The sequence below is a fragment of the Pseudomonas sp. LBUM1662 genome (assembly GCF_059695915.1).
This window is the reverse complement of record NZ_CP166793.1, coordinates 1,093,158-1,150,828: the sequence shown is the minus strand read 5'-3', so window position 1 is coordinate 1,150,828 and position 57,671 is coordinate 1,093,158. Positions and strand designations below refer to the sequence as shown.

At 59.7% G+C, this 57,671-nt stretch carries 49 protein-coding genes and 1 pseudogene (2 of these 50 cut by a window edge); 29 read left to right on the top strand and 21 right to left on the bottom strand.

All coding sequences use genetic code 11. From position 1 onward, the window contains the following. From alg8 to ACA049_RS04920, 15 genes are all read left to right on the top strand, one after another. On the top strand, nucleotides 1–568 hold the end of the coding sequence (alg8, locus tag ACA049_RS04990; RefSeq protein ID WP_497315735.1) for a mannuronan synthase. Its footprint begins 914 nt before the window's first position; the window shows 568 of its 1,482 coding nt (coding positions 915–1,482); its start codon lies off the left edge, out of view; the stop codon is at nucleotides 566–568. 35 nt (nucleotides 569–603) lie between these two features. After that, complete coding sequence (locus tag ACA049_RS04985) at nucleotides 604–1,773, top strand: PilZ domain-containing protein (protein WP_497333591.1); 1,170 nt, start codon at nucleotides 604–606, stop codon at nucleotides 1,771–1,773. 90 nt (nucleotides 1,774–1,863) lie between these two features. Beyond that, nucleotides 1,864–3,291, top strand: coding sequence for an alginate biosynthesis TPR repeat lipoprotein AlgK (algK, locus tag ACA049_RS04980; protein ID WP_497333589.1), 1,428 nt, complete (start codon nucleotides 1,864–1,866; stop codon nucleotides 3,289–3,291). After that, the gene (locus tag ACA049_RS04975; protein ID WP_497333587.1) at nucleotides 3,288–4,775 is read left to right on the top strand and encodes an alginate export family protein; all 1,488 of its coding nucleotides are present in this window, start codon (nucleotides 3,288–3,290) and stop codon (nucleotides 4,773–4,775) included. Before algK ends, ACA049_RS04975 begins: the two co-directional genes overlap by 4 nt. 26 nt (nucleotides 4,776–4,801) lie before the next feature. Beyond that, entirely contained in the window at nucleotides 4,802–6,391 is a 1,590-nt protein-coding gene (gene algG, locus ACA049_RS04970; protein ID WP_497333585.1) for a mannuronan 5-epimerase AlgG, read from the top strand. 10 nt (nucleotides 6,392–6,401) lie between these two features. After that, nucleotides 6,402–7,850: an alginate O-acetyltransferase gene (locus ACA049_RS04965; RefSeq protein ID WP_497333583.1), complete on the top strand. Its 1,449-nt coding sequence runs from the start codon at nucleotides 6,402–6,404 to the stop codon at nucleotides 7,848–7,850. Between the two features lie 11 nt (nucleotides 7,851–7,861). Then, nucleotides 7,862–8,995, top strand: a complete 1,134-nt coding sequence (locus ACA049_RS04960; protein ID WP_497333581.1) for a mannuronate-specific alginate lyase — start codon at nucleotides 7,862–7,864, stop codon at nucleotides 8,993–8,995. A 216-nt stretch (nucleotides 8,996–9,211) separates the two neighbouring features. Beyond that, nucleotides 9,212–10,777: an MBOAT family O-acyltransferase gene (locus ACA049_RS04955; RefSeq protein WP_497333579.1), complete on the top strand. Its 1,566-nt coding sequence runs from the start codon at nucleotides 9,212–9,214 to the stop codon at nucleotides 10,775–10,777. 11 nt (nucleotides 10,778–10,788) lie between these two features. After that, nucleotides 10,789–11,964, top strand: a complete 1,176-nt coding sequence (locus tag ACA049_RS04950; protein ID WP_497333577.1) for an alginate O-acetyltransferase — start codon at nucleotides 10,789–10,791, stop codon at nucleotides 11,962–11,964. A gap of 17 nt (nucleotides 11,965–11,981) precedes the next feature. Continuing rightward, a complete protein-coding gene (locus ACA049_RS04945) occupies nucleotides 11,982–12,635 on the top strand; it encodes an alginate O-acetyltransferase AlgF (protein ID WP_042932354.1) in 654 nt (217 codons plus the stop codon). A 212-nt stretch (nucleotides 12,636–12,847) separates the two neighbouring features. Beyond that, a complete protein-coding gene (locus ACA049_RS04940; RefSeq protein ID WP_497333575.1) occupies nucleotides 12,848–14,299 on the top strand; it encodes a mannose-1-phosphate guanylyltransferase/mannose-6-phosphate isomerase in 1,452 nt (483 codons plus the stop codon). A gap of 329 nt (nucleotides 14,300–14,628) precedes the next feature. Beyond that, nucleotides 14,629–15,591 (top strand): IS110 family transposase, encoded by a 963-nt coding sequence (locus ACA049_RS04935; protein WP_497331004.1) that lies wholly within the window; start codon nucleotides 14,629–14,631, stop codon nucleotides 15,589–15,591. A gap of 170 nt (nucleotides 15,592–15,761) precedes the next feature. Then, entirely contained in the window at nucleotides 15,762–16,226 is a 465-nt protein-coding gene (locus ACA049_RS04930) for a multidrug transporter (protein ID WP_497333573.1), read from the top strand. Between the two features lie 33 nt (nucleotides 16,227–16,259). Continuing rightward, on the top strand, nucleotides 16,260–17,084 hold the full coding sequence (locus tag ACA049_RS04925) for an SDR family oxidoreductase (RefSeq protein WP_497333571.1): 825 nt from the start codon (nucleotides 16,260–16,262) through the stop codon (nucleotides 17,082–17,084). 137 nt (nucleotides 17,085–17,221) lie between these two features. Further along, nucleotides 17,222–17,620, top strand: coding sequence for a DUF4440 domain-containing protein (locus ACA049_RS04920; RefSeq protein ID WP_497333569.1), 399 nt, complete (start codon nucleotides 17,222–17,224; stop codon nucleotides 17,618–17,620). A gap of 86 nt (nucleotides 17,621–17,706) precedes the next feature. Here the strand turns inward: ACA049_RS04920 and ACA049_RS04915 are convergent, their stop codons facing one another. From ACA049_RS04915 to ACA049_RS04900, 4 genes are all read right to left on the bottom strand, one after another. Next, on the bottom strand, nucleotides 17,707–18,570 hold the full coding sequence (locus ACA049_RS04915) for an efflux RND transporter periplasmic adaptor subunit (RefSeq protein WP_497333567.1): 864 nt from the start codon (nucleotides 18,568–18,570) through the stop codon (nucleotides 17,707–17,709). Nucleotides 18,571–18,581: 11 nt separating this feature from the next. After that, the gene (locus ACA049_RS04910) at nucleotides 18,582–18,782 is read right to left on the bottom strand and encodes a DUF1656 domain-containing protein (protein ID WP_007896379.1); all 201 of its coding nucleotides are present in this window, start codon (nucleotides 18,780–18,782) and stop codon (nucleotides 18,582–18,584) included. Next, entirely contained in the window at nucleotides 18,772–20,964 is a 2,193-nt protein-coding gene (locus ACA049_RS04905; protein ID WP_497333565.1) for an FUSC family protein, read from the bottom strand. The genes ACA049_RS04910 and ACA049_RS04905 overlap by 11 nt, the downstream gene beginning before the upstream one ends. Nucleotides 20,965–21,112: 148 nt before the next feature. Continuing rightward, a complete protein-coding gene (locus tag ACA049_RS04900) occupies nucleotides 21,113–22,624 on the bottom strand; it encodes an efflux transporter outer membrane subunit (protein WP_497333563.1) in 1,512 nt (503 codons plus the stop codon). A gap of 283 nt (nucleotides 22,625–22,907) precedes the next feature. On the opposite strand from ACA049_RS04900, the gene ACA049_RS04895 reads away from it, so the two are divergent. The 4 genes from ACA049_RS04895 to ACA049_RS04880 all read left to right on the top strand — a co-directional run bounded on the left by ACA049_RS04895 (nucleotide 22,908) and on the right by ACA049_RS04880 (nucleotide 26,854). Beyond that, a complete protein-coding gene (locus ACA049_RS04895) occupies nucleotides 22,908–23,876 on the top strand; it encodes a LysR family transcriptional regulator (RefSeq protein WP_010463147.1) in 969 nt (322 codons plus the stop codon). Nucleotides 23,877–24,202: 326 nt separating this feature from the next. Further along, complete coding sequence (locus ACA049_RS04890; protein ID WP_497333561.1) at nucleotides 24,203–24,580, top strand: DUF6124 family protein; 378 nt, start codon at nucleotides 24,203–24,205, stop codon at nucleotides 24,578–24,580. 649 nt (nucleotides 24,581–25,229) lie between these two features. Beyond that, nucleotides 25,230–26,204, top strand: coding sequence for a 2-hydroxyacid dehydrogenase (locus tag ACA049_RS04885; protein ID WP_497333559.1), 975 nt, complete (start codon nucleotides 25,230–25,232; stop codon nucleotides 26,202–26,204). A gap of 140 nt (nucleotides 26,205–26,344) precedes the next feature. After that, entirely contained in the window at nucleotides 26,345–26,854 is a 510-nt protein-coding gene (locus ACA049_RS04880) for a DUF2165 family protein (protein WP_497333557.1), read from the top strand. A gap of 28 nt (nucleotides 26,855–26,882) precedes the next feature. Here ACA049_RS04880 and ACA049_RS04875 read toward each other — a convergent pair whose 3' ends face one another. Then, complete coding sequence (locus tag ACA049_RS04875; protein ID WP_497333555.1) at nucleotides 26,883–27,785, bottom strand: DMT family transporter; 903 nt, start codon at nucleotides 27,783–27,785, stop codon at nucleotides 26,883–26,885. A gap of 138 nt (nucleotides 27,786–27,923) precedes the next feature. On the opposite strand from ACA049_RS04875, the gene ACA049_RS04870 reads away from it, so the two are divergent. After that, nucleotides 27,924–28,799, top strand: coding sequence for an AraC family transcriptional regulator (locus ACA049_RS04870; protein WP_109635950.1), 876 nt, complete (start codon nucleotides 27,924–27,926; stop codon nucleotides 28,797–28,799). A gap of 30 nt (nucleotides 28,800–28,829) precedes the next feature. Here the strand turns inward: ACA049_RS04870 and ACA049_RS04865 are convergent, their stop codons facing one another. The 7 genes from ACA049_RS04865 to ACA049_RS04835 form a co-directional block, all read right to left on the bottom strand. Beyond that, nucleotides 28,830–29,381 (bottom strand): hypothetical protein, encoded by a 552-nt coding sequence (locus ACA049_RS04865; protein ID WP_497333553.1) that lies wholly within the window; start codon nucleotides 29,379–29,381, stop codon nucleotides 28,830–28,832. Nucleotides 29,382–29,589: 208 nt separating this feature from the next. Then, nucleotides 29,590–32,019, bottom strand: a complete 2,430-nt coding sequence (locus ACA049_RS04860; protein ID WP_497333551.1) for a TonB-dependent siderophore receptor — start codon at nucleotides 32,017–32,019, stop codon at nucleotides 29,590–29,592. A 219-nt stretch (nucleotides 32,020–32,238) separates the two neighbouring features. Then, nucleotides 32,239–33,228: a FecR family protein gene (locus ACA049_RS04855; protein ID WP_497333549.1), complete on the bottom strand. Its 990-nt coding sequence runs from the start codon at nucleotides 33,226–33,228 to the stop codon at nucleotides 32,239–32,241. After that, nucleotides 33,225–33,788 carry an RNA polymerase sigma factor gene (locus tag ACA049_RS04850; protein ID WP_497333547.1) on the bottom strand — a complete coding sequence of 188 codons (564 nt, stop codon included), beginning with the start codon at nucleotides 33,786–33,788 and terminating at the stop codon, nucleotides 33,225–33,227. The genes ACA049_RS04855 and ACA049_RS04850 overlap by 4 nt, the downstream gene beginning before the upstream one ends. After that, nucleotides 33,788–34,111 (bottom strand): DUF3325 domain-containing protein, encoded by a 324-nt coding sequence (locus ACA049_RS04845; protein WP_497333545.1) that lies wholly within the window; start codon nucleotides 34,109–34,111, stop codon nucleotides 33,788–33,790. The genes ACA049_RS04850 and ACA049_RS04845 overlap by 1 nt, the downstream gene beginning before the upstream one ends. Then, the gene (locus ACA049_RS04840) at nucleotides 34,112–35,692 is read right to left on the bottom strand and encodes a PepSY-associated TM helix domain-containing protein (RefSeq protein ID WP_497333543.1); all 1,581 of its coding nucleotides are present in this window, start codon (nucleotides 35,690–35,692) and stop codon (nucleotides 34,112–34,114) included. It abuts the gene before it with no gap. Beyond that, nucleotides 35,689–35,994, bottom strand: a complete 306-nt coding sequence (locus ACA049_RS04835) for a DUF3649 domain-containing protein (protein ID WP_497333541.1) — start codon at nucleotides 35,992–35,994, stop codon at nucleotides 35,689–35,691. Before ACA049_RS04835 ends, ACA049_RS04840 begins: the two co-directional genes overlap by 4 nt. Nucleotides 35,995–36,171: 177 nt before the next feature. Here ACA049_RS04835 and ACA049_RS04830 point away from each other — a divergent pair, with 177 nt between their 5' ends. The 3 genes from ACA049_RS04830 (at nucleotide 36,172) to fecA (ending at nucleotide 40,120) form a co-directional block, all read left to right on the top strand. Beyond that, nucleotides 36,172–36,660, top strand: a complete 489-nt coding sequence (locus tag ACA049_RS04830) for a sigma-70 family RNA polymerase sigma factor (protein WP_497333539.1) — start codon at nucleotides 36,172–36,174, stop codon at nucleotides 36,658–36,660. After that, complete coding sequence (locus ACA049_RS04825) at nucleotides 36,657–37,595, top strand: FecR domain-containing protein (RefSeq protein ID WP_497333537.1); 939 nt, start codon at nucleotides 36,657–36,659, stop codon at nucleotides 37,593–37,595. The genes ACA049_RS04830 and ACA049_RS04825 overlap by 4 nt, the downstream gene beginning before the upstream one ends. A 191-nt stretch (nucleotides 37,596–37,786) precedes the next feature. Continuing rightward, nucleotides 37,787–40,120, top strand: a complete 2,334-nt coding sequence (gene fecA / locus ACA049_RS04820; protein ID WP_497333535.1) for a TonB-dependent Fe(3+) dicitrate receptor FecA — start codon at nucleotides 37,787–37,789, stop codon at nucleotides 40,118–40,120. 230 nt (nucleotides 40,121–40,350) lie between these two features. Here the strand turns inward: fecA and ACA049_RS04815 are convergent, their stop codons facing one another. Together ACA049_RS04815 and ACA049_RS04810 are read right to left on the bottom strand one after the other, a co-directional pair. Further along, complete coding sequence (locus ACA049_RS04815) at nucleotides 40,351–40,758, bottom strand: HPF/RaiA family ribosome-associated protein (protein WP_054049780.1); 408 nt, start codon at nucleotides 40,756–40,758, stop codon at nucleotides 40,351–40,353. A gap of 213 nt (nucleotides 40,759–40,971) precedes the next feature. Next, a complete protein-coding gene (locus ACA049_RS04810; RefSeq protein WP_083374999.1) occupies nucleotides 40,972–41,919 on the bottom strand; it encodes a LysR substrate-binding domain-containing protein in 948 nt (315 codons plus the stop codon). Between the two features lie 135 nt (nucleotides 41,920–42,054). On the opposite strand from ACA049_RS04810, the gene ACA049_RS04805 reads away from it, so the two are divergent. The 3 genes from ACA049_RS04805 (at nucleotide 42,055) to ACA049_RS04795 (ending at nucleotide 45,327) form a co-directional block, all read left to right on the top strand. Continuing rightward, nucleotides 42,055–43,431 carry an L-serine ammonia-lyase gene (locus ACA049_RS04805; protein ID WP_497333532.1) on the top strand — a complete coding sequence of 459 codons (1,377 nt, stop codon included), beginning with the start codon at nucleotides 42,055–42,057 and terminating at the stop codon, nucleotides 43,429–43,431. A 61-nt stretch (nucleotides 43,432–43,492) separates the two neighbouring features. Beyond that, nucleotides 43,493–44,794: an HAAAP family serine/threonine permease gene (locus ACA049_RS04800; RefSeq protein ID WP_497333530.1), complete on the top strand. Its 1,302-nt coding sequence runs from the start codon at nucleotides 43,493–43,495 to the stop codon at nucleotides 44,792–44,794. A 215-nt stretch (nucleotides 44,795–45,009) separates the two neighbouring features. After that, complete coding sequence (locus tag ACA049_RS04795) at nucleotides 45,010–45,327, top strand: DUF3509 domain-containing protein (protein WP_109628040.1); 318 nt, start codon at nucleotides 45,010–45,012, stop codon at nucleotides 45,325–45,327. On the opposite strand, the gene ACA049_RS04790 is transcribed toward ACA049_RS04795, so the two are convergent. Beyond that, nucleotides 45,324–45,824: a phosphate-starvation-inducible protein PsiE gene (locus ACA049_RS04790; RefSeq protein WP_283183010.1), complete on the bottom strand. Its 501-nt coding sequence runs from the start codon at nucleotides 45,822–45,824 to the stop codon at nucleotides 45,324–45,326. The genes ACA049_RS04795 and ACA049_RS04790 overlap by 4 nt on opposite strands. A gap of 356 nt (nucleotides 45,825–46,180) precedes the next feature. On the opposite strand from ACA049_RS04790, the pseudogene ACA049_RS04785 reads away from it, so the two are divergent. After that, nucleotides 46,181–46,435 (top strand): annotated as a pseudogene (locus ACA049_RS04785) (YebG family protein); the annotation flags it as partial. 161 nt (nucleotides 46,436–46,596) lie between these two features. On the opposite strand, the gene ACA049_RS04780 reads toward ACA049_RS04785, so the two are convergent. Further along, a complete protein-coding gene (locus tag ACA049_RS04780; protein ID WP_219095759.1) occupies nucleotides 46,597–47,616 on the bottom strand; it encodes a Glu/Leu/Phe/Val dehydrogenase family protein in 1,020 nt (339 codons plus the stop codon). Nucleotides 47,617–47,799: 183 nt separating this feature from the next. Here ACA049_RS04780 and ACA049_RS04775 point away from each other — a divergent pair, with 183 nt between their 5' ends. Further along, the gene (locus ACA049_RS04775) at nucleotides 47,800–48,603 is read left to right on the top strand and encodes a SirB1 family protein (protein ID WP_497333528.1); all 804 of its coding nucleotides are present in this window, start codon (nucleotides 47,800–47,802) and stop codon (nucleotides 48,601–48,603) included. Between the two features lie 115 nt (nucleotides 48,604–48,718). Here the strand turns inward: ACA049_RS04775 and maiA are convergent, their stop codons facing one another. From maiA to hmgA, 3 genes are read right to left on the bottom strand one after another with little or no spacing between them, the layout of a single operon-like run. Next, nucleotides 48,719–49,354, bottom strand: coding sequence for a maleylacetoacetate isomerase (maiA, locus tag ACA049_RS04770; RefSeq protein ID WP_497333526.1), 636 nt, complete (start codon nucleotides 49,352–49,354; stop codon nucleotides 48,719–48,721). Nucleotides 49,355–49,366: 12 nt separating this feature from the next. Beyond that, the gene (gene fahA / locus ACA049_RS04765) at nucleotides 49,367–50,671 is read right to left on the bottom strand and encodes a fumarylacetoacetase (protein ID WP_497333524.1); all 1,305 of its coding nucleotides are present in this window, start codon (nucleotides 50,669–50,671) and stop codon (nucleotides 49,367–49,369) included. A 3-nt stretch (nucleotides 50,672–50,674) separates the two neighbouring features. Continuing rightward, complete coding sequence (hmgA, locus tag ACA049_RS04760; protein WP_497333522.1) at nucleotides 50,675–51,979, bottom strand: homogentisate 1,2-dioxygenase; 1,305 nt, start codon at nucleotides 51,977–51,979, stop codon at nucleotides 50,675–50,677. Nucleotides 51,980–52,144: 165 nt separating this feature from the next. On the opposite strand from hmgA, the gene ACA049_RS04755 reads away from it, so the two are divergent. Beyond that, nucleotides 52,145–52,951: an IclR family transcriptional regulator gene (locus ACA049_RS04755; RefSeq protein WP_497333520.1), complete on the top strand. Its 807-nt coding sequence runs from the start codon at nucleotides 52,145–52,147 to the stop codon at nucleotides 52,949–52,951. Nucleotides 52,952–52,960: 9 nt separating this feature from the next. Here ACA049_RS04755 and ACA049_RS04750 read toward each other — a convergent pair whose 3' ends face one another. Together ACA049_RS04750 and ACA049_RS04745 are read right to left on the bottom strand one after the other, a co-directional pair. Next, nucleotides 52,961–55,330, bottom strand: coding sequence for a hypothetical protein (locus ACA049_RS04750; RefSeq protein WP_497333518.1), 2,370 nt, complete (start codon nucleotides 55,328–55,330; stop codon nucleotides 52,961–52,963). 240 nt (nucleotides 55,331–55,570) lie between these two features. After that, nucleotides 55,571–57,671, bottom strand: partial view of a LuxR C-terminal-related transcriptional regulator gene (locus ACA049_RS04745; RefSeq protein WP_497333516.1) — the 3' portion only. Its footprint extends 455 nt past the window's final position; the window shows 2,101 of its 2,556 coding nt (coding positions 456–2,556); the start codon falls outside the window, past its right edge; its stop codon occupies nucleotides 55,571–55,573.

The following is a 57,671-nucleotide window of genomic DNA, read 5'->3' as shown; positions in this document are numbered from 1 at the left end:
GGGCTACGACACGTTCTACGTGCCCGACGCCGCGATCCACACCGTGGAACACCCGCCGGAAAAAAGCTTCATCAAGGCCAGTCGCAAACTGATGTTCCGCTGGTACGGCAACAACCTGCGCCAGAACGCCCGCGCCCTGGGCCTGGGGGTTAAACGCCTCGGCCTGTTCACCTCGGTGGTGCTGTTCGATCAGCGCGTGTCGATGTGGACCTCGCTGCTGGGCCTGACCGTCGCGCTGATCGCCAGCTTCAAGTACGGCACCGCGTTCATCCTCGTGTACCTGCTGTGGATCGGCATTACCCGTCTGATCCTGACCGTGCTGCTGTCGTTGTCCGGTCACCGGATCGGCCCGGCCTACCCGGCGATTCTCTATTACAACCAGATCGTCGGCGCGATGGTGAAGATCTACGTGTTCTTCCGCCTCGACCGACAGTCCTGGAGTCGCCAGCCCACTTCCCTGACCCGTGATCTCGCCAGCTTTCAAGGTTGGTTCAACACTTGGTCGTCTCGGACCATGACCTTCTCCGCCGGCAGCATTTTTGTTGCCGTGCTGCTGATGATGGTCTGACCGAACTCGCCTGAATTAACTAGGAAATCGCCCATATGAATACCGCCGTCAACGCCAACGTAGTGCATGAGTCAGAAGCCCAGCGCCAACACGCCCGAGTAAAAATTCCGGCCAAGCTGCGCTTCTTCGGTCCCGATCGGACCCCGATGGAAGCTCGAGTGATCGACCTCTCCGCTGGCGGTCTGGCCTTCAACGCCGGTCAACTGCCGCTGAAAATCGGCGACGTGTACAAGGCTCGCCTGCAATTTGTCATCGATAACCTCGGCCTGGCCATGGACGTGGAGCTGCAAGTGCGCTCCTTCGACCGCCCGACCGGTCGTGTCGGTTGCCAGTTCCAGAACCTGGAACCCCAAGACATCTCGACCCTGCGCCACCTGATCACCTCGCACCTGGCCGGCGACATCGTCAGCATGGGTGAAGTGCTGGCCACCCTGCAGCGCGACAACTTCACCAAGGCGCGCAAGATGAAGGACGGCGGCCACGGCATGAGCGCGTTCGGTCGTCTGCGTGCAGTGACCTTCAGCCTGGCGATTTTCCTCGTCGGTCTGGCGGCGTTCGGTTTCATCTTCAAGTCGGTGTACGGCATGTACTTCGTCAGCCACGCCCAGGCTGGCCTGGTCAGCGTGCCGGGGATGAACATCACCATGCCGCGCGACGGCACCGTGCAGAGCCTGATCAAGGCTGACGGCGTTGCCGCCAAAGGCGCTCCGCTCGCGACGTTCAGCACCAGCATGCTCGATGTACTCAAGGGCCACCTTGACGACAATCAACTGCAACCGGCCAAGGTTGAAGAGCTGTTCGGCAAGCAAATGACCGGCACCCTGACCTCGCCGTGCGATTGCACCGTGGCTCAGCAACTGGTCGCCAACGGTCAGTACGCCAGCAAGGGCGACGTGATCTTCCAACTGGTGCCGCGTAACAGCGAAGCCAACGTTGAAGCACGCTTCACCTATCGCCAGTTCGGTGATGTGCTGCCAGGCAGCGCAGTCAGCTTCCAGATCGCCGGTGAAGACACCACCCGCAGCGGCAAGATCGTCAGCAGCACCAGCCTGAAAAGCGCCGACCTTTCCTCCGACATCCGCGTGCTGATCCAGCCGGACGAGCCGCTGGACAGCAAGTTCGCCGGTCGCCCGGTTGAAGTCAACGCCACCCGTGGTCCGAACCTGAACTGGCTGATCGACAAAGCCATGGCTTCCGGTCTTTAAGTCGAGGACATGCCTGTGACTATCTCAAAAATCTTGAACGCACCGCACACCTTGTGGGAGCGGGCTTGCTCGCGAAGGGATCAGCTCGGTATGTCTGATGCACCGCAGCGCCTGCTTCGCGAGCAAGCCCGCTCCCACATGGGCCCACTGTGTGCAATCGCCCTGGCCGTAAGCCTCGCCGGCTGCGTCGGCCTGCCCGACCAGCGTCTGGCCAACGAAGCCCTCAAGCGCGGCGACACCGCGCTGGCGGCGCAGAACTATCAGCAACTGGCAGACCTGGGTTACAGCGAAGCGCAAGTTGGCCTCGCCGATATCCAGGTCGACAGCCGTGACCCGGCACAAATCAAACAGGCCGAGGCGACTTACCGCGCCGCGGCCAGCGTTTCGCCGCGGGCCCAGGCTCGCCTCGGTCGCCTGCTGGTGGCCAAGCCGGGTTCCACCGAAGCCGAACAGCACGAAGCCGAAGGCCTGCTGAAGAAAGCCTCGGCCGCTGGCGAAGGCAACACCCTGATCCCGCTGGCGATGCTGTACCTGCAATACCCGCACAGTTTCCCGAACGTCAACGCCCAGCAACAGATCAGCCAATGGCGCGCCGAAGGCAAACCGGAAGCGGGCCTGGCCCAAGTGCTGCTCTATCGCACCCAGGGCACTTACGACCAGCACCTGGACGAAGTGGAAACCATCTGCAAGGCCGCGCTGAACACCACCGACATCTGCTACGTCGAACTGGCCACGGTCTATCAGAAACAGGCCAAGCCTGAGCAACAGGCCGAGCTGATCAAGCAGATGCAAGCCGCTCATGCTCGCGGCACTGTGACTGCTCAACGGGTGGACAGCGTCGCTCGTGTATTGGGTGATGCAAGCCTGGGCAAGACCGACGAGAAAACCGCTCAGACGCTGCTCGAAAGCATCGCTCCGGGCTACCCCGCGTCCTGGGTCAGCCTCGCGCAATTGCTCTACGACTTCCCGGAACTGGGCGACGTCGACACGATGATGAAGTACCTGGACAACGGTCGCGCCGCTGATCAGCCGCGTGCCGAACTGTTGCTGGGCAAGCTCTACTACGAAGGCAAAATGGTCCCGGCCGACGCGAAGCTCGCCGAAGAACACTTCAAGAAAGCCGTCGACAGAGAAGTGGCCGCCGATTACTACCTCGGCCAGATCTACCGTCGCGGTTACCTGGGCAAGGTCTATTCGCAGAAAGCGCTGGACCACCTGCTCAAGGCGGCGCGCAACGGCCAGAACAGCGCCGACTTCGCCATTGCCCAACTGTTTTCCCAAGGCAAGGGCACCAAGCCCGACCCGCTTAACGCTTACGTCTTCAGCCAATTGGCCAAGGCGCAGAACACCCCGCAAGCCACCGAGCTTGCACAAACACTTGAAGCGCAACTGCCGCCTGCCCAGCTCGCCGAGGCCCAACGCCTGTTGAAACAAGAACAGGCCGTTCGTGGTGCCTTGAGCCAGAACACGCTGGAACTGCACGCCCTGCAAGAAGAAGACGGCGAGGAATCCCTATGAAGTTGAATCCATTCGTGAAGGCCGGTATCGGCCTGTCATTCGCCCTCTTGTGGTCGTGCCCGACCCTGGCGGCACTGACCGAAACCCAGAACTACGGCCTTGACGTGAAAGTCACTGCCCAGTCCGAAGACGATACCGATCTGGGTACGCAGAGCGGCGGCGACGTCAACGGCGTCGGCCTCGATTTGCGTCCGTGGGTTTATGGCGAGAGCGGCGCGTGGAGCGCCTACGCCATGGGCCAGGCCGTGACGTCTACCGACATCATCGAAACCGATACCCTGCAGCAGTCCGACAGTGACGGCACCCAGGCCACCGACAACGGTGACCGCAAGACCAAGAAAAATTATCTGGCGATGCGCGAGTTCTGGGTCGGCTACAGCGGCCTCACGCCGTACCCCGGCGAGATGCTCAAGCTCGGTCGTCAACGCCTGCACAACGACGACGGCCAATGGCGCGACACCAACATCGAAGCCCTGAACTGGACCTTCGACACCACCCTGTTGCGCGCCAACGCCGGTGTCGCCGAACGCTTCAGCGAATACCGCACCGACCTCACCGAGCTGGCGCCGAAAGACAAGGATCGCCTGCACGCCTACGCTGATGCAGCGTATCAGTGGACCCCGGGCAACTGGGTCGGCATTCGCGGTCATCACACCCACGATGACGGCAAACTTGATTACGCGCAGCCGGGCGTTCCCGCCGATTCCCTGGACAAGAAACAGAATGGCGACATCAGCTGGCTCGGCCTTACCGCCGACAGCGATGCCTACAACTGGCGCAACACCAACACCGTCAACTACTGGGGCAGCGTCACTGGCATGAGCGGCGACCGCGACAAGGTCAACCCGCTGAACGCCGACGGCACCGCGCCGGCCCAACCCAAGACCAGCGGCGACGTCGACGGCTGGGCCACCGACCTGGGCGTGCGCCTGCGCCTCGATCCGCAATGGCAAGTCGGTGCAGCCTATGCCCGCGCCAGCGCCGATTACGAACAGAACGGCCTGGAAAGCAACCGCTCGAACTACACCGGTACGCGCTCGCGTGTTCACCGTTTCGGCGAAGCCTTTCGCGGCGAAATGCAAAACATGCAGTCCGCCACCCTGTTCGGTTCGTGGATGCTCAACGACGAATACGACGCCAGCCTGATCTACCACAAATTCTGGCGTGTCGACGGCAACAAGCCGGTCGGGAGCAACGGCATCAACGCCGTTGAAAACAACACCGACGACGGCACCGGCGCGATTCTGTCCAGCACGTCCCTGCCGCTGGAAGATGGCAGCAAAGACCTCGGCCAGGAAATGGACGTGGTCGTCACCAAGTACTTCAAGCAAGGCCTGCTACCGGCCTCCCTGAGTCAGTCGATCGATGAGCCTTCGGCCCTCGTGCGTTTGCGTGGCGGTGTGTTCAAGCCGGGCGATGCGTATGGCAAAGGTGTCGATTCGTACATGCACCGCGCGTTTATCGACGTGATCTGGCGCTTCTGATGCGAACCGCGAAGGGAGTTCCTGACATGAACAGTCCGAAGAGAGGCTCGTTGACCTTGCTGGCCGGCGCGATGCTGCTGGCCAGCTCGGTGGCCCTCGCCTCGGTGGAGCCGGTCGCGCCTGCGCAGAAAGGGCAGCCGGCGACCATCGCCAAAGGCCTGCAACAGGCCAAGACCTACACCGTCAGCAGCGCGCCGACCGCGCCGCTGGAACTGGCTGCGCCGAAACTGCCGGATACCTCCGGCTACACCGCCGAAGCCATCGCCGCGAAAATCGTGCGCACCAAGGCCGGCAAGATCAGCGTGCGCCGGATGATGCAGGAAGACGCGCTGAAGGACTTCATCGGCGGCGACAACAAGATGGCTGAATGGGTGGTGCGTCAGCACGGCATCCCGCAGGCGATCTTCGTCGACGACGGCTACATGAACCTCAAGGACCTGGCCAAGAAAGTACCCAAACAGTACTTCAGCGAAACCTCGCCGGGCGTGTTCCTGGCGAAGTTGCCGATCGTGGTCGGCAGAAACGGCATTCTGGAAATCGACAAGCAGACCCAGGAATTGCGCCTGTCGCAAGAGGCCGGTTCGTTCCTGGTCAACGACGGCCAGCTGTTCGTGCGTGACACCAAAATCACTGGCTGGAGCGAGAAGGTAAACGGCCCGGCGGCCTTCAAGTCGCCCAAGGAATTCCGTCCGTTCCTGCTGTCCTGGGGCGGCACCGAAACCTACATCGCCAACAGCAAGATCGCCAGTTTCGGCTACGCCAACAGTAAGTCCTACGGCGTGAGTATTTCCCAATACACGCCGAACATGGCCAAGGTGCTCAAGCGTCCTGAACCGACTGGCTGGATCGTCGGCTCCGAGTTCTCGGACATGTGGTACGGCTTCTACTGCTACGAAGCCCGCGACTTCGTGGTCAAGGGCAACACCTACAAAGACAACATCGTCTACGGCATTGACCCGCATGACCGTTCCCACGGTCTGATCATCGCCGACAACACCGTTTACGGGACCAAGAAAAAGCACGGGATCATTATTTCCCGTGAGGTCAACGACAGCTTCATCTTCAACAACCGCAGCTACGACAACAAGTTGTCGGGCCTGGTGATCGACCGTAACAGCGTCAACAACCTGATCGCCTACAACGAGATCTACAAGAACCACACCGACGGCATCACCCTCTACGAGAGTGGCGACAATCTGATCTACGGCAACAAGGTGATCAGCAACCGTCGCCACGGCATTCGTATTCGTAACAGCGTGAACATCCGCCTCTACGAAAACCTCGCCATGGCCAACGGCCTGACCGGTGTTTACGGCCACATCAAGGACCTGAGCGACACCGACCGGGACATCAAGCTCGACCCGTTCGACGCCCAGGTGTCGCTGATCATCGTCGGCGGCGAACTGGCCGGCAACGGCAGCGGACCGCTGTCCATCGACTCGCCGCTGAGCGTCGAGTTGTATCGCGTGTCCATGCTCGCGCCGACCAAATCCAGTGGCATCAGCTTCAACGGGATTCTTGGCGAGCGCCAGGATGAAATTCTCGACCTGCTGGTGCGCCAGCAGAAAGCCGTGCTGATCGACCCTGTCGAACGCCAGACCGAAATGCAGGACTGAGGATAATTTTATGCACCCACACTTGATCAAATTACTCAGCCTGTCGGCCCTGACCGCCGGCATTCTCGCGGCCAGCGCCGGCGTTCGGGCCGATGAAATCCAGGCACCGAAATTCAGCGCCGAACCGTGCTGCAACCTGTGCCCCGAAGCCCACGACGCGAAGAACTACACCACGCGCTATCAGCAGAACTTCACCACGCTGGTGCAGGCCCAGGGCGACTGGCTGTTCCGTACACAGGAAGACTTGCGCACCGAATTCGACACCTCACCCGCCGGCTACAAACGCATGAAAGAGCTGCACGATGCGTTCAAGAGCAAAGGCATCGAACTGGTCGTCGTTTACCAGCCGACCCGTGGTCTGGTGAACCGCAACAAGCTCAATCCTGAAGACAAAGCCAAGTTCGATTTCGACAAGGCGCTGAAGAACTACAAGACCATGCTCGGTCGTTTCGAGCAGATGGGCTACACCGTGCCGGACCTGTCGCCGCTGACCAACGAGTCGCTGCCTGACACCCTGCCGGCCCACGATTTCTACTTCCAGGGCGACCAACACTGGACGCCGTATGGCGCACAGCGCACGGCGAAAATCGTCGGTGAGCAAATCAAGAAAATGCCGGCCTTTGCCGACGTGCCCAAGCGCGAATTCGAGAGCCATAAGTCGGGTCGCATGGGCAAGACCGGAACATTACACAACATGGCCGGTCAACTCTGTGGCACCAGCTACGCGATCCAGTACATGGATCAGTTCACCACCGAGCCAAAGGGCGAAGCCGCCGACGGCGACTTGTTCAGTGACTCCGGCAATCCAGAGATCACCCTGGTCGGCACCAGCCACAGTGGCAAGAACTACAACTTCGCCGGTTTCCTCGAAGAGGCCATCGGCGCCGACATCCTCAACGTGGCGTTCCCCGGCGGTGGCCTGGAAGGTTCGATGCTGCAGTACCTGGGCAGCGAAGAGTTCCAGACCAAGCCGCCGAAGATTCTGATCTGGGAATTCTCGCCGCTCTATCGCCTCGACCAGGAAACCATCTACCGCCAGATGATGGCGCTGCTGGACAACGGTTGCGAAGGAAAGGATGCACAGATGACCGGCAGCACCACGTTGAAACCGGGCAAGAACGAATTAATGGTCAATAGCAAGAACCTGAACCTGCAAAACGGCAGTCACCAGGTCGACATCCAGTTCGCCGATGCGTCGGTGAAAGTCCTGCAAGCCACCCTCTGGTACATGAACGGTCGCCACGAGGACATCAAAATCGAAAAACCGGAAACTTCCGACACCGACGGGCGCTTTGCCTTTGAGTTGCGTACGGACGAAGACTGGGCCACGCAAAATCTGCTGGCCGTCGAAATCCAGGGCCCTGAAGCAGGTGCCACGCCACAGAAAGTCGAAGCGAAAATCTGCAAACGCAATGTATTCCCTGGCGCTGGGCAGCGTACCGCTCAAGCCGGGCAATGAGGCAACCTCTTATGACATGCATGCAAACCCGAACTTTGAAAAGATTACTCGCACCGTCACTGCTGACGCTGGCCATGTTCGCCGGCGCGACCCAGGCCGCCGCGCCACTGCGCCCGCCACAGGGCTACTTCGCGCCGATTGAAAAAGTCAAAACCGGCGACAAGAGCGAAGGCTGTGACGCGATGCCAACGCCGTACACCGGCTCGCTGCAATTTCGCAGCAAGTACGAAGGCTCCGACAAGGCCCGTTCGACCCTGAACGAAGCCTCGGAAAAAGCCTTCCGCGAGACCACCGCAGACATCACCAAGATTGAGCGCGGCACCAGCAAGCGCGTGATGCAGTACATGCGTGATGGTCGTCCGGAACAACTGGAATGCACCCTGAACTGGTTGACCGCATGGGCCAAGGCCGATGCGTTGATGTCCAAGGACTTCAACCACACCGGCAAGTCCATGCGCAAATGGGCGTTGGGCAGCATGGCCTCGGCGTACATTCGCCTGAAGTTCTCCGACTCGCACCCGTTGGCCAACCATCAGCAAGAGTCGCAGTTGATCGAAGCCTGGTTCAGCAAAATGGCCGATCAGGTGGTCAGCGATTGGGACAACCTGCCGCTGGAAAAAACCAACAACCACTCCTACTGGTCCGCCTGGTCGGTGATGGCAACGTCCATCGCCACCAACCGTCGCGACCTGTTCGACTGGTCGGTGAAGGAATACAAAGTCGGCGCCAATCAGGTTGACGCCGAAGGTTTCCTGCCCAACGAACTGAAGCGCCAGCAACGCGCCCTCGCCTATCACAACTACGCCCTGCCACCGCTGTCGATGATCGCCAGTTTTGCCTTGGTCAACGGTGTGGATCTGCGTCAGGAAAACAACGGCGCGCTGAAACGCTTGGGTGATCGAGTGCTGTCGGGGGTTAAAGACCCGGACGAATTCGAGAAAAAGAACGGTAAGGAACAGGACATGACCGACCTCAAGGTCGACTCGAAATTCGCCTGGCTGGAACCGTTCTGCACGCTCTACACCTGCTCGCCGGATGTGCTCGAGAAAAAACACGAGATGCAGCCGTTCAAGACCTTCCGCCTCGGGGGTGACCTGACCAAGGTCTACGACCCGGCCAACGAGAAAGGCAAAAAAGGTTCCTAGAACCAAACGCAAATCCCCTGTGGGAGCGGGCTTGCTCGCGAATGCGGTCTGACATTCAACATTGTTGTCGACTGACACACCGCTTTCGCGAGCAAGCCCGCTCCCACAGGGTCAGCGCAAGACATGAATTTTGTGTGATGTGTCCCCCAGGTTTTCGGTGGGGGGTTTGGGGGGGCCGTTGGCCCTTGACTGTTGGTTAAACATGGAGAGACCGGGATGGTATTTTCATCCAACGTGTTCCTGTTTTTGTTCCTGCCGATCTTTCTCGGCATGTACTACTTGAGCGGAATACGCTATCGCAACCTGCTGCTGCTGATCGCCAGCTACGTGTTCTATGCCTGGTGGCGTGTGGACTTCCTTGCGCTGTTCGCAGCCGTCACGCTGTGGAACTACTGGATTGGCCTCAAAGTCGGTGCCGCAGGCGTCCGGACCAAACCGGCCCAACGCTGGCTGCTGCTCGGCGTGGCAGTCGACTTGTGCATCCTCGGCTACTTCAAGTACGCCAACTTCGGCGTCGACAGCATCAACGCGATGATGACCTCGGTCGGTCTGTCGCCGTTCATCCTGACCCACGTGCTGTTGCCGATCGGGATCTCGTTCTACATCTTCGAGTCCATCAGCTACATCATCGACGTCTACCGTGGTGACACGCCGGCAACCCGCAACCTGATCGACTTTGCCGCCTTCGTGGCGATCTTCCCGCACTTGATCGCCGGCCCGGTGTTGCGTTTTCGCGACCTTGCCGACCAGTTCAACAACCGCACCCACACCCTCGACAAGTTCTCCGAAGGTGCCACGCGGTTCATGCAGGGTTTCATCAAGAAGGTGTTCATTGCCGACACCCTCGCGGTGGTGGCCGACCATTGCTTCGCCTTGCAGAACCCGACCACGGGCGATGCCTGGCTCGGCGCCCTCGCCTACACCGCGCAGTTGTATTTCGACTTCTCCGGCTACAGCGACATGGCCATCGGCCTGGGCTTGATGATGGGTTTCCGCTTCATGGAAAACTTCAAGCAGCCGTACATCAGTCAGTCGATCACCGAGTTCTGGCGTCGCTGGCACATCAGCCTGTCCACCTGGTTGCGTGACTACCTGTACATCACGCTGGGCGGTAACCGCAAAGGCACGATGATGACCTATCGCAACCTGTTCCTGACCATGCTGCTCGGTGGTCTGTGGCACGGCGCGAACATCACCTACATCGTCTGGGGTGCGTGGCACGGCATGTGGCTGGCGATTGAAAAAGCGCTGGGCCTGAACACCTCGCCGCGCAGCATCAACCCGATCCGCTGGGCGCTGACTTTCCTGCTCGTGGTCATGGGCTGGGTGATCTTCCGTTCGGAAAACCTGCACGTCGCCGGTCGTATGTACGGCGCGATGTTCAGCTTCGGTGAATGGTCGCTGTCGGAACTCAACCAGGCCAGCCTCACCGGCCTGCAAGTGGCGACCCTGGTGGTGGCTTACATGACCCTGGCGTTCTTCGGCATCCGCGATTTCTACAGCAACCTGCCGCCTGAGAAGACCAAGCCTGTGGTCAACGTCGAGGCCGATGGCCCGGCCGCCGCTACACCGGGAATGATCAAAGCCGTACCGGGCGACAACCCGACCAGCATCCACGAGCCTGGCTACACCGTCGGCGTTGAAGCCACCGTGCAACCGGCCTACTGGACGGCGGACTGGTCCCGTTACGTGATGCGCACGCTGGTCCTGGTGCTGTTCATCGCCTCGATTTTCAAACTCTCGGCGCAAAGCTTCTCGCCGTTCCTTTACTTCCAGTTCTGAGGGATCTGACCATGACCCGCTCATTACGTATCTTCTACATCGCCCTGTTCATGGTGACCCTGCTGGTGCTGGGCCTGTGGTCGACGCGCAGCTTCCTCGGGTTCAGCACCAACGCCGATGCGACAGTGCTCAATGGCCGCTGGGCCAAAGCCGTGGAAACGCACTACGACGAAGAGTTCCCGATCAAGCGCCTGGGCACCAACCTTTGGGCCGCGCTGGATTTCAAACTGTTCAACGAAGGTCGTCCGGGCGTCGTGCTCGGCCGCGATCAATGGCTGTACAGCGATGAAGAATTCAACCCGATCGTCAACGAAGAGTTGAACCTGCAAGGCAACTACGCGCTCGTAGAAGGCGTACGCCAGGAACTCAAGGCCAAAGGCGTGAAACTGGTGATGGCGATCGTGCCAGCCAAGACTCGCCTGTACCCGGAACACCTGGGCGAAGTGAAGCCTTCGAGCATTCACGCCAACCTCTATGAAGACTTCCACGCTCGTGTGGCAGCCAACAAGATCATTGCACCCGACCTGTTCGGCCCGATGTTGAAAGCCAAGCTCGACGGTCAGCAAGTGTTCCTGCGCACCGACACTCACTGGACCCCGGAAGGCGCACAAATCGCCGCCGAGACCCTGGCCAAGACCATTGCCGAAAAAACCCCGCTGAGCGGCGAGCCGCAACACTTCGTCACTACCCCTGCGGAGAAGGTCACGCACAAGGGCGACCTGCGGTTGTTCCTGCCGCTGGACCCGCTGTTCGAAAACCTGATGCCGAAGACCGAACCGTTGCAAAAGCGCAACACCGTGGTCGCGCAAGACCAGGCTGCCGGTGATGACGCGCTGTTCGCCAACACTGAAGTGCCGGTGGCCCTGATCGGCACCAGCTACAGCGCCAACCCCAACTGGAACTTCGTCGGTGCGCTGAAACAAGCGCTGAACAGCGACGTGGTCAATTACGCCGAAGACGGCCACGGCCCGATTCTGCCGATGCTCAGCTACCTGAAAAGCGATGCTTTCAAGAACAGCCCGCCACAGGTGCTGATCTGGGAGTTTCCTGAACGTTATCTGCCTGTGAACAACGAAATCGGCGACGCCGACCCGCAGTGGGTCGCAGAGCTCAAAGAAGCTGGTGCTCGCCAACAAAACGTAGCCGCAAACACTAAATCCGAGACGCCCGACCGGGCGCAAAACTGAAAGAGAGAGGTACTACCATGACTTTCACTACTACTCCTCGCCGTCTCGCCAAGACCTTCGCACTTGTTGCTGGCATGAGCGTGTTGTCGATGTCCGCCTTCGCTGGCGACGCTGCACTCTACGGCCCGACTGCACCAAAAGGTTCGAGCTTCGTGCGTGTCTACAACGCCGGTAACGCTGAAGTCAGCGCCACCGTCGGCAGCACCAACCTGGCCGAAGTCGCGCCACTGTCCAGCACCGACTTCAGCTTCATGCCGGGCGGCGACTACAGCGCCAAGGTCGGCAGCCAGACCCTGCCGGTGAAACTGGCTGGCGATCACTATTACACCCTGGTCAACAACGCCAGCGGCGCGCCACAACTGATCGAAGAGCCGCCGTTCAAGAACAAGCAGAAATCCCTGGTTCGCGTACAGAACCTCAGCGACAAGGCCCTGACCCTGAAAACCGCTGACGGCAAGACTGAAGTGGTTCCGTCCGTAGCGGCCAAGGGCCGTGGCGAGCGTGAAATCAACCCGGTCAAAGTCAGCCTGGCCCTGTATGACGGCGCGACCAAAGTCGGCGACGTGAAACCGGTTGCCCTGGAACGCGGTGAAGCTGCCGTGCTGTACGTCACCGGTAAAGGCAGCAGCCTGTCGCCAGTCTGGGTAAAACGCCCGGTTTCGACGCGCTAATACATTTGCTGGATTGACCCGTTCCCATGTGGGAGCGGGCTTGCTCGCGAAAGCGGTCTGACATCCACCCATGATGTCGACTGATACACCGCCTTCGCGAGCAAGCCCGCTCCCACAGTGGACCGAGGTGTCATCCGGACACGGAACAAGAACAAGAGTGAAACGACAGAACGCAGTAGCTCTGACCCATACGATTTTCAAGGAGTAACAACATGATTCCGGTGATCTTGTCAGGTGGTAGCGGCTCACGTCTTTGGCCGCTTTCCCGTAAGCAGTTCCCTAAACAGTTCCTCGCCCTGACCGGCGAACACACGCTGTTCCAGCAAACCCTGGAACGCCTGGTGTTTGAAGGCATGGACACCCCGATCGTGGTCTGCAACAAAGACCACCGCTTCATCGTCAACGAGCAGTTGACCAACCGTAAACTGGAAACCCAGCGCATCCTGATGGAACCGTTCGGCCGCAACACTGCGCCGGCCGTGGCCCTGACTGCGATGATGCTGGTCAATGAAGGTCGTGACGAGTTGATGCTGGTGCTGCCGGCCGACCACGTACTGGAAGACCAGAAAGCCTTGCAACGCGCGCTGGCCCTGGCCACCGTCGCTGCCGAAAACGGCGAAATGGTGCTGTTCGGCGTCCCGGCCACTAAACCGGAAACCGGCTACGGCTACATCAAGTCCACCAATGACTCGCTGCTGCCCGAAGGCGTCAGCCGCGTCTCGCACTTCGTCGAAAAACCGGACGTGAAACGCGCCACCGAGTTCGTCCAGTCCGGCGGTTACTTCTGGAACAGCGGCATGTTCCTGTTCCGCGCCAGCCGCTTCCTGGAAGAGCTGAAAAAACACGATCCGGACATCTACGACACCTGCCTGCTGACGCTTGAGCGCAGCGAACAGGACGCCGACACCGTCACCATCGACGAAGCCACCTTCGCCTGCTGCCCGGACAATTCCATCGACTACTCGGTGATGGAAAAAACCCAGCGCGCCTGCGTCGTGCCGCTGACCGCCGGCTGGAGCGATGTCGGTTGCTGGGCGTCGCTGTGGGAAGTGAACGACAAAGACGCCAACGGTAACGTCACCAAAGGCGACGTGGTCATTCAGGACAGCAAAAACTGCATGATCCACGGCAACGGCAAACTGGTGTCGGTGATCGGCCTGGAAAACATCGTGGTCGTCGAAACCAAGGACGCCATGATGATCGCCCACAAGGACTCGGTCCAAGGCGTGAAACAAATGGTCAACACCCTCAACGAACAGGGCCGCACCGAAACCCAGAACCACTGCGAAGTCTATCGTCCGTGGGGCTCCTACGACTCGGTCGACATGGGCGGCCGTTTCCAGGTCAAGCACATCTCGGTCAAGCCGGGCGCGTGCCTGTCGCTGCAAATGCACCACCACCGCGCCGAACACTGGATCGTGGTCAGCGGCACCGCCGAAGTGACCTGCGACGAAAATGTGTTCCTGCTCTGCGAAAACCAGTCGACCTACATCCCGATCGCTTCGGTTCACCGTCTGCGCAACCCGGGCAAGATTCCACTCGAGATCATCGAAGTGCAATCGGGCAGCTACCTGGGCGAAGACGATATCGAGCGGTTTGAAGATATCTACGGTCGCTCCACCCCGATCGAACGCGGCGTGTCGGTGAAAACCATCGCGCAGTAAGCGTTAAGCAAAACGAGAAGCCCCCGTCTGACCCGCTGCGTTTTCCCTATCCGCAGCGGGTTGGGCGGGGGCTTTTTTTATCTGGATTTTATGTTGCCTCGGCTGGCCTCATCGCGAGCAAGCTCGCTTGTATGTTTAGACTTGAAGGGGTGGGCGGGACTAAAAGCTCGATTCCGACTCTTGCCAGTACGGACCGTGGGAGACTTCTCGTCCCGCCCTTTCTACCCAAAGCGCCGATAAGGAATTCATCGGTACAACCGACGATAGAGGCAAGCCAGCGCAAGGGTAAACCCCGACAAGCACCTAAACCCTAGCTCCGAGGATTCGTCATGACAATCCTTACTTCACCAACGGTGATTGGTATCGATGTGGCCAAGGCCGAAATCGTGGCTTACCGCGAAGACCTGAAAACCACTCAACACATCAACAACGACCGTGAGGCTCTTGGCCGTTGGCTCAAAATGCTGCCTGCGCAAAGCTCAATTGCCCTGGAAGCCACCAGCATTTACCACTTGGACACGGTTGAACTGGCCCATGAAATGGGGCACCGGGTTTACGTGGTGGATGCTTATCGGCTGAGCCATTACCGCGAAAGCATTGGCCAGCGGGCGAAAACCGACCCTTGTGACGCGCGCCTTCTGGCGCGTTACCTGAGCAGTGAACAGCAGCGGCTGCGCGTCTGGAGTCCACCTCCGCAGGACTACAAGGTGTTGAAAAGTCTGCTGCATCGACGCGCAGAACTGGTCAACTTGCGTGTGAGTCTCACGCTGAGCTGGTCGAGCGAACTGCTCTTGAACGATGAGCTGGCCCGGCTGTTGAAGTCCCTCAAACAATCTGAACAGGCCATTCAGAAGTTACTGTTCAAAGTCAGTAAAAGGGCCGGCATTACCGAAAACATCAAGCGCTGCAAAGCCATTGAGGGGATTGGTGATCTGACGGCTATCGGCTTGGCGACCGCTTTCATGCGCGGCCACTTCGCCAGCGGCGATGCGTTCATTGCCTTTTTGGGAATGGACTTGAGGCCCAAAGACTCCGGGAAAAAGAACAGCCCCCGTCGCCTGAGCAAAAAAGGCGATACAGAGTTACGGCGTCTGGCTCACAACGCGGCAATGGCGGCTTGCAGGTCTCTCACCTGGAAACCGTTCTATGAATCCTATCTGGCCAGAGGCCTGGCCAAAACCCAAGCCCTGGTCATCCTCGCTCGCAAGCTGTGCCGGGTGGCATTCGCGCTCATGAAAAACCAGAGCGAATACCAGCCGAATTTGAGGCAGCAGGGTTCCCCTGCAACATAGAATCTCCCACAGGGTTTTCGGTCAGCCACAGATCTTGGGGTCGATTCCGGTCCACTGTGTAAGCGAGCTTGCTCGCGATGAGGCGAGTCAGAACACCGCCAACATCAAGCCATCGCCACCTTCCGTACGCTTAGGTAGGATGACCTTCTCCCTTCCCGAGGTTTTGCGTCATGTTCATCGGCGTCCTGCTGGTCATTACCTGGCTGATCCTGTTGCTGCGCTACCCGGCCAAGGCATTACCTGTTTCTGTGGCGGCCGCCATTGGCCTGGGCCTGGTGGCCACGTGGGTGATCTGGATGGACAGTCGCGAGGTCAAGCAACTGGCGCGCCTGGAGTTGCGCATCATCTACGCGCCCGAGCACTGCCCGGCGGACCGCCCGTTGCAGCTGACCATGAACAATGGCAACGATGTGCCGCTGACCGAGTTGCGCTGGCGCGTTGCCGCATACGCGCCGGGCGATACGGTCAATCTGGCCGACAATCAATACGCCGCTCCGCGCTATCGCGGCCCCGGCGAACTGCAGGCCGGCGCCAATTGGGAAGACTGCTTGCCCCTGCCGCCGTTACGCCCCGGCTATCGCCCGCAAACCCTGGAGTTTCGCGCCGAGCGTTTGCAGGGTAGTTTCTCCGACTGATCCCACTACTTCTTTTTGCACAAGGACCGCGCCATGCCCGTTGCGTTGATTACCGGTTGCTCCAGCGGCATTGGCCGCGCCCTCGCCGATGTGTTCAAAGGCGCCGGCTACGAAGTCTGGGCCAGCGCCCGCAAGGCTGAAGACGTGGCGGTCCTGGCCGCCGCCGGTTTCACTGCCATCCAACTGGACGTCAATGACGGCGAGGCCCTTGAACAGTTGAGCGAGCAGATCAACCAGCAACATGGCGGCCTCGACGTGTTGATCAACAATGCCGGTTACGGCGCCATGGGCCCGCTGCTCGACGGCGGGGTGCCGGCGATGCAGCGGCAGTTCGAAACCAATGTGTTTGCGATTATCGGAGTGACACGCGCGCTGTTTCCGGTGCTGCGTCGTGCCAAGGGGTTGGTGGTCAACATCGGCAGCGTTTCCGGGGTATTGGTCACGCCGTTTGCCGGCGCGTATTGCGCTTCGAAAGCCGCTGTCCATGCGTTAAGCGATGCGTTGCGCATGGAGCTGGCGCCGTTTGGTGTGCGCGTGATGGAAGTGCAGCCGGGCGCCATCGCCTCGAGTTTTGCCAAGAATGCCGGGCATGAGGCAGAGCAATTGATTACTGAACAGTCGCCGTGGTGGCCGTTGCGTGAAGGCATTCGCGCGCGCGCCAAGGCGTCTCAGGACAAACCGACGCCGGCCAGTGAATTTGCCGTTGGTTTGCTCAAGGCTGTGCAGCAAGACAAACCACCACGGATGATTCGTCTGGGCAATGGCAGCCGGGCGTTGCCGTTGTTGGCGGGGTTGCTGCCGAAAGGGTTGCTGGAGGCGGGGTTGATGAAGCGGTTCGGGCTTAAGGGGCAACTGTAGGACCGCGTTATCGTTCTTCGCGGGCAAGCCTCGCTCCTACAGGTTCGCGTCGTTCGCAATATTTGCCCATCCCTGTAGGAGCGAGGCTTGCCCGCGAAGACGTCAGACCAGACGCTGCAAAAACTCAGGAAACAACCATGACCGACTACACCGAATACTTCGACGAAGTGATCCAGGCCCATGTCGCCATCGAACAATGGCTGGCCGAGGACCAGGACGAGTCCGCGCTTGAACGCCTGCTGACGCGTTTTTCGCCACAGTTTTCCATGGTCTCGCCGTTGGGCCGGGTACTGGATTTCGAGGCGTTGAACGAGTTGTTCCTGCTGGCGGGCGGAAGGAAGCTCGGTTTCAGGATTGAACTCAGCGATTTACGGGGTATCGCGCTGTACGACGGCGGCGCGGTGGTGAGTTATCGCGAGCAGCAGACGGATGCGACGGGCCTGCACTCCGATCGCCGGTCGACAGTGGTGTTTGAGAAACAGACCGGTGGCAAGGTGGTCTGGCGGCATTTGCATGAGACGTTTTGCAAGGGCTGAAACGGTCGCCTTTTGTCGCGAGGGAGCTTGCTCACGCTGGGTAGCGAAGCGGCCCCCAAACGGGAGCAAGCTCCCTCGCAACAGGGTTACTCGCCAGCCGCCGATTTAACGACGACGGTACACGTAATCCCCGCCGCCAGCAGCACCCCCTCTGGCACTTCATCAATGTGAATCCGAACCGGCACTCGTTGCGCCAGGCGCACCCAGTTGAACGTCGGGTTCACGTCCGCGATCAACTCGCGACTTTCCGGGTTGTCCCGGTCGTAGATGCCGCGAGAAATGCTTTCCACATGCCCCTTCAATACTTCGCCGCTCATCAACTGCATGTCGGCTTTATCGCCCACCCGCACGTGCGGCAGTTTGGTTTCTTCGAAGAAGCCATAGACCCAGAACGAGTTCATATCGACCACGGCCATTTTCGCTTCGCCGATGCGCGCGTAATCGCCGCGATGCACCTTCAGGTTGGTGACGTAGCCGTCCACCGCAGCGCGGACCTCGGTGCGTTTGAGGTTCAGTTCGGCCGCTTCCAGTTGCGCCTGGGCATGCTGGTAATCGGCCAGGGCCGAGTCGGCAATGTTGCTGGCGTCGTCGCGGTTTTCCTTGGAGATCACCAACGCATCCATGTCGGCGCGGCGATGGGCGTTGACCTTGCGCATCTCCCACGTCGACTTGCGTGAAGCCACCAGTGCCTGCGCCTGTTTGACCGCGATGCGGTAGTGCTCGGGGTCGATGCGCATCAGCAAATCGCCCTTCTTCACCAACTGGTTGTCGCGCACCGGCACCTCCACCACTTCGCCGGTGACGTCGGCGGCGACATTGATGATGTCGGCGCGCACCCGACCGTCGCGGGTCCACGGCGTGTCCATGTAATGCACCCACAGGGTGCGGCCGATCCATATCGCGAGGGCCAGCACCAACAGAGTGGCGAGCAGGCTGAAAAGCTTTTTCATGGGGAGCGTTCTCAACGGTAGACAGTCAGCGCCAGGGCGCCGAACAGACAGGTAAACAGGCTCAGGCGCAGCAACGCCGGGTGCCAGAAAAAACGGTACAGGTCGAACCCGGACAGAAACCGGTCCAGCGCCCAGGCCAGCGCCGCGGCGATGAAAAACATCAGCGTCATGGTCGGCATGTACACGCCGTGGAAGGCGATTTCACGAGGCATGTTCAAGTCCTTGCGGAGGGGTTGTTGCGTAGGCGCTGAGCGGTGATTGCGGGTCGAGCAACGAGGTGCGGATGAAGTGCAGGTAGCTCTTCACCCGGCGCAAAGCGGAAGTGTCGAAGTGCGGCGCAAACGGTTCGTCGGTGGCCTGCACACGACTGATCGCATGGTCGACTGCGATCAATCCACGCTCCAGATTGCTCTGGCTCGGTTGCAGAAACAGCCGCACCAGCGAGCGGCCCATCACGCGGATCGCCTGGCGCCACGGCTGGGATTCGGCATAAGCCGGATGCACCGGCAGAATCGCCTGTTCCTTGCGCAATTCGATGATCGCGTGGCCGACTTCCAGCACCACAAACATCCAGCGCAGCAGGTCCCGTTGCACCTGCGGCTGACCTGCCGCGAGGCCGTAAGCCTGGTGCAGCAAATCCCGGGTCCGGCTTTCGAAACTCGATGCCAGGCCCTTGAGTTTTCCGCTGATCGCGTACACCACTTGCCCGCGCAAATCCTGCTCGAGCCGGCGCCATAACCAGCGGCTGTTCGGCGGCAGAATGATCGCCCCGGCCGCCGCGCACACCAGCATGCCGAGCACCATCGCGATGTAGTCGTTGATGAAGGCGTAAGGGTTGTAGACGGTGAGGTTGTCCGGCACTGAACCGGTGCTGAAGAAGATCAGCAAGCCGAGGCCGACACCGGCATATTGCGGGCGCGAGGTGAGGAACGAGCCGAGCACGATCACCGGTGCGAGCATCACGCACAGCAAGGGAAAACCGTCGATCCACGGGAAGATGAAAAACATCTCGACGAAGCCGATCAGCGCACCGAGGAAAGTGCCGCACGCCATCTGAAAGGCCATGCGTTTCGGGTTTGGCGTCGCGGCGGACAGGCCGACGGTGGCCGCGGCGATCAAGGTCATCGTCGCCCCGCTCGGCCACGCCGTCGCCACCCAGTAACTGCCCAGCACCACCAAAATGAATGCCGCACGAATCCCCGAAGCGGCGGATGCCATCCAGTTGGTTTGCGGGGTGAACGGCTCGTCCCATTGCTCCCGCGCATGGCTGTGATCGGCCAGCGAGGCGTGGGTCTGCGCATAACTGTGCAACTCGTCGACGAAGCGATAAAGCAGTTCGTAGGCGGTGTGGAAATCGAGCTGCTCGGCGTCGCTCGGCTCGCTCTCCTGAAAGGTTGCCCGCAGGCTGCGAACCCGCGCCGGCAGGTTCTCCTTGTAGGTCGCCAACGCGCTGGCCAGGCGTGCGGCGTCGGGGCTGGTCAAGGCGCGACCGCTGAAACCGTCGAGCAATTCGGCCAGGTCCTGCAGCCCCGGTTTGATCGCCGCCACCACATGATCGGTGCCGCTGCTGCGCAGGCGTTCGAGCAACTGGTGCAAGGCGTTGAACCGCGTGGTGATGCCCATGAACTCGCTGTTCAGGCGACTCAGTCGGCCGTTGCGCCGACGCATGTGCGGGTCTTCGAACACGGTGACGCTGCGCAGCCCTTCCAGCCCGACCGCTTCGGCAATGAAGCGCACGTTACTGGCTTCGAACGCCTCCCGTTTGCTGCGACCACGCAGGCCATCGGTGACGAACAAGGCGAACACGCCGAAGCGCTGATACAAGGCGTTGCGCATCGCCGCGCTGGCGGTTTGCGGCAGGATCGCGGCGCTGACCACGGTGGCGCAGAGAATCCCCAGGGAGATTTCCAGCACCCGCCAGACCGCCGCCATGAATGCGCCGTCCGGGTGGGCCAACGCTGGCAATCCGACCATCGCGGCGGTGTACCCGGCGAGTACAAAACCGTAGGCGCGAAAGTTGCGATAACGCGCGGCGCCGGCCGAGCAGATGCCCACCCAGATCGCCAGCGAGCCGAGGAACAGTTCGGTGTTTTGCGCGAACAAGGCAATCAGCGCGACCATCACCGCCGACCCGGCCAGGGTGCCGAGAAAGCGGTAAAAACTCTTGGCGAACACCTGTCCGCTTTGCGGTTGCATGACGATGAACACGGTGATCATCGCCGTGCGCGGTTGCGGCAATTCCAGACGCATCGCCAGCCACAGGGTCAGGAACGCGGCGAACAGCACCTTGAAAATGTAAACCCAGGTCACGCCATCGCTGCGCGCCCAGTCGAAGAAACCCCGGCGCCATTCTAGGGAATACAGCCAGCGCAGAGGTGCGGGCAAGGGAGTCATGAAATCCTGCTCATTGGTCGAAGGTTATGCGGTGAGAACTCGGTCCCTGTGGGAGCGGGCTTGCTCGCGAAGACGGAGTGTCAGTCAATGCAGATGGCGCCTGACACAGCGCTTTCGCGAGCAAGCCCGCTCCCACAGGGGTCCGTGTTCAATTCGAGAGGGTCTTAAGCAGTGCCGGGGTTTTGGGTGCCTGGGTCTGGCTGTCCTTCGGCACATCATTTCCTGCACCCAGCCCACCGCCCAAAGCCGTAACCAGTTCAGCATGCGCACTCAGCCGTGCCGCCTGAACCTGCTGCTGAACCTGCTGCTGCTTGAACAACAAGGTCTGCGCATTAAGCACGTTGAGGTAATCGGTGAGCCCTCGCTGATACGCGATCATCGCGATGTCGTAGGTCTTCTGCGCAGTGGCCACGGACTCGGCGGCGAAGGTTTGCTGCTTGTCCATCGACTCGCGGCGGATCAACTGGTCGGAGATGTTTTTCAGCGCATTGACCAGCGTCTGGTTGTACCGGGCCACGGCAATGTCATACCCCGCCGAGGCTTCGCCCAGCTCCGAACGCAAACGCCCGCCGTCGAAGATCGGCAACGAGATCGCCGGGCCGACGCTGTAGTTGAGTTTCTTGCCGGTCAAAAACTCCAGCGCCCCGCCGCCGGTGGCCATGTAGCCGAGGCTGCCGACCAGATCGACGTTTGGGTAGAAACCTGCGTGAGCGACATCGATACCCCGCGCCTGGGCCGCGACTTGCCAGCGGCTGGCGACCACGTCCGGGCGTTGCCCGAGCAATTGCGCGGGCAGCGACGATGGCAGTTTCAGCGGCGCGGCCAACGACAGCGTCGGCCGCTGCAACTGCGCGCCCTCGCCCGGGCCTTTCCCTGCGAGGGCAGCAAGCTGGTTACGGCTTAGGGCGATTTCTTCGTCCAGCGCATCGATCTGGCGATGGGTTTCCGGCAGCGGCGTTTGCGCCTGACTGACTTCGAAATGGGTACCGATGCCGCCGTTCAGGCGTTTTTGCGCGAGGTCGAGAATCTGCTGCTGTTGGTTCATGGTCGCTTCGACAATGTCCCGTTGCGCGTAATGCAACGACAGTTCGATGTAGGCGCGCACGATGTTGTTCTGCAATTCGAGCTGGGCCAGACGCGCTTCGGCGGCCGTCATGTGCGCCATGTCCAGGGCACGCTCGGTGGCGTTGCTTTCGCGGCCCCAGAGGTCGAGGGCGTAGCTGAAACCCAGCGCGGCGTTGTTGTCCCAGGTCGTCGTATTGGCCAACTCGCCCGGCCCGTAGAACTGATCGGTCGGCCAATTGTGGCGCTTGAGGGTGGATTCGCCATTGATCTGCAACGACTCGGCGGACTCGGCGATGCCGGCCATGGACTTGGCCTGTCGCACCCGCGCGGCGGCCATGGCCATGGTCGGGCTGCCTTGCACGGCGAGGTCGATCCAGCGGTTCAGTTGCGGGTCGCCATAGGCCTGCCACCATTGCGCGGTGGGCCAGTGAGCGTCCTGCGCGGCGCTCTGGATGGCTTCGTCGGTGGCCAGTGAATTGGCCTCCAGTGCCTTGCCTTGCGGGGCAATACCTCCGGTTCCGATGCAGCCGCTGAGGGTCAGGGTTAAAGCCAAAACACTGAGCGTCTGTAGCGCTCTGCTGATGCGACGCGGCACTGCTGCGATTTCCTGAACTGAGGGAGATCCCCTGTAGGAGCTGTCGAGTGAAACGAGGCTGCGATCTTTTGATGTTGCCTTTAAAAGCAAAGATCAAAAGATCGCAGCCTCGTTTCACTCGACAGCTCCTACAAAGGTGGGCGCAATTCTAGGGGTGGGTCTTATTGGCGATAAGCTGGGAATCCTGTGAATCTTTGTTACCGTTAACGCGATAATCCCTTGGTCGGGGTCACTGCCCCCGTAACTTCGTGTCACAATTTGCCATCGCACCCGAGAGCACCCCATGGACACTTTGCAAAATATGCGCGCCTTCAGTTACGTGGCCGAGGCCGGCAGCTTCACCGCCGCCGCCGTGCAACTGGACACCACCACGGCCAACGTCTCGCGCGCGGTCTCCAACCTGGAAGCCCACCTGCAAACCCGCCTGCTCAACCGCACCACCCGCCGCATCGCCCTGACCGAAGCCGGCAAGCGCTACCTGTTGCGCTGCGAGCAGATCCTGGCCTACGTCGAAGAAGCCGAAGCCGAGGCCAGCGACGCCCATGCGCGCCCGGCCGGTCAGCTGAAAGTGCACACCATGACCGGCATCGGTCAGCACTTCGTCATCGACGCCATCGCCCGCTATCGCAAAACCCACCCCGACGTGACCTTCGACCTGACCATGGCCAACCGTGTGCCGGACTTGCTCGACGAGGGTTACGACGTGTCCATCGTGCTGGCCAGCGAACTGCCGGACTCGGGCTTCGTCTCCCAGCGCCTGGGCATCACCTACAGCATCGTCTGCGCCTCGCCCGCTTATGTGAAAGCCAACGGCTGCGCGCACAAACCCAGCGACCTGCTCAACCACGCGTGCCTGCGCCTGGTGAGCCCGGTGATCCCGCTGGAGAAATGGACTTTCGACGGTCCGGAAGGCCAGGAAATGGTCACCATCAACAGTTCGCCGTTCCTGGTGAACTCGGCGGATGCAATGAAAACCGCGATCATCAGCGGCATGGGCGTCGGCGTGTTGCCGGTGTACGCGGCGATCGAAGGATTGCGCAACGGCACGCTGGTGCGGGTGATGCCGAACTACCGCTCGCAGGAACTGAACCTGTATGCGATCTATCCGTCGCGGCAGTATCTGGATGCGAAGATCAAAACGTGGGTCGAGTACTTGCGCGGGTCGTTGCCGGAGATATTGGCGGCGCATCAGGCGGAATTGGTGGCGTATGAATTGAGTGGGAGTCTGGGCGGGGTTCGGGTGGCGAACTGATTTCACGGTCCTACAGACGCGGTGATTTTGGGGAATGTTTCCGACGGGTTCTGTCGGTTGTTGGGTCGGACGGGAAATGGGTAGGCTTTGTGGGTCGCTGCAAAATCAGCGGCCAGGCTTGGAAACCTGATATTCCCATCACAGCACATGGCATACTGCGGCGCTTTTTTCTGCACGCAATTCCTTGTTATGGCGGCTGTGCGCGGGAGACCTTCGGGTCTGCCGGTTTTGGTGGGATATCCGGTTTTCCAGACCGCGCATGGCTGCCACCCTTTCGCTTGGAAACGAAAACGGCAGCTCGATTAATCCCAAATCGAGTAATTTTCATGATCAAAGAAACACCAAATCCTCCGGAAACGGACGACGTTTCCCCCTACCAATCCCTCGATTCCAAAAAACTCAACGAAGCCGCCGAACGCGCGCTGGATCACTACCTCAACCCTGCAGCCCTCAAATCCCCTGCCATCCGCAAACCCAGCACTATGTTTTTGATTGCACCGGATATCAAAGACGAAGACCTGTTGGCCCATACCTGCGAGTCATTGGCTCAGGCCAGCGTGATGGCGAGTGACTTCGCGGACTATCTGGAAGGCCCGCACCGGCACAAGGCGATGGCCATTCAACAGATCGTCATGCTCGCCGAACTGGCCGCAAACCGGATGCTGGATAACGTCGCCATACCAAAACCTGCGCCAAACAGCTAATCCCCCTGTAGGAGCGAGGCTTGCCCGCGAAGGCGGCGTGTCAGTCGACATCAATGTTGAATGACACGCCGTCTTCGCGGGCAAGCCTCGCTCCTACAAAGGATTCGGTGTACATGCTTCGCTTCTCACCACTCAATAGGCCGAGCGTTAGCTCGCCTGCAGCTCTTGATCTTGATCCACCCGCCCCTTTCGGGAGGCTGAGTGGAGGTGTTCATCCGGGGAGTGGCGCGCAGCGCCGTTCGACGCAGTCGAACACGCTGCATGTAGGTCGTCGCGAAGCAGACCGTAGGGCAGTGTCCCCGGATGGATACAGGAGCGAAGGAACGCCGAGCCTTAGCGAGGTGCCGGACGTTGGGGCGAGCGTTTTTTTGCTTACTTTTTTTAGGCGCTTGTAAAAAAAGTGAGTCGCCGTAAGGGCGAAACCGCCAGCCGCCGTTACCGCAGGAATGGATATGTACACCATCAACAAGAGCCTGGTCGGCTTTCAGGCCGCCAAGGTCAAGGGCGAGATCAAAAGATCGCAGCCTCGTTGCACTCGACAGCTCCTACAGGGGATCGGGGCCACCCCGGCAATCCGGGCACTCGCACAACAACGGGGAAGAATGTTAGCGTGCTTGGCATTCACCAAGCCCCGACGAGCCCTCCTCCCATGAAAAAGACCGTCCTCGCCTTTAGCCGCGTCACCCCGGAAATGGTCGAACAGCTGAAGCAAGACTTCGACGTCATCGTCCCCAACCCGAAAAACGGCGACATCAACGCTCAATTCAACGAAGCCCTGCCCCACGCCCACGGCCTGATTGGTGTCGGTCGCAAACTCGGCCGCGCGCAACTGGAAAACGCCGCGAAACTCGAAGTCGTCTCCAGCGTCTCCGTCGGCTACGACAACTACGACGTCGCCTACTTCAACGAACGCGGGATCATGCTGACCAACACCCCCGACGTCCTCACCGAAAGCACCGCCGACCTGGCCTTCGCCCTGCTCATGAGCAGCGCCCGCCGCGTCGCCGAACTCGATGCCTGGACCAAGGCCGGCCAATGGCAAGCCACCGTCGGCGCGCCGTTGTTCGGTTGCGATGTACACGGCAAAACCCTGGGCATCGTCGGCATGGGCAACATCGGCGCGGCCATTGCCCGTCGCGGACGGCTGGGCTTTAACATGCCGATCCTCTACAGCGGCAACAGCCGCAAGACCGAACTGGAACAACAACTCGGCGCCCAATTCCGCACGCTGGATCAATTGCTGGCCGAAGCCGATTTCGTCTGCCTGGTTGTCCCGCTCAGCGAAAAAACCCGACACCTGATCAGCCACCGCGAATTGGCCCTGATGAAGCCAAGCGCCATCCTGGTCAACATCGCCCGCGGCCCGGTCGTCGATGAACCCGCCCTGATCGAAGCGCTGCAAAACAACCGCATTCGCGGCGCAGGCCTGGACGTCTACGAGAAAGAACCGCTGGCCGAGTCGCCGTTGTTCCAGCTGAAAAACGCGGTGACATTGCCACACATCGGCTCCGCCACCCATGAAACCCGCGAGGCCATGGCCAACCGCGCGCTGGCCAACCTGCGCAGCGCGCTGTTGGGCGAGCGGCCGCAAGATCTGGTCAACCCGCAAGTCTGGAAAGGCTAACTAAAACGGGCAGACACAATAAGTGCCTGCCCGTTTCTTTACACAACTAGCAATTCAGTCAACCGACAAAAAAAAGTTAAGCACCTTAGACTCTCCTCTACTTGTCCGACCCCGGACTTTGTACATGGAGAACCATCATCTTGAACAACTACACAGCTGAAAAGATCATCAGAATCAGCAAGATTACACTGATGGCTTATATAAGCATTTTTGGACTTTTGGTGATGTTTAGCAACTTCACCGACTACACCACAAACTACGAATATGTCGCCCATGTGCTGAGCATGGACACAACCTACAACAATGAACGAACCACCTACCGGGCCATTACTTCGCCCATGTTGCACCACCGCATTTACTGGCTCATCATCACCCTCGAAGTGACCTACACCGTGTACTGCCTGGTCGGCACTTACCACCTTTATCGAAAACTGAATGCGTCTGCCCGCGAATTCCATGAAGCAAAAAAATTCTCGATCATTGGTCTATTGATCGGTTTATTCATCTATTACGTCTGTTTGCAGGTCGTGGGCGTCGAATGGTTCGACATGGACAGATCGCAAACATGGAATGCCAAGGATTGGGCTCGGCATATTGTTGATTTCATGCTGCCGTTACTTATATATATCGCATTAAAGATCGAGCGCTGAACATTACCGCGCTCGATCTACAGTAATATCAGGCCAGATTTCCAGACTGCTGCAACGCGCGCGCCTTGGGCTTGCGGAATACCAGCACGTTGCCCAGCATCACCAGCACCAACCCCACCAGTGCCGGCGCGGTCCATTGATAGCCTTCGGCAAAGGCCGAGACATTGAGCGCCACGACCGGGAACAGAACGGTGCAATAAGCCGCTCGCTCCGGCCCCATACGTCCGACCAGCGTCAAGTACGCGGTGAAGCCGATGACCGAACCCGGAATCACCAGGTACAGCAGCGAGCCGATGTAGCGCGCGTTCCATTCCATGTCGAATGGAATGCCTTTGAACAGACACCACATCGACAACATCGCGGCGCCGTAGGCCATGCCCCACGCGTTGGTGGTCAACGGCTTCAACCCTGCCTTCTGTTGCAGGCTCGAGAGCATGTTGCCGGCCGAGAAACACAAGGTTCCCAGCAACGCCAGAGCCAACCCCAGCAAGGTTTCCGGGCTGGCGGTGTGGCCGGCCAACTCGGGCCAGAACAACAGGCCAAGCCCGACCAAGCCCAGTGCACCGCCCATCAACACGTTGCGGGCGATTTTCTGGCCGAAGAACACTCGCGCATTCAGTGCGTTCCACAGAGTGGCGGTGGAAAACACCACGGCGACCAGACCGCTGGGGATCCACTGACTGGCGGTCAGGAAACACATGAAGTTGACGCAGAACAGGCACAAGCCCTGAGCCAGACAAATCAAATGCCCGCGACGGTTCATCACTTGCAGACGCCGACTCAGCAGCAACAGGACAAACAGCACCAGCGCCGCCAGGCCAAAGCGATAAACGATCGACACAGGAATGGCCACCACACCCAGCTGCCATTTCAAGGCAATCCAGGTGGTGCCCCAGATCAGCACGGTCAGCAAGTACAACGAAAGGTTCATGGCAAAGGCTCCTCAATAGAAGTCCAGTGTCCTGCGCCAAGCCTGGGCGCACTTGCATAAACTTGCGCTTTTGTCGTGGCAGAGGCTGGCAGCGCAAGGTCTACGGAGTAGGATGCAAGGCGTCGGAGAGAAGCGATCATGCCCGCACTGGAAACCCTGCAAGTCTTTCAAGCCCTCAACCGCTCGCCCAATGCTCGCCTCGAGCACAGCGCCGAGCTCGGTGACGGCATGGCTGCAGCCTTGTGGAGCAACCATCACGACGCCCAGGACTACGAGGCGCCGAGCCACCACACCTTGTCTTGCTACATCGCCGGCGGCACCGGCACCTTCCGCCGCGACCAACCCGGCACCAAGGGCGGCCCGGACAAGCTGTGCATCCTGCCCGCCGAACATCAGTCCGGCTGGGTCATCAACGGCGACATCCGCCTGGCCCACGTGTATTTCAGCCCCGAACAATTTGCCCTCGGCTGCGTCACGCTGCTGGACCGCGAACCGCGCGAATTGCAGTTGCGCGAAGCTACTTTCCTTGACGACCCAGCACAGGCCCGACGCTTTCGGCAGATGCTCACGCTCAACTGGGACGAACCCGGCGAACGCTTGCTCACCAGCAGCCTGGCTCACGAAATGCTCAGCCACGTGTTGCTCGGCCAGGTCGGGATGCGCGAGGGCTTGCGACTCAAGGGCGGACTGGCGGCGCATCAGCGGCGGCAATTGGTGGAGTTCATCGACAATCAGTTGGCCGAGGCGATCAGCCTTGGGCAATTGGCGGCGTTGTGTGCGCTGTCGGAATATCACTTTGCGCGGATGTTTCGCGAGAGCTTTGGCCTGCCGCCGCATCAATATGTGTTGGCTCGAAGGCTGAGCCGGGCGCAAGAGTTGTTGCGTTCGACCTCGCAGCCGTTGGGGGAGATTGCATTGGCGTGCGGGTTTGCCAGTGCGAGCCACTTCACCAATCGGTTTCGGCAGGTGTTGGGTGGGACGCCTGGGGAGTATCGGCAGGCGTTTTTGCGTTAGTCCTGAGCCGGTTACCTGTAACGAACCGGATTATTGATAAGGCTCCCACTGCCATATTTCAAACGAGTCGACGACGGGTGAATGAAAGTAGATCTTAAAATAGACAGAAACGCGTGCAATACTGGAATTTTCTGAGTCTTGAAAAGGCACTTCATAATCTATCCAGCCAGAACCGGCATCGATTCGCTTCAACACATTACCGGAGGGCCCATAGAATTCGAAGTGCGATATATTTTGATAACGAAAAGGACTGACTGCAAAGCGAAGCCGGTGAACATTTTCAGGCTTCAACAAAATCCTTAGTTCACCAGAGTTACCTTCGGAAAAGTGACTACCGTTGCAAAGGATTGCATTTCCTTCCAACTGACCTTCGACATATTCGCCCTCATCAAACTTAGTGGCATTTATGGATCTCAGAACGTAATTGTACTGACTATCGAGGTTATGTGCCTCCATTCGAAAAAACGCTAATTCAAGCTCGGATGGAACACCGTCAAATAATGGCTTCACACCATTAAAATCTTCCTTCCCAATGAGTTTTAAGTAGTGCGTATCTGACTTCACTGCTTCTGAATGAGACATTATGAACAACCTACCCATATTAAAGTTAATGTATATAGTCAAACCACCAACTCAGTAAATAGGTTTTGCTTGTTTCTCACAACTGTCAGAAATAACAGTTAATCAGAACCAATGGAAATTAAAACATCTTCCTACTCAGTATATCGGCTATCGGCGACCCTACATGAGTACGCCGAATAGCGGTCAACGAGCGCAGCTTACTAGCGCATTAAAACTCCAACGTACTCGACAACGAAATCTGCCGAGAATCCCCCATCGACACAAAGAACCGGCTCGCCGCCGAGGTGTAGTAGGTGCGGTCAAACAGGTTCTTCACGTTGAGCTGAAACTTGACCTTCTGCCCTTCGACCTTGGTGTCGTAGGTCGCGAAGGCATCGGCCACGGTGTAGCTCGGCAGGTCGAAATCGTTCACGGCATTTCCCGCCCGCTCGCCGACATAACGCGCCCCCGCGCCGACCCGCAATTGATCGCCGCCCACGATAGTGCCGAAGTCGTAGACCGCCGACAGCGAGCCGCTGTTCTTCGCGACGTTTTGCAGTTTTTTGCCCTTGTAGACCGGGTCTTCGGTGACTTCGGCGTCGGTGTAGGCATAGCTGCCGATCATGCTCCAGCGGTCGCTGAGCTGGCCGGTCAAATCCACTTCCAGGCCACGGGAACGCACTTCGCCGGCGGCGCTGTAAATCGTCACCGGGCCTTCGGAGTTGGCCACCAGCACGTTGCGTTTCTTGATGTCGAACAGCGCAATGTCACCGGTTATGCGGCCCGGCATGTCGAGCTTCGCGCCGATTTCCCAGGACTTGGCTTCTTCCGGCGCAACGCTGCCGTCGAGCACGGTGCTGCTGCCGCTCAATGGCGCGATGGTCGAGTTGGGTTTGAACGATTCGGTGTAGCTGCCATAGAACGACAGTTCATCAGTGAAGCGATAGACCAGACCGGCACGCGGCACCCACTTCTGGCCATTGCTGTCGGTGTTGGCCTGGAACGGCACGCCTTTGCCGGCGTACTGGTCGTATTCCTGGAAGCGCGCGCCTGCGACGAAAATCCATTGATCGGTGAGGTGGATCGAGTCCTGCAGGAAGATCGAATCGCTGCGCAGCTCATCGGTCTGCGCGCTGTCCGCCGGGCTGACCGTGGTGCCGGCGACTTCGCGGCCATAAACCGGGTTGACGTAGCTGAAGGTGCTCAGGCTTCTCTGGCGGATCAGGTCTTCGCGGTAGATCTTGCGGTACTCGTCATCGATGCCGAACACCAGGTCGTGTTTCATCCCGGCGAGCTCGACATTGCCTTCGAGGCTGGCGGTGGTGAAGCGGTCGGTGCTGATGGCGTTCTGGGTGCCGTCCATGCTGCGGGTCAGCGTGCCCCGTCGGGTGTCGATGGCGGTGACGCGCACTTGGCTGGCGTCGTAGGTTTCGCGGTTCCAGCTGTAGCCGAAGTGGGCGTTCCAGTTGTCGTTGAGCTCGTGATCGGCCTCGAAGTGGTAGAGGTCCGAGCGGCCTTCCATGTTGTTGAACGGCTCGTCCAGGCGTTTATTGCGCGAGATGTCCAACGGGTGGTTGGTGCGCGGATCGATGATCGTGCCGCGGTCGAACGGGGTCAGGAACTCGCGGTGTTCGTAGGAGAACAACAGCTTGGTGCTTTCGCCGAACCAGGCCAGCGACGGTGCCACCAGCGTCTCGCGATGGGTGCCGAAGTTGCGCCAGTAATCTTCGTCTTCGTGGTCCAGCACCATGCGGTAAGCGAAGCCGGAATCACCGAGTGCGCCGGTGCTGTCGAGCCCACCGCCGCTGCCGTTTTTGCCGTCGCCGTAGGTCGAACCGCGCAGCGTCAGGGCGTTGTATTGCTCCAGCTCGGGTTTCTTGCTGACCATGTTGACCACGCCGCCCGGGTCCTGAATGCCGTACAGCAGCGAGGCCGGGCCCTTGAGCACTTCGACCCGGTCCACGGTGGCATTCATGCCTCGGCCCTGCACGATCGGCATGCCGTCGCGCATGATCGAGCCGTTGCGGTTGTCGCCGAACCCGCGGGTCATCACCGAATCCTGGGTGCTCGCCAGCGTGTTGCCCTGGGTGATGCCGCTGACGTTGGCCAACGCGTCATCCAGATTACGCGGCGCCTGATCGCGAATGACCTGCGCCGGAATGACGTTGACGGTCTGCGGGATTTCCTGGAGCAAGGCCGACGAGCGCATCACCGAACTGGTAGGCGGCGGCTGATAGCTCATGGATTGATCGGCCACCGAATTGATGGTGGTGGTGCCCAGATTCAATGTGCCCGAGGTGGGCACTGGTTCAAGCACCAGGGTGCGGGCGTCGCTGCGGCGGAAGGTGAAACCCGAACCACCGAGCAAACGCTGCAGGGCCTGTTCGGCGCTCAACTGGCCATTGACCGCCGGGGCGGTGAGGCCGTACGGCGCTTCATCGGTGTAGACCACGCTGATGCCGGTGACCCGGCTGAAGTCGCTCAGGGCCTGGGGCAGCGGCTTGGCAGCGATGGCGAAGCTGAACTGCGTCAGCGGCTGCGTGGTGGCCGCCTCAGCGGCGGATGCGATGCTCAATGGCAGCAAGGCCAGCGCCGACATACTCAACGCGGAGGCACCCAACCACTGTTTGACCGAACCCGATTTTGCCCTGGACTTCATTGCTCAATGACCTGTGTAGAACCTACGGGATGCGAATGACTCGCAGTTTCAGTCACTACACGGATGGGGGTCGGGTTTACCTCACCATAATTTTGAAAATAATTTTTTGTCTAGAAAGATATGGCGTCTGAGCCGCCGCCTTCGCGAGCAAGCCCGCTCCCACATTTGGAATGCATTTCAAATGTGGGAGCGGGCTTGCTCGCGAAAGGGCCGGTAGCCTCACCGCAAAATGATCAGATGCCCCATCAGCTTGGTCTGCTCAAACCCCAAAACACCCTGCAACGAACTCAACACCGCCTGCGGGTCCTTGCTCGGAAAACTGCCACTGACCCGCCGCGTCGCCAGTTCATCATTGAGCAGCACAATCCGCCCCGGGTAATACCGCCCCAAATCCTGCACCACATCGGCCAGCGTGGCCTTGTAGTAATTGAGCCAGCCCTGACGCCACGCCAGCTGCGCTTCGCTGTCGACAGCATGCAGTTTTTCCGCCGAGCCTTCGCCATACGCCACTTGCTGGCCAGCGGTCAGAACCTGCTGCTCGGCGTGCTGGCCCGCCGTCACGCCGACCCGCCCGGACAGCACCGTGACCTGCGCGCCGTGCGGTTGCAAACGCACTTCGAACTGCGTGCCCAGCACCCGCGCCTGGCCCTTTTCAGCATCGACCACAAACGGATCGCCCGTGTGGGTCACGCTGAAAAATCCGGCACCACGACGCAGCTGAACGTGGCGCTCACCGCGACTGAAATCCACGGCGATGGCGCTGTCGGCATCCAGCGTGACTTGCGACTTATCGGCCAGCGTCACGGTGCGAATTTCCCCCGGCGCAGACACGTAGTCTGCCCCCAGATCATCGATCCAGCGCGTCGGCTGCCAACCCGCGCCGAGGCCGATCATCAACACCAGGCACGCAGCCATGGCCAGCGCGCCCGACCAGCGCCGAACGCTGGTGCGCCGAGAGCGGTTCATGGCATTGAGGTAACCCTGCAAGGCAAACGCGTCTTCGTCGGCCAGGGTTCGCGCCGGCACTTCGCTCAGTTCCCACAGCACTTGCGCCTGGGCGTAAGCCTCGGCGTGGGCGGGATCGGCCTGGAGCCAGCGGCTGAATGTGAGTTGATCGCCGCTGCTGGGCTGGTCATGAAGCAGGCTCAGCCAGGCGAGCGCGGCTTGCTCCTGAGCAGGCGTCGGGGTGACGCGGTCGGGCTGATTCACGGTGCTTTCCTTGGCGTGCGCGTTGGCGGTTCCTGCAGGCTGGCCTTGCAGGCATCGAGGGCGCGCATCATATGTTTTTCCACGGCGCTTTGGGACAGTCCCATGGCCTTGGCGATTTCGGCGTATTTGCGGCCGTGAATGCGGTTGAGCAGAAAGATTTGCCGGGTGCGTTCCGGCAACGCGCGCAACGCCGCTTCGACGTGACGCAGATCGTTGCCCGCCTCCAGCGCGGCTTGCGGTTCACTGCCCTGGCTGTCCGGTTGATCCGGCATCCAGCCTTCGTTGACCCGCACGCGCGTGCCTTCGCTGCGCAAATGGTCGATGGCGATGTTGCCGGCGCAACGCAGCAGATACGTGCTGAGTTCTTCGACCTGCACCAGCGGTCGCCGCCAGAACCGCAGGAACAAATCCTGCACCAGGTCGGCGGCGGTCGCTCGGCAGCCGACACGCCGGCTCACCAGCGCTTCCATCTGCGAACGCTGGGACAGGAACACCTGAAGAAAATGCGCACGGGCGCCGCGATGCTCTTCATCGTGTGATTCAGGTGGAGTGGTGATCATCACTGCGCAAACACGGCGACGGGACTGGCGAGTACGCTCAACCCGGCCAGCGCCAAGGCCAGGCGCGGGCGATACGGCAGCAACAACACCAGCAACAAGGCGCTGAGCATCAACACCGCAAACCACTCCACCAGCCCCAGGCCCCAACCGGTTTGCGACACCGCCGCCCATAAAGAAACCGTCAGCAGCAACCAGCCGCTCAGCTTGAACGCTTTGCGCCGCCGGGCCGACGACTTGCGCCCCAGCAGGTCAAGGTGATGCCTATCCATCGATAAACACAGCGCGGTGAAACCGCCGTAGCACAGCAGCAAGGCCAGCAACATTCAGTTCACCTTCTGCTCAAGCGTGATCGGTCGGGCGCGTTCTTTGGCCACGCGAACAGTTTGCCCGGCGCGCTGCATTTTCCATGCGGCCCAAGCCAGGAACAGGCCGCTGCCCAGGCAGGTCAGATCGAAACCGGCGAGGGTCCAGTCGCCTTGAGCCAGCGTCGCGCCCAAGTGATACGGCGTGGTCAGCGCGTTCAACAGCGGCACGCCGCAGAACAGCATCGCGGCCAACGCCAATTGCTCCACCCACGCCGCGCGACCACGGCGGACTAGCGCGTGAATCACGCTCAAGCCCCAGACGATGAAAAAGCTGTTCACTTCCCACTCCGCCCGGGTGGCCATCTCGACCGGCAGCAGCCGATTGGCCCAAAAGAACGCCGCCACCGCGACCACCAGCCCGGACATGCTGGCAATGTTCAGTACTTCCACCAGCCGCAGTTCGAAGGGCATCACGGCGCTTTTCGCATGTTTGAGCTGGCGCTTGCCGAGCCAGACCACCAGCCCGGTGCCGATCAATGCGGTGCTCGCCAAACCGAAAACAAAGTACAACCAGCGCAACACAGGGCTCGCAAAATGGCCCATGTGCAAACCATAAAAACTGCCGGCAATCGCCATCGGCACCGGTTGCTGCGGTGTGGCGCTGAGCTGTTGCCCGTTCACGCCGTTGAACGTCACCGCGCTGCCCGCGTCATGCACCACCCGATCCGCGCCGTCACGCACCAGCACCACCGAGGCGTTTGCATCCCCTGGATTGTTCACCGTCAAACGCGCCACACGACCGCCTGACCACTGCTCGCGCGCCCGTTCCAGGAGTGGCGCCATGGGGGCCAACTGCGCCGGTTTGCCTGCCAGTTCCGGTGTGCTGGAGGCCGGGAACACGTCGTCGAAAAACGCCCGCACATCCCCTTTGTACGAAGCGAGGATGCTCGCCGGCATCACCATCGACATGAAAATCACCAGGCTGCTGTAGGTGATCATCAGGTGAAACGGCAGCACTAGAACGCCTACCGCATTGTGCCCGTCCAGCCAGGAGCGCTGGCCTTTGCGCGGGCGGAAGGTGAAGAAGTCCTTGAAGATTTTCTTGTGAGTGATGATCCCGGTGATCAGGCCGATGAACATCACCATGGCCGCAATGGTCGACAACCAGCGGCCCCACGGATAGGGCATTTGCAACTGGAAGTGGAAACGATAGAAGAAGTCGCCGCCCATGGATTCGCGGCCCTGCACTTCGCTGCCGGTTTGCGCGTCGAGCAGTTTTTCAGTGAATCGGCCGCGCTCACCGGGAGTGGGTGGCGACTGCTGCCAGCGCACCGACAGGCCCGGCTCGCGGGCGCTCGGCAAATCGATGAGCCAGCGTGAGGCACCCGGGGCGTGCTGCTGCAGGTAATTTTGCGCCAGGGTCAAACTGGCTTCGGAGGTCACCGAGCGCGCCGGTATTTCGGGCTGCATCCAGTGACTGATCTCATCCTTGAAATAGGCGAGCGTGCCGGTCAGGAAAATCGCGAACAACAACCAGCCGAAGATCAACCCGGTCCAGGTGTGCAACCAGGCCATCGCCTGACGGAATCCCTCTTTCATGCGTGGCCCATCCAATAAGCCAGGCCGGATACCGCCGCCAGCACCAGGCCCGGCACGATCAACCCGAACCAGGCCTGCCACGCGCTGCGACAGGCAAAACACCAGAGCACCGCCACCAGATAGACCAGAAACGAGGCCATCATCCCGGTCACCACCGCTTCGGCCCGGGCCATCGGCAGCCATAAGCTCAGGCTGACGCTGGCCAGCGCCGCGACGATATAGCCGCCCAACACCGCGGCCAGCACGCGTGAAGTGACGGCCAATCGATAAGAAACGGGGAGCGTGCTGATTTTGCCTTTCATGTTTCGACCTTGAAACCGGGTGAGGCCGCGCGAAGGTCACGGGCCAGCAAGCGCGCAATATTAATGATAAATATTCTCATACGCAAAACAGATCCGATTGCCGGGGGCCGTTGCACACCCCTACAATGCGAACAATTCTTGTTCTCTAGCGTATCCGTTTGTGTCGGAGTGGTCCTGTTGCAGCCCGCCAATCCCGTCGAAGTCCTCTATCACGCCCATCACAACTGGCTCACCGGCTGGTTGCGACGCAGACTTGGCTGCCCCGACAGCGCAGCGGACCTGGCCCAGGACACGTTCATCCGCGTGCTGACCGCCCGGGAAACACCGCAGATCATCGAACCGCGAGCGTTCCTCACCACCATCGCCAAACGCGTGCTGTTCAACCATTACCGTCGCCAAGACCTGGAACGCGCCTACGCCGAAGCGCTCGCGCAAATGCCTGAGGTGTACGCGCCGTCCGAGGAAGAACGGGCGATCATCCTGCAAACCCTGATGGAGCTGGACCAGTTGCTGGACGGTTTGCCGCGCCTGGTCAAACGCGCCTTTCTGCTGGCGCAGGTCGATGGCCTGACTTATCCACAGATCGCGGCCGAACTGGGCATTTCCATCGCCACGGTCAAACGCCATTTGAGTAAAGCAGCCATGCGCTGCTATTTCGCGCTATGAACGGCACTCCGGATTTCTCCTCCCAGGTCGCCGAGCAGGCCGTGCACTGGCTGATGGAAATGCAGCAAGGCCCGCTGAACCCGCGCCAGCAGCTCGCCTGGCAGCAATGGCACGATGCGCACAGCGAGCATCAGCGGGCGTGGGAACATATCCAGCGGGTCAATCAGCGGCTTCGCGGTTTGTCTTCACCGCTGGCCCACGCGGCGCTCAATGCGCCGGAGTCCGGCAGCCGACGTCAGGCGCTGAAACTGTTGCTGACTCTTGGCGCAGGTGCTGCGGTCACTTGGGGCATGCGCGAACACAACGTGCTGCCCCCGTTGCTGGCTGATTACCGCAGCCCCATCGGCCAGCGGCGCAAGGTGGCGCTCGGCGCCGGCAATCAGTTGCAGCTCAACACAGCGAGCTCGGCGGATGTGCGGGTGGAGGGTCAGCAACGGTTGATTCGTTTGCTGGAGGGCGAACTGCTGTTGACCGCCACCCAGGCATTTCAGGTGCAGACCGCGCAGGGTGTGTTGACCACGCAAGGTGGGCGATTGAACGTGCGGCAGTTTGCTGATCGCACGCAGGTGGCGGTGTTCGAGGGCAGTGTCGAAGTACTGCCGAACAGTGGCGCTCCGCTGGTTTTGTCCGCTGCCCGGCAACTGGGTTTCGGTGTGCGCGGCGTGGCTAAACCGCTGCCGCTGGACGCCAACAGCGGCGCTTGGGCCGACGGAATGCTGGTGGCCGCGCACATGCGCCTCGGGGATTTTCTCGACGAGCTCGGCCGTTATCGTCGCGGGCAGTTGAATTGCGATGCGAAGGTTGCGGATTTGCTGATCTCCGGGACGTATCCGCTGGACGATAGCGAACGGATTCTGGATCTGCTGGAAATCAGCTTGCCGGTGAAAGTGCGGCGGTTTACGCGGTATTGGGTGACGGTTGAGGCGAAGGTTTGAAAGCAAGATCAAGAGATCGCAGCCTCGTTTCACTCGACAGCTCCTACAGGCAAACACATTCCAATGTAGGAGCTGTCGAGTGAAACGAGGCTGCGATCTTTTGACCTTAAAAAATAAATGAGCCGTTTTTCAGATCTGGCGTGACAGAGAAGGAAAGCCCCCTTGATTCCACCTTCTCAGGACCGTCCTCCATGCACCCCACCCGCCTCACCCCGCTGGCCCGCACCCTGCGCCAACTCTTGCTGGGCGCCAGCCTGAGTTTCGGCGCGTTGCCGCTCGCACACGCCGCCGACGCCAAGCCGTACCACATCGCACCGTCCTCGCTGGAAAGCGCACTCAACCAGTTCGGCCGTGAAGCTGGCGTGTTGATTACCTTCGGTTCGCAAGTCACCAGCGGTGTGCAGAGTCGTGGTCTGGAAGGCAACTTCACCCCGTCGCAGGGCCTCGACGCTTTGCTCGAAGGCACCGGCCTGCAAGCACGCGCCGAGGGCGACAATGCCTTCAGCCTGCAACCGGCAGGCGACACTGCGCTGGAGCTGGACACCTCGAAAGTGGTCGGCGACTGGCTGGGTGACGCAGCGCCAATAAACGTCTTCGAGCACCCAGGCGCACGTGATGTGATTCGCCGCGAGGAGTTCGAACGCCAGGGCGCGACCCAGGCCAAGGACGTGCTCAACCGCATCCCCGGCGTGAACGCGCCGGACAACAACGGCACCGGCAGCCATGACATGGCGCTGAACTTCGGTATTCGCGGGCTCAATCCGCGTCTGGCTTCACGCTCGACGGTATTGATGGACGGCATCCCGGTGCCCTTCGCACCTTATGGTCAACCGCAGCTGTCATTCGCCCCGGTGAGCATCGGCAACATGGATGCGGTGGACGTGGTGCGTGGCGGCGGCGCGGTGCGTTACGGCCCGCAGAACGTCGGCGGCGTGGTCAACTTCGTGACTCGAGCGATTCCGGATGAGCCGACCGTGAAAGGTGGTTTCCAGACCGAGACCAGCCCGTCCTCCAGCCACGACGGTTTTAAAACCACCGGCAACTTGCTGGCCGGCGGCACCGCCGACAACGGTCTGGGCGGCGCGCTGTTATATTCCGGCACCCGCGGTGGCGACTGGCGGGAACACAGCGATACAGAAATCGACGACCTGATTCTAAAGGGCAAATACCAGCTCGATGACGCCAACAGCTTCAACGCGATGGCTCAGTATTACGAAGGCAAGGCCGACATGCCCGGCGGCTTGAATGTCGCCGATTACGACGCCGATCCGTACCAGTCGACCCGCCTGAAAGATCAGTTCTGGGGCCGCCGGACGATGTTCAACTTCGGCTATCGCTATCAGGAAGATCGCCGCGAATTCACCGCCAACACCTTCTTCACCAAAACCCTGCGCAGCGGTTATCTGGACCAAGGCACGTTCCTGTCGCTGTCACCGCGAGAGTATTGGGTGCGTGGCCTGGAAACCCGTTTCGCCCAAGGCTTCGACCTCGGCCCGACCAGCCATGAAGTCGGCGTCGGCTATCGCTACATCAACGAAGCCGGCCACGAACTGCGCTACCGCGAGCCAATCGCCAACAATACTTACCCGACCACCAACAGCCGCAATGATCGCGACACCCGTGGCGGCACCGAAGCCAATGCGTTCTTCGTCGACGACCGGATCGACATCGGCAAGTGGACACTCACGCCGGGCATTCGCTACGAGATGATCGATTCGCAGCAGACCAACAACCTGACCAACGTGAAATACAAGGGCGACTACAACACCGCGCTGCCCGCGTTGAATGTGCTCTATCACGTGACCGACACGTGGAATCTCTACGCCAACACCGAAGGCTCGTTCGGCAGCGTGCAATACAGCCAGATGCCTAACCGGGTGACCAGCGGCGAAGTCAAACCGGAAAAGGCGCGGACCTGGGAGCTGGGCACCCGTTACGACAACGGTGCGCTGAGAGCGGAAATCGGCGCGTTCCTGATCAACTTCGACAATCAGTACGAAAGTAATCAGACCAATGACTCGGTGATCGCCCGCGGCGAGACGCGTCATCAAGGGATCGAAAGCAGCATCAACTATTCGCTGGATGACTTGAGCCCGTCACTGGCCGGTTTCGATGTCTACGCCACTTACGCCTATGTGGACGCGACTATCCGCGAAGACGGACCGAACAAGGGCAATCGTGTGCCGTTCTCCTCGAAACACAAAGGCACCCTTGGCGTGGGTTACACCGAAGGCGCGTGGAAGCTGAACCTCGACAGCAGTTATCAGAGCGACCAGTTTGCCGACAACGCCAACACCTCGGCCGAAAGCGCTGACGGCAGCACGGGCAAGATTCCCGGGTACATGCTGTTCAGCAGCCGAGCGGCGTATGACTTCGGGCCGAAGTTGTCGGATTTGAATGTGGCGGTGGGGGTGAAGAACATTCTCAACCACCAGTACTTCACCCGGTCGTTTGATGACAACAACAAGGGCAAGTACGTAGGGGAACCGCGGACGGTTTATGTGCAAACGTCTGTAGCATTCTGACCAAACAGCAATTTCCGCCATAACACACCCCCTGTAGGAGCTGTCGAGTGAAACGAGGCTGCGATCTTTTGATCTTGATCTTCTTAAAAGCAAGATCAAAAGATCGCAGCCTCGTTTCACTCGACAGCTCCTACAGGGACGTGTCGTGGTTGAAATAAGGGGTGCCAAACAAGAACGGGCCTGCATCAGCAGGCCCGTTTTCAGTGGGAAGGTAAAAAGTGAATCAGGCTTCAGCCGTTTTGTGCAGCCTGTTCGTTCTCGAGAAACTCGTCCTCCAGCAGCGCATCGGCAGCGACTCGTTCGAATGGCACCACAGCGGCACGTGGTTTGCCCCGCAGTTTGCCGAACAGATGCTCAAGCGCATGTTCAAGTTTTTCCGCCGCACCGTCGATCGCTTGCTCCAGGGTGTCGGCTTTATGAGTGACAGAAATCGGTTGGTGGCCTTTTGGCCGCGCTTCCAGCTGGCAGCGCATGTCATGGGGACCTGGCTTGTCGCCATTCTCGTCCCGCAGATGAACTTCGACGCGTGTCAGGTCCTCTTCATAACGTTCGAGCGTGCTCTCAATGGTAGTACGTACCCACTCCTCCAGTCGGATGCTGCTTTGAATATGGTTATCACTGTTGACTTGGATTTGCATAGTTCATCCCTTATTTCAGCTAGCTCGCGAGAGGCACATCGGCTGGCCCTTGGGCATCATCACCGTGACCTCTTACTTACACAATCGGTCTGCGCGCAGAACATTTCAACCCCTAAAAAAAGATAAATATGGATTCGCAAAAAAAGCCGGACAACGGCCAAAAGCGCTGTTAAGGTCGGGAGTTGGGTCGCCCCTCTCTTTAGTCACAATTGCTCACATCTGCCGCTCCGCCAGTGGGTGCAGACTCCGAAAGATCCCCGCCTCCTCTACCAGCCAGTCATGCACCGCGCGCACGCCCGGATGGCTCAGCGCCCCTGGCGCATAGAGCAGCACGTAACGCTTGTGATTGGGCACCGCCAGTCCGAACGGCACGATCAACGTTCCCCGCTCCAACTCATCGTTCAGCAACGTTCGCCGCGCAATCGCCACGCCCATACCGGCAATCGCCGCTTCGATGGTCAGGTGATTGCGATTGAAGGTATGCCCGCGCCGCACGTCCGCGCCTTCGAAGCCAATGGCATTGAGGTAGAACTCCCATTCCGCATACTCGTAGCTGCCGCGCCAGGCGGTGATGTCGTGCAGCAGCGGAAAGTGCACCAGGTCCGCCGGACCGTGCAGCGGTGGTCGGCCACGCAGCAGGCTCGGGGCGCAGACCGGGAAGATCTGCTCGTCAAGCAGGGTTGTGGATAACAGTCCGGGATAACTGCCGTCATTCAGGTCGATCGCCAGATCAAAATCACCCTCGTGCAGCGGCACGCTGCTGTCCTCGGCCACCAACCGCAATTGAATGTCCGGAAAACGCTGCTGCAAACGCGGCAGGCGCGGGGTCAGCCACTTGCTCAGAAACGATGGAATCGAGCGTACCCGCAAAATTCCGCTGATCATTCCGGCGTCCAGTCGTCGCAATTCCGCATCAATGCTGCCGTAAGCCTCGTTGACCGTGATGGCCAGTCGCTGGCCCTCCGCGCTCAACTCCACACCGCGAGCACGACGGTGGAAAAGTCGAAAACCCAACCGTTCTTCCAGTTGACGGATTTGCTGACTGACCGCACCCGGCGTGATGTGCAGCTCTTCAGCGCAACGAGTGAACGACAAGTGCCGTGCGGCACAGGAAAACACGTGCAGCCAGACGTAAGTCTGGGCGTGCAATTGGCGACTCATTGTTTAGTCCTGCTAAAGGCTGTCTTAGGAAGTTTCGTTGGTCACGTAGGACCGAGGTAGGCAGTATCGCCGATATTGCGCTTGTCCTACAAAAATGGCAGCGATTTCTCTTCCATTGCTTGTATAGGCTTTAGCATGGCTATCAGTGTTTTCGATCTCTTCAAAGTCGGCATCGGTCCGTCCAGTTCCCACACCGTCGGCCCGATGCGCGCTGCGGCGACCTTTGCCCAGGCACTGATTGACCAGGATTTGCTGGGCGCCGTCCGTCGGGTAGAAATCCGTCTGTACGGCTCCCTTTCCGCCACCGGTGTCGGCCACGCCACCGACCGCGCCTGCGTCATGGGCCTGATGGGCGAATGGCCGGACAGCATCGATCCGACCACCATCGACAGCCGCATCCAGACCCTGCGCGAAACCGGCGAACTGTCTCTGGCCGGCCAAAAGACCATTGCCTTCAACTGGCAACGCGATCTCCTGCTGCTCGACGAGAGCCTGCCCTACCACCCCAACGCCATGTCTCTGACAGCCTTCGGCGAAACCGGTGAGTTATCGGAGCAAACGTACTACTCGATCGGCGGCGGTTTCATCATCGAAGCGGCGGAAGCCGAGTCGGGCATCGCACCGGCCAGCGACGTCGTGTTGCCCTACGATTTTTCCAGCGCCGCCGAACTGCTCAAGCTCTGCAACCTGCACGGTCTGCGGGTTTCCGAGTTGATGATGGCCAACGAACTGGCCTGGCGCAGCGAAGCCGAGATCCGTCAGGGCTTGCTGCATATCTGGTCGGTGATGCGCGAGTGCGTCGAGCAAGGCCTGCGTCACGAAGGCATCCTGCCCGGCGGTCTGAATGTTCCGCGCCGCGCGGCGAAATTGCACCGCAGCCTGCTGGAAATCGGCAAGCCGAATGTCATCACGTCCACGCTGTCGGCCATGGAGTGGGTGAACCTGTTCGCCCTCGCCGTGAACGAAGAAAACGCAGCGGGCGGGCGCATGGTGACGGCACCGACCAACGGCGCGGCAGGGATCATACCGGCGGTGCTGCACTACTACATGAAATTCAACCCGGACGCGTCGGACGATGACGTGGTGGCGTTCTTTTTGGGTGCGGCGGCTGTAGGCATTCTCTGCAAGAAAAACGCATCCATCTCCGGTGCCGAAGTCGGCTGCCAGGGCGAAGTCGGTTCGGCGTGCGCGATGGCCGCCGCCGGCCTGGCCGACGTACTCGGCGCCACGCCCGAGCAACTGGAAAACGCCGCTGAAATCGGCCTGGAACACAACCTCGGCCTGACCTGCGACCCGGTCGGTGGCCTGGTGCAAGTGCCGTGTATCGAACGCAATGCGATTGCCGCGGTGAAGGCGATCAACGCCACGCAAATGGCCCTGCGCGGCGACGGCAAACACTTCATTTCCCTGGACCGGGTAATCCGCACCATGCGCGATACCGGCGCCGACATGCACGACAAATACAAAGAGACTTCACGGGGCGGCCTGGCTGTCAGCTGGGTGGAGTGCTGAGGAGCATTCCCTGTCCGCCCGTAACCGTGAGCCCGAGCAAGAACAATAACGAGGCCAAACGATGACCGATGTACGTACACCTGCTGCCGATAATCCTGCTGTAGACCTGACACGCAATAGCGAAATAACCCACAAAGGCTGGAGCAAACACGACACCACCTGGATGCTCGGCCTCTATGGCACGGCCATCGGCGCCGGCACGCTGTTCCTGCCGATCAACGCCGGCGTGGGTGGCTTCTGGCCGCTGCTGATCCTGGCGGTGCTGGCGTTTCCGATGACCTACTTTGCTCACCGGGGCCTGACCCGCTTCGTGCTGTCCGGCCGCTCGGGAGACATCACCGAAGTGGTGGAAGAACACTTCGGCATCGGCGCCGGCAAACTGATCACGCTGCTGTATTTCTTTGCGATCTTCCCGATTCTGCTGGTGTACAGCGTGGCGCTGACCAACACCTTGAGCAGCTTCATGGAGCATCAATTGCACATCGCCCCGCCGCCACGGGCGATTCTGTCGCTGGTGTTGATTCTCGGCTTGATGGCGATCGTGCGTTGCGGCCTGGGCGTCATCGTCAAATGCATGAGCGTGCTGGTTTACCCGTTTGTCGCGGCGTTGCTGCTGCTCGGTGTCAGCCTGATCCCGAACTGGAACGGTGCGTTCTTCGCCACCGCCAGCGAAGGCATGCCGCTGCCGCTGTTCTTCAAGACGCTGTGGCTGGCGATCCCGGTGATGGTGTTCTCGTTCAACCATTCGCCGATCATTTCCGCGTTCGCCGTTGACCAGAAACAGCGTTACGGCGAACAGGCCGAACGCAAGAGCAGCGGCATTCTCGCCATCGCTCACGCGATGATGGTCGTCACGGTAATGTTCTTTTGCTTCAGTTGCGTGCTGGCGCTGTCCCCGGCTGACTTGGCCGCCGCCAAGGCACAGAACATCTCGATCCTGTCCTACCTGGCCAACCACTTCCAGACCCCGGTCATCGCTTATGCCGCGCCGCTGATTGCGCTGGTGGCAATCACCAAATCCTTTCTCGGCCACTACATCGGCGCCAGCGAAGGCTTTCAGGGCCTGATCGTGAAAAGCCTGCGCGGGCGTGGCCGGGTGATGTCGGCGAGCTGGCTGAACCGCCTCACCGCGCTGTTCATGATCCTCAGTTGCTGGGCCGTGGCGACCTTCAACCCGAGCATCCTGCGCATGATCGAAACCCTCGGCGGGCCGATCATTGCGTGCCTGCTGTTCCTGATGCCGATGTACGCCATCCGCCGCGTGCCAGCCTTGCGCCAGTACTCCGGGCAAGCGTCAAACGTGTTCGTGGTGTTGATCGGTTTGATTGCACTGTCTGCGATCATCTACTCATTCATGCCCTGAAACGGGCAGGCAAAAAGAAGGCGGGCCACAGAGCCCGCCTCTTTTTTGCCGTGATCATTGTTCGACAATTTTCCCGGCATGGCCCTTGCTAAGTCTTGTCTGAGGCAAAAGGACTTTTGAAACCTCAGCGAGCGGCCTGCCAATGGTCCGGTAATGCGAACCAACCCGATCATGGCCGGTCAACAACTGCACGTTCAATCAGGCGGTGACGCATCATGGACAACCCTTTTCAGCTCATTACCGATGCCTTTGCAGCAGACTATCAGATCAACCTGAGCATTCAGGGGCTGGACGGCCGCATCATGCTGACCCTCTCCAACAGTGGCCATGTGGTTGCCAAGCGGATGATCAGCGCCGAACAACGCAATGACCCCAAGCGCCTCAAGCGCCTGGTGCAAAGCATTCAGTTCGGCATCGCCATCGAACAGGGCCACAGCGCCATGTCGATCCTCGAAGCCATGACCGATGGCGACAATCGCAACCTGCCGCCACCTCAAGTCAAAGCCAAGCCCCGCCCGACCATGGGACTTTAGATTTCGCCCTTTTCGACTTCGGGATGTTCACCGGAACCCGCACCGATCTTGCGTTGCGGGTGTTCGATTTTCACCGAAGGAAATTGCGACGAAGCGTAACGCACCACCAGAATCGCAAACGCCAGCAGCAGAATCCCGCCGCAGAGGTAGATGATGCCGATGTCCGGCGGATTGTGGTGCGAGACGTTGGAGATCAGCAGACGCGTCAGCGCCGTGATCGCCACGTAGATCAGGAAGCGCACCGGCATGTGGTTGGTCTTGAAGTAGATCCCGACCATCGCCCCCAGTTCCAGGTAGATGAACAGCAGCAAGATGTCATCGATCTTGATGTGCCCTTCTTCGATCATCCCCAGAAATTCCATCACCGCCGCCCATGCGGTCACTGCACCGATGGCGAACAGCGCCAGGTAGTGGAAGGTCTCGACGAACAGATTGCCCAGGGACTCGGCCAGTTGGTGCACGTTCTGCCGCAGGTTCTCGGCCCAGTTGATTTTCACGATGATTCTTCCTTAGCTCGGTTCGAGCGGATGATGCGGGTTTGACGTGACGGTTGTTCTGCATGCAGAAAAAAGGCCAGAGGCTGTTGGGTGAGATGGCGATGGGCTGCTACTGGACACTTTTTTGGTGTCTTGACGAGCCCCTTCGCGGGCAAGCCTCGCTCCTACAGATCACATCAACCTGTAGGAGCGAGGCTTGCCCGCGAAGAGAGCGACACGGTCCACCTGACAAACCCTGATTTCGGTCTACATTAAAAAGCCACTACCCAAAGCGCAGGGATTCGCTTATCCTTTTCGCTGTATATAAATACAGTGGTCGAAACAGACAACTAATGTGAAGGCATGTGAGGTGGTGAATGGCCGTCGAAGTGGTATACCGCAGCAGCCGAGATCTGGAGCGCTTGTTCATGGATAAAGCCGAAGCTGACCGTCATGACAAAATGCTCGAACTGGCTGAATTGCTGGCTGAAGTGTTGCAGAAAGCCGTTCCGTCCCTGACCGAACAGCAAGTGGAAGAAGCCGGGATCTACATGGCGAAGAATCGCGATGTGTTCGCCAAGGCATTCAAGAGCCAGCCGGATGCTTTGTCCGAACTCTTGAACGCGCCAGCTGAAGTGGTGGAAAAGGCTGAACCGGTTGAAGTGGCTGAAACCGCTGAGCCGACCAAGCCAGCCAAAGCCGCCAAGACACCGAAGTAATCAACGCCCGAATTGAATAGGCCCTGAGTCGAATGGCTCAGGGCCTTTTTCATGTCTGCAGTAAAGGCATGGCTTCAGCGGTACAGCACTTTCTCCGCCAACTCGTCCGCCACCCGTGCAGGGGAACGTTTTTCCGCTTGGGCATGGGCGAAGACTTCGGTCAGTCGTGAGGCGATTTTCGACAGGTGCGCGGTAATCGTCGTGAGTTCTTCGCCACGGTGTTTGAGCGAAACGTAAATCAGCCCGCCGGAATTGATCACGTAGTCCGGCGCATACAAAATGCCCCGCCGCTCCAGTTGATCGGCGACTTCCAGATGGGTCAGTTGATTGTTCGCCGAACCGGCCACTGCAGAGCAGCGCAGTTGAGTGACGCTGTGGCTGTTGAGCACGCCACCGAGGCCGCAGGGCGCGAGAATGTCGCACGGCGTACTGAGCAACGCATCGTTGGCGATCGGGTGAGCGCCCAGTTGCTCCATCGCCAATTGCACCTTGCCGTGATCGATGTCGCTGACCAGCAGTTCAGCCCCGGCCGCGTGCAGCTGTTCGGCCAAGGCATAACCGACGTTGCCCAAACCTTGAATGGCCACCCGCAGGCCTTCGAGGTTATCGCTGCCCAGACGGGCCATGGCGGTGGCACGAATGCCGGTGAACACGCCCATCGCTGCGTGCGGCGCAGGGTCGCCCGCCGAGGTGGTGCTGGTGACGTGTTGGGTCTGTTGGGCGATGCAATCCATGTCCGCCACTGAAGTGCCGCTGTCGATCGCGGTGATGTAGCGCCCGTCGAGCTGATTGATGCAGCGGCCGAAGGCTTCGAACAGCGCGGCGCGGTTTTCCACATGCACCGGTCGAACAATCACCGCCACCCCGCCGCCCTGGGCCAGGCCGGCCAGTGCAGCCTTGTAGCTCATGCCCTGTGCCAGGCGAATGGCATCCTCGACCGCAGACTCGTCGCTGGGATAGGCAAGGTAACGACACCCACCCAGGGCAGGCCCCAGGCGGCTGTTATGAATGGCAATGACCGCCTTCAACCCGGTGACCGGGTCGACGCTCAGATGCAGCGATTCAAGGCGAGTGCTTTGCATGAGAGCGAACATCGTAGGGCTCCCGAATCACTTCTTGTAGTCGCCAGTATAGGCTTGCGCCCAAAAATTGCAGAAGCGCACCGGAATAAGCATCGCCGCCATGCTGGCTTTCGGACATAACCTGATACCGCATGTGTGCAGCACTGGACGAATGCCGGAGACGGGGCTAAAACGAGGCATTGCCCGGAGATTTTGATGACCCCGCGCCAACGTTTTTTTGCCTGCCTGCAACGATTACCTCCCGCGCTGTTCGAGGCGGCGTTGTGGTTGGCGGCTGAACACGACAAAGAAGTGGATCCTGACAAGGTATTGGCCGACTTCCGGGATCTGCAGCAGCGGGTCAGTTATGGCTTGCCGATGCTGCCAGTGAGCGAACTGGCCCAGCCGCTGTTGCGACGGATGAATGACCTGGGGTTCGCCCAGGACGACTTTACCCCGCTGCGTCCACAGGTGGCCTTGATCAATAAGGTGTTGGAACTGCGGCGCGGCCAGCCGCTGTCTTTGGGGTTGATAGCGCTGGAGTTGGCCAGACGTCTGGAGATCCCTTTGGTCGGGGTCAATTTCCCCGGGCACTTCCTGCTGCGGGTACCGGGCGCCGATCATCTGCTGGACCCGTGCGGCGGACGCCGCTTGTACCCCAACGATTGCCGTGAGTTGCTGCAACGCCAGTACGGCCCGAACATGAAACTCAACGCCGAGCATTTGCTGACCGCCGAACCGGTGCAGATGCTGCAACGGCTGTCACGCAACCTGCGCCAGTTGCACCTTTCCCACGATAACTACATCGGCGCGCTGATCGACGCCGAACGGGTGCTGGAACTGGGCAACGCCAACGCCGCCGATTACCTGGCCCGTGCCAGCCTCTATCAACGCCTGGACTGCCCGAACGCCGAGCGCTTCGACCTGGAGCATGCGCTGCTGCTCAGCGACGACCCGATCCAGCGGATTCGCCTGACGGAACGGCTGGGGCATCTCCCGCCCAACTCGATCGTTCATTGACCCTTGTCCTGTAGGAGCGAGGCTTGCCCGCGAACCGGGCGCCTTGGTCTGTCAGCACGACCGCGTTATCGTTCTTCGCGGGCAAGCCTCGCTCCTACGGGGACGGGATGAGGCTTTAAGGGGTGTCTGGCTGGTTGGCCGGATGGGCTTTGATGAAGGCGGGATGCGTTGCCGCCAACGCCGCCACTCGACGAATCCGCGGGTACGCTTCAAGCGAAATGTTGAACCGCTCGGCTGCGTACAGCTGTGGAATCAGGTAAACGTCCGCCAAGCCTGGCTCCGGCCCGAAGCAATAACCCTCCTCCCCAATCAACTGCTCCACCGTCGCCAGCCCCTGACCGATCCAGTGGCCGATCCACTCCACCACCTGCGGTTCATCGTGACCCAATTGCCGCAGCTTGTTGAGTACACTGACGTTGTGCAGCGGATGCACGTCGCAACCGATCACCGCCGCAACGCCACGCTCGTGAGCGCGTGCGACGAGGTCTTTGGACAGCAGCGGCACCTGTGGATAACGTTCCTCCAGGTACTCGATGATGGCCGGCGACTGAATCAGCAGTTCGCCTTCATCGGTGCGCAAGGCCGGCACCCGGCCTTGCGGGTTGATCGCCAGATACGGCGCTTGCCGATGCTCGCCACCTGGCGGCGCGATCAGGTTGACCGGCAGCGCCTGGACATCCAGGCCCTTCAGCGCCAACGCGATGCGTACCCGGTACGACGAGGTCGAACGGTAGTAGGTGTAGAGCTCCATGACCCGATCCTCTTAGCGCGCCGCGATCACTTTGCCTCGGCATTCACCGAAGCCGATGGAGGCAAAACCGTCGCGGCTGCAACGGGCGCGCAGGATGATTTCGTCGCCGTCTTCGAGGAATTTGCGCACCTCGCCCGACGCCAGCTCGATCGGCTTTTTCCCGCCCTCGGTGATTTCCAGCAGGCTGCCGAACTGACCGTTTTCCGGCCCCGACAACGTACCCGAACCGAACAGGTCACCGGCCTGCAACTGGCAACCGTTGACGCTGTGGTGCGCGACCATTTGCGCCACGGTCCAGTACATGTGTTTGGTGTTGCTGAGGGTCAGGCGATGGGCCGGCAGTTTTTGCTCGCGCAGGCCCTCGGTGAGCAGCAGCACTTCCAGCTCGATATCGAACGCGCCAGCGGCTTGATCGCGCTTGTCGAACAGGTACGGCAGCGGCTCCGGGTCGCCTTCAGGGCGCGCCGGTTGAGCACTGCGGAACGGCTCCAGCGCTTCGGCCGTCACGACCCACGGCGAGATGCTGGTGATAAAACTTTTCGACAGGAACGGCCCCAACGGCTGGTATTCCCAGGCCTGGATGTCCCGCGCCGACCAGTCGTTGAGCAGGCAGAAACCGGCAATGTGATCGGCCGCGTCGCCAATGGCGATCGAGTCGCCCATCTCGTTGCCCTGACCGATCCAGATGCCCAGTTCCAGCTCATAGTCCAGACGTGCGCACGGGCCAAAGGTCGGCTCGGTTTGACCGGCCGGCAAGGTCTGGCCTTTCGGGCGGCGGACGTCGGTGCCAGACGGGCGAATGGTCGAGGCACGACCGTGATAGCCGATCGGCACGTACTTGTAGTTAGGCAGCAATGGGTTGTCCGGGCGGAACAGTTTGCCGACGTTCTGCGCGTGCTCGATGCCGACGTAGAAGTCGGTGTAATCGTTGATTTTCGCCGGCAGGTGCATTTCGCAATTCGTCGCCAGTGGCAGCAGTTTTGCGCCTTGGGCTTCGATCTTGCCGTGCAGGGTGCTGCCTTCAGCGAACAGCTCAAGAAGACGTTCGCGCAGTGCAACGCGAGCCTCACGGCCCAGTTCGAAAAACGCATTGAGCTGGCCGCCACGGGTGGCTTCTACTGCGGTTTTTGCAAGGCCGTCGAACAGGCCGGCGTCCAGTGCAGCTTCCAGATCAAAAATGTGTTCGCCAATGGCGGCGCCACTGCGCGGTGCCGAACCCTTCACGCTGAACACGCCCATCGGCAGGTTTTGCAGCGGGAAATCAGCATGGCCGTTGGCGGAAGAAACCCAGCTGCGAGTGATGGAAGTCTGAGTCATGGGTTATCTCCGGGTCGGGTCGAAAGTGGCGGGCAGCGTGGCCCAGCAGTCATCGTAGTTGTTTTGCAGTTGCGGGCAATCGAGGGCGAAACGGCTTGGGCGCAGCACCTGGCTGGTCTCGAACATGAAGGCCATGGTGTTGTCGATTTTCGCTGGCGCCAGTTCGGCGTTGATCGCCCTGGTGCAGGTTTCGCCGTCCGGGCCATGGGCGCTCATGCAGCTGTGCAACGACGCGCCGCCGGGCACAAAACCTTCGGCCTTGGCGTCGTATTCGCCCTTGATCAGGCCCATGAATTCGTTCATCAGGTTGCGGTGGAACCACGGTGGACGGAAGGTTTTCTCGGCCACCATCCAGCGTGGCGGGAAGATCACGAAGTCCAGGTTGGCCAGACCGTGAACGCTGGTCGGCGAGGTCAGTACGGTAAAAATCGACGGATCCGGATGGTCGAAACTGACCGTGCCGATGGTGTTGAAACGGCGCAGGTCATATTTGTACGGCACGTTATTGCCGTGCCAGGCGACCACGTTCAGCGGCGAATGATCAAGCTCGCAGCCCCACAACTGGCCGAGGAATTTTTGCACCAGGGTGGTCGGTTGCTTGAGGTTTTCGTAGTGCGCGACGGGCGTCAGGAAATCCCGGGCATTGGCCAGACCGTTGCTGCCGATCGGCCCCAGGTCCGGCAGGCGCAGTGGCGCGCCGTGGTTCTCGGCGATGTAGCCGCGCGCTTGCGGGTCGAGCAGTTCGACGCGGAATTTCAGACCGCGCGGCAGCACGGCGATTTCCAGCGGTTCCAGTTCCAGTACGCCCAATTCGGTGGCGATGCGCAGGCGACCCTGTTCTGGCACCAGCAACAATTCACCGTCGGCATTGAAAAACACGCGCTCCATGGAGCGGTTGGCGCGGTAGCTGTAGATGCTGATCCCGGCCGGTTTGTCCGGGCCCGAGTTGGCGGCCATGCTGACCAGCCCGTCGATGAAGTCGGTCGGCTCGCTCGGAATGTCCAACGGGTTCCAGCGCAGGCGATTGGGGGTCACTTCACCCAACGGGCCGCCGGCCAGTTGCCGATCCAGTTTGACGAACGCCGGGTGATTGGCCGACGGCTGAATCCTGTACATCCAGGTGCGCCGCGCTTCGGCGCGAGCCATGGTGAACGCGGTACCGGAGAACAGTTCGGTGTAGAGGCCGTAGGGGGCTTTTTGCGGGGAGTTCTGGCCGACGGGCAGTGCGCCGGGCAACGCTTCGCTGCTGAATTCGTTGCCGAAGCCTGACTGATAAGCCAGCGCTGGCGCCGTTGAATCGAGGTTCATGGAGCCTCCTGAACAGGGAGTAGGCAATGGCCTGTCGCTCCGCTTGAGAGGTCTGGGCACGCCCGGGTTATTTTTATCGTAATTCGATTACGCATAACGTAATTTGATTGGTATTGACCGTCAAGCTATAAAGACGCCCATTCGTCCCGGGATCAGACCGCCTTCATGGAAACGCCGCGCAACAACGACAAACAGAAAGTCCGCTCGGCCGAGGTCGGCACCGACATCCTCAAGGCCCTGGCCGAGTTGTCGCCCTCGACCTCGCTGTCGCGCCTGGCCGAACACGTGCAGATGCCGGCGAGCAAGGTTCATCGTTATTTGCAGGCGCTGATCGCCAGCGGTTTTGCCGAGCAAAACGCAGCGACCAACCACTACGGTCTGGGCCGCGAAGCCTTGCGCGTCGGCCTTGCCGCACTCAACAGTATGGACGTGCTGAAAGTCGCTGCTCTGCCCCTGGCCGAGTTGCGCGATGAACTGAATGAAACCTGCTTTTTAGCGGTATGGGGCAATCAGGGCGCGACCGTGGTGCACATCGAACCGGCGGTGCGAGCGGTGACGGTGGTGACGCAATTGGGTTCGGTATTGCCGTTGCTCAGCTCGTCCACTGGCCTGGTGTTTGGCGCGTATCTACCGAAGCGCGAAACCGTGGACCTGCGCGATCAGGAACTGCAAAACGCCACTGACCACATCTTGGCGGACGATCAGGCCTATGCGGCCTTGTGCGAACAGATCCGCGAGCGCGGCCTGCATCATGTGCATGGTTTGCTCATGCCGGGGGTGGACGCCTTGTCTGCACCGGTGTTCAACGCGGTAGGGAATGTGGCGGCGGTCATGACCATTGTCGGCCCGACCTCGTTATTTCACGCCGACGAAAACGGCCCGGCGGCGCAGCGATTGCTGGCGGCGACGCGGGCCGTGAGCTGGCGGATGGGTCATGAGCCCGTCCGCGCAGCGAATCCGATCAACGATTAATCAGCAGGGTTAACGGACGATGGTTTTGCTGCCCCGTGCCTGGGTGTCAGCCAATACATCCTGAACAATTTGCAGCAGTACCTTGTGCGGAACCTCTTGCCCAATGGCTGCCGAAACCAGGCCTGCAACTGTCTTCGCATCACCCGCGAGCTCGATCAGCGTTTTTTGCGCGGCGGTAATTGCGCCCTTGCCCAGCTCTTTGTATTTGCCATAGCCCAACGAGGCCAGATCAATCAATGCGTCCTTGAAATGGGTGATGGCTTTGTTTTTGTCCCCATCGTGATAGGCCTGCGCACCTTCAAGAATGTTTTTGGTGATTTGTATCCCGGCGACCGCGAGCCCTAGAGGAGGAATAACCAGGCTGATGACCTGTGCTGCAGTGATGACAGCGTTGTACGTCAAGCCCGCAATGATCTCGGCCAGACTGGTCGTCTGCGCGTCCACATCCCTGATGACGCGCCAGACCATGGCGTCGTAAGACCTGACAAAGTTTCGGACCCGACTGTCGTGCTCCAATGCAGGCGGTGGCAGGCTACGCGTCGAGGCCTCAAGCCCATCAAAGTAATTGCTGACCGCCAGCCGATCGGTGAAGTGAACACGCGTAGAGTAGTACTCCCTCAACCCCTTGATACGAACCGACGCATCAAAATGACTGAACGGGCGAAACCATAAACCGTCTGGAGCTTGCGGGGTATACAACCAATCCTCGTTTTTCCCCGCGGTCATGAGCCGGAATACATAGACCCCCTCCACCGGGCGACGCCGACCAAGATGAAGCTGGTAAACACTGTTTTCCATCGCGGGATAATCACCCAGCGGAGGGCTAGTCTGCGCACGCTCCAGCGAACTTGTTAAATTCAAAAGACCATTGAGTTGCGCGTAGGTCATTCGCTGTTGAAAGTATTCTGACAGCGCGGCCCGGTTCATTTCCGCCAGCTGACGCTGTTGATGGACACCGCGCCTGAACGCGTAACTCAACTCGGAGGAATCCAGATAAACCGAGCGCAGCATATCGATATATTGCTCACCTGGACGTAACACCTTGGACCACGAAGACAACTCGTATATGTCCAGTTTCTTGAATTCAGGTTGCCCCGCCGCCAGGCTGAATCTTGGGTAGTACGAAGGTTTCGCATCGCCTTCATTTTTGGCGTCGAAAACACGCTCATTGACAATAACGGAAGTGAGTGACAATTTTTCCGAAGGACTTAACTCGATAATGATTAAATCCGGATCAACTGAGACATGTTCCCCTCGAGATTTCAGCACCTGCTCGACTTGGTACTTAATCAAGTCATACGCAAACTGATGATACGAGATCAACGTATGATCCCGCGCCTCAACGGTATACAACGCCTTGAGTTCAGTATTGAGTCGAGCAAACTGCTCGCGCCAGAAAACAGGCGCATTCCGATAATTTGCCGAAGCCAATTCGTTCGCTTCAATGTTGTCTCGACGAATTCTTTCAGACACCACACCAAACAGAGGTTGCCCCGCTTTTGGCGCGATAAACTCAAGTAGTTTTACATCGTCATTTTTCCAGAAGCGTTTATTCGCCGCGAGTTCTCGAAAAAACAAGTGAGCCGAATCCCGATAACGGCTATCAACTTGATCATCGATAAAATCCGAAGACTTGCTGGCCCAATCACCGACGGCGTTGCCCATCTCGACGATGCTTTCAAAGCTGTGCCAGACCTTCTCATCGGGAGCGCCGGGCGCATACAGGATGTTGCGCCCCTGCGGATTCCCTCTATCGCTGATGACAAACAGATCTTTCATTGCCGCTCCCGTGCCCGGCAACACCACACCACGGACAAACAAGGCCGGATCACCCGCCAGGTATCGCAGCACCCAACGGTCGTCCAGACGTTCGTAAACACGCTCGACACTCGCGCAAAATAGAGTGAACTCTATCTGTCTGGCCAAATGCTCTTGCATCGCTTCATTGATCGCCCCGGTTGCATCGGTCGTCATCATCACGGCGAAGTCAGAACGAATGTCGACCGAGGCAAGCCATTGTTGGAGGCTAGCGCTGGTAAGCCCCGGGAAAACCGGACCTGTAAAACTCAATTCTTGAAGCGTCTTAATTTGCAGACCAAAGATCGCGAACTCGGTCAGCGATCTTTTATCCTCTTGAATTATCTGCTTGTCAGCAACGCGCAGCGTATGTCGGGACGTCACGATAATCTGGTCGGGTTCACATTCGACACCTGCGGCGCTGCGTGCCCATGAACGGGCACGGTTCAGTGCATAAGCCTTTAGAGAAGCGCGTGGGCCCAACGCTTCATTCAGACTCTTTTCACTTTCAACCAACGCTGCTTCAAGCCCCAGAAAATGCTGAACGTTTTGCGCGGAAAAACTCTGACGCCAGTAATCCAATCGCCTATCTCGCTTACTAGGCACACTGTTATTAAAACTCACCAAATCATCCTTGTTGATAACATCAATGGCACTATGCCAATTGCTCTACCAACAAACACTAACGCTCATCTTCCAAGATAAAAACATCAAACTTTTTTCCACATATTAATCAAGCCTCACCGCACAACCCGACTACATCCAACACACGTTTAATCGCAATAAAAAAGCAAAAGCGCCGTAACAAACCAACACCCGACTTTAATCCAGCAAACCCAGTCGCTTGGCCTTTGCAACGGCCTGAGTTCTGCGTTCGACACCTAACTTTCCATGAATACGTCGAGCATGAGTTTTAACCGTATGTAACGAGATAAACAACTGCTCTGCAATCTGTTGATTGGAATTACCCATGGCAATTAACTTCAGTACTTCAGACTCACGCTGACTGAGTGGATTAATTTCACTGACCACTGTGCTGTTTTCAGTGAAACTTTCGGCAATACCCAGCGACGACAGTAACCCCGGCTGACGCAGTTGTAATTCACCAAGTGCCTGGCGCAGCCCACAGCGCTCGGCGAGGTTCAAGCCGTTGCGCAAGAACTCCCTGGCGCCAGCCATATCCCCCTTCAACCAGGCTCCTTCAGAGCTTGCGAACAGCAGTTCAACCTCCAGTGTCGGCATGGCGGCCCTCTGGGACTGCTCAAGCATTTGTTCAAATGGGCTCATCGGGTCGTCGACCTGGTGTAGATAAACTTGCGCCAGCACCAGTAAATATTCGATCCGTGCAATCAACATCAATGTGGCGGGAGGTGCTTGCCGCGCATGCGGACCACGATAGTGACGCAGCACTCGAGTGAGTGCTTCGCAGGCCAGTTCGGGACGGCCTTGCTGCAACCAGAAATGACTGCTGATTTGCAACAGCACGCCGCGGTAAACGGTGTCAGGACTCTGTCGCTGCTGCATCAGCCGCTCAGCGTCGCGTAGATGAGCAAACGCCAGGTCATAATCACGCTGATTGGCCGCCAGTTGCGCCAGGCCAAGAAAGCCATACAAAACCCGCTTGTCGTGGTTGCGCAGGCAAATCCGCAAGCCACTTTCAAACAACTCGGCCGCCTGCGCATCCCGCCCCTGAGACAGATTCAAACGGCCACGCTGCAACGCCAAGCGTCCGAGCAAAGGTTCGGCATTGCGCTGCTGCCTGGTAAACATGAGGTGAACATTGGCGAGCAAGTGTTCGGCACGTTGGAGAGCACCACGCTGCTCCAGCAATTGCGCATGATCGAGCTCCAGCAGGCCTTCGAAAACCAGCGAGCCTTGTGCACGCGCCAGGCATAAAGCTTCACGATTCATCGCCTGAGCGACATCCAGCTCGCCCCGCAGCAAGGCCTGTTGAGTCAACCCCGACAAGCACATCACGCGCACAGTCCAGAGCTCGGGGCCGAGGTCATTCAGCGCATCGAGAAAATGCGCGCGTGAGCCCTCTGTGCGCCCCTGCAGATGCAACAGCCAACCCTGCTGCGCCTGCCACCGCGCGATCAGTTGCCGTTGCAGAATCGCCGACGGCTGCGGGGTGAATCGTGATAACTGCTCGATGCAATCCCCGGCCTGTTCAAATCGCCCGGCAAACAGCGACGCCGCCGTGATCAACCCGACCAGTTGCGGCGAACCGAACATGAGTGCTTCGCCTTGTTGCTCGTACAACCGCAACAACAGCACCACCGTCTGCTCCTCGAACAAATGCTCGAAACTGAAATGCTGCAACAGGCTGACCGCGACCTCGAATTCTTCGGCCAGCAAGGCCTGCTCGAACGCAGCTTTCCAGTCCAGTTCGGCGGCGAACCACTGGCAGGCGCGGCGATGCCAGGAACGCCCGGCCGGCCATTGTTCATCGCGCATCAATTGCGTGAGGGGAGGGAAGATCTGCAGCCAGTCGACCGAGTCCTGCCAGGGTTCGATAAAGCAACCCAGGTCCTGCAACGTCTTCAGGCATTGCGCGCCCTCCCCCGCGCCAAACAGGTGATCGCACAGCCGTGCATTGAAGCGTGGCAAATGCGCGAGCACCCGCCAGGCTTCCGTCAACTCCGGGGTCAGGCTGGTGAACAGTTCGTGTTCGAGGTAATCGAGCAACGTGTCCGGTCGGTTGTGATGCGGATCGTTGCGCGACCAGTCGCATTTTTGCAGCAGCGCAACGCGTACTCCGGCACACCAACCTCCGCTGCGCTGGATAATCTTGCTGGCGGCGGTGCTGGCATCGGCCGGTGTCAGGTGATGCAACAGCGAGGCGATTTCAACTTGATTGAAGGCCAGCGTGGCGCGCTCACATTCGTACAATTCGTCATCGAGCAGCAAGCGCGGCCAGTTG

Bases quoted from the DNA above. Each gene is read 5' to 3' on its own strand.
- ACA049_RS04985 (WP_497333591.1), top strand. From the start codon at position 604: ATGAATACCGCCGTCAACGCCAACGTAGTGCATGAGTCAGAAGCCCAG.
- algK (WP_497333589.1), top strand. From the start codon at position 1,864: ATGTCTGATGCACCGCAGCGCCTGCTTCGCGAGCAAGCCCGCTCCCAC.
- ACA049_RS04975 (WP_497333587.1), top strand. From the start codon at position 3,288: ATGAAGTTGAATCCATTCGTGAAGGCCGGTATCGGCCTGTCATTCGCC.
- algG (WP_497333585.1), top strand. From the start codon at position 4,802: ATGAACAGTCCGAAGAGAGGCTCGTTGACCTTGCTGGCCGGCGCGATG.
- ACA049_RS04965 (WP_497333583.1), top strand. From the start codon at position 6,402: ATGCACCCACACTTGATCAAATTACTCAGCCTGTCGGCCCTGACCGCC.
- ACA049_RS04960 (WP_497333581.1), top strand. From the start codon at position 7,862: ATGACATGCATGCAAACCCGAACTTTGAAAAGATTACTCGCACCGTCA.
- ACA049_RS04955 (WP_497333579.1), top strand. From the start codon at position 9,212: ATGGTATTTTCATCCAACGTGTTCCTGTTTTTGTTCCTGCCGATCTTT.
- ACA049_RS04950 (WP_497333577.1), top strand. From the start codon at position 10,789: ATGACCCGCTCATTACGTATCTTCTACATCGCCCTGTTCATGGTGACC.
- ACA049_RS04945 (WP_042932354.1), top strand. From the start codon at position 11,982: ATGACTTTCACTACTACTCCTCGCCGTCTCGCCAAGACCTTCGCACTT.
- ACA049_RS04940 (WP_497333575.1), top strand. From the start codon at position 12,848: ATGATTCCGGTGATCTTGTCAGGTGGTAGCGGCTCACGTCTTTGGCCG.
- ACA049_RS04935 (WP_497331004.1), top strand. From the start codon at position 14,629: ATGACAATCCTTACTTCACCAACGGTGATTGGTATCGATGTGGCCAAG.
- ACA049_RS04930 (WP_497333573.1), top strand. From the start codon at position 15,762: ATGTTCATCGGCGTCCTGCTGGTCATTACCTGGCTGATCCTGTTGCTG.
- ACA049_RS04925 (WP_497333571.1), top strand. From the start codon at position 16,260: ATGCCCGTTGCGTTGATTACCGGTTGCTCCAGCGGCATTGGCCGCGCC.
- ACA049_RS04920 (WP_497333569.1), top strand. From the start codon at position 17,222: ATGACCGACTACACCGAATACTTCGACGAAGTGATCCAGGCCCATGTC.
- ACA049_RS04915 (WP_497333567.1), bottom strand. From the start codon at position 18,570: ATGAAAAAGCTTTTCAGCCTGCTCGCCACTCTGTTGGTGCTGGCCCTC.
- ACA049_RS04910 (WP_007896379.1), bottom strand. From the start codon at position 18,782: ATGCCTCGTGAAATCGCCTTCCACGGCGTGTACATGCCGACCATGACG.
- ACA049_RS04905 (WP_497333565.1), bottom strand. From the start codon at position 20,964: ATGACTCCCTTGCCCGCACCTCTGCGCTGGCTGTATTCCCTAGAATGG.
- ACA049_RS04895 (WP_010463147.1), top strand. From the start codon at position 22,908: ATGGACACTTTGCAAAATATGCGCGCCTTCAGTTACGTGGCCGAGGCC.
- ACA049_RS04890 (WP_497333561.1), top strand. From the start codon at position 24,203: ATGATCAAAGAAACACCAAATCCTCCGGAAACGGACGACGTTTCCCCC.
- ACA049_RS04885 (WP_497333559.1), top strand. From the start codon at position 25,230: ATGAAAAAGACCGTCCTCGCCTTTAGCCGCGTCACCCCGGAAATGGTC.
- ACA049_RS04875 (WP_497333555.1), bottom strand. From the start codon at position 27,785: ATGAACCTTTCGTTGTACTTGCTGACCGTGCTGATCTGGGGCACCACC.
- ACA049_RS04870 (WP_109635950.1), top strand. From the start codon at position 27,924: ATGCCCGCACTGGAAACCCTGCAAGTCTTTCAAGCCCTCAACCGCTCG.
- ACA049_RS04865 (WP_497333553.1), bottom strand. From the start codon at position 29,381: ATGTCTCATTCAGAAGCAGTGAAGTCAGATACGCACTACTTAAAACTC.
- ACA049_RS04860 (WP_497333551.1), bottom strand. From the start codon at position 32,019: ATGAAGTCCAGGGCAAAATCGGGTTCGGTCAAACAGTGGTTGGGTGCC.
- ACA049_RS04850 (WP_497333547.1), bottom strand. From the start codon at position 33,788: ATGATCACCACTCCACCTGAATCACACGATGAAGAGCATCGCGGCGCC.
- ACA049_RS04845 (WP_497333545.1), bottom strand. From the start codon at position 34,111: ATGTTGCTGGCCTTGCTGCTGTGCTACGGCGGTTTCACCGCGCTGTGT.
- ACA049_RS04840 (WP_497333543.1), bottom strand. From the start codon at position 35,692: ATGAAAGAGGGATTCCGTCAGGCGATGGCCTGGTTGCACACCTGGACC.
- ACA049_RS04835 (WP_497333541.1), bottom strand. From the start codon at position 35,994: ATGAAAGGCAAAATCAGCACGCTCCCCGTTTCTTATCGATTGGCCGTC.
- ACA049_RS04825 (WP_497333537.1), top strand. From the start codon at position 36,657: ATGAACGGCACTCCGGATTTCTCCTCCCAGGTCGCCGAGCAGGCCGTG.
- fecA (WP_497333535.1), top strand. From the start codon at position 37,787: ATGCACCCCACCCGCCTCACCCCGCTGGCCCGCACCCTGCGCCAACTC.
- ACA049_RS04815 (WP_054049780.1), bottom strand. From the start codon at position 40,758: ATGCAAATCCAAGTCAACAGTGATAACCATATTCAAAGCAGCATCCGA.
- ACA049_RS04810 (WP_083374999.1), bottom strand. From the start codon at position 41,919: ATGAGTCGCCAATTGCACGCCCAGACTTACGTCTGGCTGCACGTGTTT.
- ACA049_RS04805 (WP_497333532.1), top strand. From the start codon at position 42,055: ATGGCTATCAGTGTTTTCGATCTCTTCAAAGTCGGCATCGGTCCGTCC.
- ACA049_RS04800 (WP_497333530.1), top strand. From the start codon at position 43,493: ATGACCGATGTACGTACACCTGCTGCCGATAATCCTGCTGTAGACCTG.
- ACA049_RS04795 (WP_109628040.1), top strand. From the start codon at position 45,010: ATGGACAACCCTTTTCAGCTCATTACCGATGCCTTTGCAGCAGACTAT.
- ACA049_RS04780 (WP_219095759.1), bottom strand. From the start codon at position 47,616: ATGTTCGCTCTCATGCAAAGCACTCGCCTTGAATCGCTGCATCTGAGC.
- ACA049_RS04775 (WP_497333528.1), top strand. From the start codon at position 47,800: ATGACCCCGCGCCAACGTTTTTTTGCCTGCCTGCAACGATTACCTCCC.
- maiA (WP_497333526.1), bottom strand. From the start codon at position 49,354: ATGGAGCTCTACACCTACTACCGTTCGACCTCGTCGTACCGGGTACGC.
- fahA (WP_497333524.1), bottom strand. From the start codon at position 50,671: ATGACTCAGACTTCCATCACTCGCAGCTGGGTTTCTTCCGCCAACGGC.
- hmgA (WP_497333522.1), bottom strand. From the start codon at position 51,979: ATGAACCTCGATTCAACGGCGCCAGCGCTGGCTTATCAGTCAGGCTTC.
- ACA049_RS04755 (WP_497333520.1), top strand. From the start codon at position 52,145: ATGGAAACGCCGCGCAACAACGACAAACAGAAAGTCCGCTCGGCCGAG.